We start from the raw sequence: 55,966 nt of genomic DNA, 5'->3' as shown, positions 1-55,966 counted from the left end.
GCGGTCCAGTTCGAGTCGTTCGGCGGACCTGAGGCCTTGCGCATCCGGGAGGTACCGGTGCCGCACGCCGGCCCGGGGCAGATCCGCGTGCGCGTTACTGCGGCTGGCCTGAACCCGATGGACTGGTTCATGACCTCTGACGCAGAGACCGCCGCACGATTCGGCTTAGCCCTGCCGTGCGGATTCGGCACCGACTATGCCGGCATCGTGGACGAGGTCGGGGACGGCGTGAGCAAATTCGCGGTCGGTGACCGGGTGTTCGGCGGCGCGCTGTCGCGCGCGGTCGCCGATTACGTCGTCATCGACGAGGCAGGGCCCATCGCCGTGGGCGGCGAAGCGCACCGCACCCCTGACGGTGTCGACGACCGCACTGCCGCCACCCTTGCTATCGCCGGCTCCACGGCGGCCGCAGCTCTGGCCGTGGTCAACGCGGGCCCGAACGACACCGTGCTCATCGGTGGCGCGGGCGGCGGGGTAGGTGTGTTCGCTGTCCAGCTCGCGCGCCTCGCGGGTGCGCGCGTCCTCGGGACGGGGTCGGCAACCTCGGCCGATGCCCTGCGAGCCCTCGGGGCCGAGCCGGTCACCTACGGCGACGGTCTTGTCGATCGAGTGCGTGCGCTGGCTCCCGCCGGCGTCACTGCGGCGATGGATCTGCACGGGACAGACACGGCGCAGGCTGCGCGCGAACTCGGGGTACCGGACGAACGCATCACCACGATCGCCGCCCGGGTCGACGGAATCACCCCGGCAAACGGCGCCAACGCAGCACCCGGGGCCATCGAGGAAATCGCCGGGCTGGTTGCATCGGGTCGCCTTCGGGTACCGATCGCGGCAACCTTTCCCGTCGAGCAGATCCGCGCTGCGGTCGAGCTACAGGCCGGTCGGCACGTGCACGGCAAGGTCGTCATCATCCTCTAAGCGGCGGGGACTAGCCCTCACCACGATGGCCACGAAAGTGCCCCATGGACAAGGCTTCACGCGAATCGAGCAAGCCCGCGCACTTGCGGTCAGGTTGGTCAATCCCACACTCGAGGTGCACCGCGCACCGTGCATGGTGGAATCCGCAACTCCTGCAGTGGGGCTGCCAGCCTCACCCACAAAGAGAACGGAATCAACGCTGCGACAAAACGATCCGATATCGCACGGATAACTCCGCCGCAGCTTCGCGCAGCGCTGGAGTCTCCGCGGGCATCGGGCGCACACCGAAAATTCGCTTGTCTGGAGAAGCTGACAGTGGCGAGCGTGCACTACCCGCTCGCTGACTTCCAGAAGGCGCTCGACGATCTCGAGGCCGGCCGGACAGCCGCCCCCAAGCCCCTCCTACCCTGACCCGCATGTTGATCCGCTCCGAAACGGTGATGGTCGAGAAAAACCGTCACGGGTCACATCCCCTTAAGGGCACGTTTTCTTCCATTCAAGACATACTGTGTCGTCATGAAACCGCTCGCGCGGTATGCCTCACTGGCCAACTACGTCGACGTCGCGAGCAAACTCGGGCTGGATCCGACCCAATTGATCCGTGACTGCGGGTTGGATCCGGCAAGCATCGACTTGCAGGACCGGTGGGTGCCGGCCGCAGCGATCGCCGAAGTCCTCGAGCGTTCGGCAGCGGCAACAGAACGGGACGATTTCGGCCTGGCCCTCGTCGAGCGTCGGCGCCTGTCCAACCTGGGGCCGTTGAGCCTGGTGATACGTGAGGAGCCGGACGTACGTAGCGCGCTGCGGATCCTCATGCGCTACCACCGCATGTACAACGAGGCGGTGCACGCCCGCATGATCGATCGAGATGGCATTTGCTCGCTGATGCTTTCGATCGACGTGGGTCAGCCCGCCCAATTGCGCCAGTCGGTGGATTTAGCGGTAGGAGTTCTGTACCGGCTCCTGAAGGACTTTCTGGGACCGGACTGGCGACCCATTGCCGTCTCCTTTTCGCACGCCGCCCCGAACCACAGCGATACATACCGCCGGCTGTTTGGTGCCGTTGCGCGGTTTGATCGGGGATTTGACGGAATCTCCTTCCCCACAAGCGATCTCGATGCTCCGAATGCGATGTCGGATCCACTGTTGCGTTCGTATGCCCAGCAGTTTCTGGAATCGATGGCGGCACCGGATTCGACAACGCAGCATCGTGTGCGCGAATTGATCGAGTTGCTGCTGCCTACCGGACGCTGTTCGGTTGATCAGGTGGCGCTGAGCCTCGGTGTCGACCGACGGACGGTGCACCGCAAACTCGCTGCCGAGGGGCTGACGTTCTCCTCTCTGCTGGACTCCACCCGAGCAGAATTAGCTGCCCACCTGGTGGCCAACCGCGCGCACTCGTTGATCGAAGTCTCTGACATGCTGGCGTTTTCATCGCCGAGCAACTTCTCGCGTTGGTTCAAGAAACAGTTCGGCACCAGCCCGAAAGAATGGCGCCTGCAAAACGCGCGTTGACGCGGCCGGCCGGATACACGCCGCATTCCATGTCTCGAAGTGAATAGAACTCTGTCCCGCAGGGATAAGAAACGTACTCGGGCTCTTCTTAGTGTTGTTGTCATCACATCAGCTCCCCGATCCGCTCTGGATCACATCGAGGGACTCGAAAAGGAGACAACACCGTGGCGAAAGCTGTTCGCTTCTATGAAACCGGAGCTCCCGAGGTCATGCGTTGGGAGTCCGTCGAGGTCGGCGAGCCCGGCACCGGCGAGGTTCGGATCCGGCATGAAGCGGTGGGATTGAACTTCGCCGACACCTATTTCCGCACCGGCTTGTACCCGGCACCGCTCCCCGCGGGGATGGGGGTCGAGGCTGCCGGGGTCATCGAGGCCGTGGGTGCCGGGGTTGCGGAGTTCGCGCCTGGTGATCGCGTTACGTACACCGGTAGCCCGCTCGGCGCCTACAGCACCGAAAGGCTTATGCCAGCGCAACATTTGATCAAACTGCCTGACGCCATTGCGTTCGACACGGCCGCCGCCATGACCATGCGGGGACTGACCACTGCCTACCTGTTGCGTCGTATTTGGCCGCTAAACTCCGGCGACACTGTGCTGTTGCAGGCCGCGGCCGGCGGTGTCGGGTTGATCTTCAGTCAGTGGGCCAAGCTGCTGGGCCTCCGGGTTATCGGCACCGTCTCGACCGAGGAGAAGGCGGCGGTGGCGCGCGCCCACGGCTGCGACGAGGTCATCGTCTACCGCAAAGAAGATGTCGCGCAGCGGGTTCTGGAACTGACCGACGGCAAAGGTGTGCCAGTGGTGTACGACAGCATCGGCGCCACGACCTATCACACCTCGCTGAAATGCGTGACCCGCCGCGGGTTGCTGGTGTGCTTCGGCACCGCGTCGGGTCCTATCCCACCCATCGACGCCATGCAATTGGCCGTTCAGGGATCTGTGTACGTCACGCGGCCGGCGCTTGCCGACTACATCGCCGATCCGGCCGAGCGGGCCGAACTCGCCGACGAGCTGTTCGGACATGTGGCTGCTGGACGCATCTCCATCGAAATCAATCAGCGCTACGACCTGGCCGATGCCGTCCAGGCACACCACGACCTGGAATCCGGTCGCAGTGTCGGGTCCTCGGTTTTCCGGCTCTGAGCCCTCCTTCGATCACCGGAAAGGAAATGACCATGACCAAGAGTGTGCTGGCTCGGCGCGCCGCGACGGAATTAGAGCCGTTCGCGCACGACAGGCTCACCTGCACCATCGGCGCGGAGGTCTTCGACGTAGACCTCGGCGAGGTTTCCCGCGACGACCTGCTTTTCGCGAGGCTGCGGGCCATGCTGCTCGAGCACAAGGTGCTGTTTTTCCGCAACCAGGACATCACCCGCGCCGAGCATGTGGCGCTGGCCGAACGCTTCGGCACACTCGAGGACCACCCGAGGCTCGGCAGCGATCCCCACTACCCCGGGTTGGTTCGGATCTACAAGGATCTCGACAGCCCGGCCGAGCACTTCGAGAACGCCTACCACTGCGACGCGACGTGGAGGGAGAACCCGCCGATGGGTTCGGTATTGCGGTGCGTGGAGGGCCCGACGGTCGGTGGCGACACCATCTGGGTGAACATGGCCGCCGTCTACGCGGACCTGCCCGAGGACCTCAAGGAAAAGATCGCCGGGCTGCGGGCGCGGCACAGCATCGAGGCCACCTTCGGCGCGCGCCTACCTATCGAGGAGCGGCACCAGCTCAAGGACCGCTTCCCCGACGCCGAACATCCCGTGGTGCGAACGCATCCGGAGACGGGCGAAAAGATCCTGTTCGTCAACTCCTTCACCACCCACTTCGTGAATTACCACACTCCCGAAAACGTCCGCCACGGAATCGATTACGCGCCCGGCGCGGCCAACCTGCTCAACTACCTGCTCAGCCGGGCGGCCATCCCGGAATACCAGGTGCGCTGGCGCTGGACGAACAACAGCTTCGCCATCTGGGACAACCGCTGCACCCAACACTATGCGGTACAAGACTATTGGCCCGGCATCCGCAAGATGGAACGCGCCGGAATCGTCGGCGATCGTCCGTTCTGAAATCAAACCGCTCTCTGCCACAACGTATCTCGTAAATCAATCGATTGGAGCAACCCGAAATGCATTTCCACGACGACGCACTATTCCCGGAGAACCAGGACAAGCTGGTGATCACGGCGGCCCCGTACGGGCCGGAGTGGGAGCTCGACGACTTCCGCGAGGATCTGCCCCTGACCATCGAGCAGCATGTGCAGCAGGCGGTGGACTGCTACGAGGCCGGCGCGACCGTGCTGCATATCCACGTCCGCGAACTCGACGGCAAGGGTTCCAAGCGGCTGTCGAAGTTCAACGAACTGCTCACCGGGCTGCGCGAGGCCGTGCCGGACATGATCCTGCAAGTCGGTGGCTCTATCTCGTTCGCGCCCGAAGGTGAAGGCGCGGATGCGAAGTGGCTTTCCGATGACACCCGGCACATGCTGGCCGAGCTGGATCCCAAGCCGGATCAGGTGACCATTGCGATCAACACCAGCCAGATGAACATCATCGAGCTGATGACCGACGACGACATTGCCGGCACGTCGATGTCGCGCCCGGAGCTGTATGAGACGTATCGGGAGATGACGGTGCCAGCGGGCCCGGCCTGGGTAGAGGAGCACCTGCGACGGCTGACGGCCAACGGTATTCAGCCCCACTTCCAGCTGTCCAGTATCCCGCAGCTCGAGACGGTCGAGCGGCTGATCCGGCGCGGAAAGTACATGGGTCCGTTGAATCTGACCTGGGTCGGTATCGGCGGCGGGTTCGATGGCCCCAACCCCTACAACATCATGAACTTCATCCAACGCGTACCCGACGGTGCCTGCCTGACCCTGGAAACGTTGATGCGCAGCGTCCTTCCGGTCAACGCGATGGCGATCGCATTCGGATTGCACACCCGTTGCGGCAACGAAGACACCCTGTGGGGCCGTAAGGGCGAAAAGATCAAGTCGGTCGATCAGGTCAAGCAGTTGGTGCGCATCGCCGAGGAACTCGACCGCGACGTCGCCGACGGCAAGGAAGCACGCGACATCTACCGCATCGGCGAACAGTATTCGAGCGTCGACGAGACGTTGGCCAAACTCGGCTACGCCCCCAACCGCAGGCCCGGCCAGGTTGGGTTCACCCAGCACGCCTGAGCGCCAACAGCATTCACCGACAGCGGGCGCGAGACGCGCACTCTCGCGCCCGCAACCACAACCCTGATCGTCATCACCCCCTCGTACCAGGAGTATTCATGGGCCTGCACGCCCCGGCCGCGGAGACCCCGCCCTACGCCGTGACCTCCACCGCGCCGCGGACCCGGTCGCGGATCTTCCCGTGGCTGGTTTTCGCCCTCACCTTCGCGCTGCTGCTGTCGGACTACATGTCCCGGCAGGTGCTCAGCGCCGTGTTTCCCTTCCTCAAATCCGAATGGGCTCTGTCAGATTCGCGGCTGGCGTCGCTGACTAGCATCGTCGCGCTCATGGTCGGACTGCTCACGCTGCCGCTGTCGCTGCTGGCCGACCGGTGGGGCCGGGTCAAAAGCCTGACGCTGATGGCCGTGCTGTGGTCGGTGGCGACATTGCTGTGCGCTATCGCGAGCAACTACGAGCAGATGCTCGGCGCCCGCTTCCTCGTCGGAGTCGGTGAAGCCGCCTACGGCAGTGTCGGAATCGCGTTGGTGCTCAGCGTTTTCGCCCCCCGCGTCCACGCCACGCTCAGCGGCGCGTTCATGGCCGGCGGCTCCTTCGGCTCGGTCGTCGGCGTCGCACTCGGCGGTGTCATCGCTGTACATCTGGGCTGGCGCTGGTCGTTCGCCGCCATGGCCGTGCTCGGACTGATCCTGGTCGCCTTCTTCCGCGCCCTGATCACCGAAACAAAACTTGCCCGTCACGCCGTCGACGAACCGGAAACCGGCAACCCCGCGCTGCCACGGTTCCGTGCCCCGGTATCGAGCCTGTTCACCAACCCGGCCGTACTGTGCGCCTACGTCGGCGGCGGTCTGCAAATGTTCACGGCCGCAGTACTTCTGGCGTGGATGCCGAGCTTCTTCAACCGCTACTACCACTTCGCCCCCGACAAAGCAGGCGTGGTCGCCTCCGCTGTCGTGCTCCTCGTCGGTAGCGGCATGGTGGTCTGCGGCATCATCACCGACCGCATCGGCCGCAGTGACATCACCCGCAAATGGAGCGCCGCGGTCGGGTTCTGCCTCATCTCCCTGATCTGCCTCGGGGTCGGTTTCCACCTCGACGCCGGCGCCGGGCAACTGGTGCTGATCGGCATCGGCGCCTGCTGTGCGGCGGGCTCCTCCGGACCCACCGCAGCCATGGTCGCCAACCTCACCCACACCTCCATCCGAGCCTCGGCGATGGGCACCCTCACCGTCGCCAACAATCTGCTCGGCCTGGCTCTCGGCCCGTTTGTGATCGGCATTCTCGCCGACCACCTCGGACTCCGTGAAGCGCTGCAACTATCCCCACTGATGTACCTGGCAGCCATCGCAGCACTGCTCGCCGGCAAACGCCTGCACCCGGCAGGTCTACGCCGCCTACACGCCCTCAACCACCGGCTGACCACACAAGGAGAGTTCTTGTGAGCATCGACTCGACCCCGACCGTGGTGATCGTGCCCGGACTGCGCGACCACGTCGCCGACCACTGGCAGACACTGCTAGCCGACCAGCTCGACAACGCACGCACCGTGGCGCCACTTGAACACGACAAACTCAGCCGAGCGGCCCGCGTCGCCGCCCTCGACGACGTGCTCCGCGACATCGACGGGCCTGTCGTGCTCGTCGCCCACAGCGCCGGCGTCATGATCACCGTGCACTGGGCCCAGCACTCCACCCGGCCGATCGCCGGCGCACTGCTGGCCACACCAGCCGACCTAGAAATGCCGATGCCCCCGGGCTATCCCACCCCCGAACAACTCGACAACGCCGGATGGAACCCCATTCCGCGCGGGAGGCTGCCGTTCCCCAGCATCGTCGCGGCCAGCCGAAACGACCCACTCGGCAGCTATCGCCGGATCGCCGGCATGGCCGAAGTATGGGGCAGCCGCCTGGTCGACCTGGGCAACGTCGGACACCTCAACCCCGCCTCCGGCTACGGCCCCTGGCCCATGGCCCAGGAACTGCTGCAGGACCTCATCGACAACACCGCGGCCCAGCACGCCGGACGCCGCTGAGGAGACAACCAATGCCCACCATCTATGCAACCGCCGCCGAGGCCGTCGCCGACATCGCATCGGGGGCGTCCCTCGCGGTCGGCGGGTTCGGGGTTTGCGGTATCCCCGACCAGTTGATCGCTGCCATCGCCGCCGGGGACGCCACCGACCTCGAGGTGTTCTCCAACAACTGCGGCATCGACGATCACGGCTTGGGGATCCTGCTGCGCAGCAAGCAGATCCGTCGCGTCGTCGCCTCCTACGTCGGGGAGAACGCCGAGTTCGCTCGGCAGTACCTGTCCGGTGAACTCGAGGTCGAACTGACCCCGCAGGGCACGCTGGCACAAAAGCTGCACGCCGGAGGTGCGGGCATCCCCGCGTTCTTCACCCCCGCCGGGGTCGGCACCCTGGTCTCCGAAGGCGGACTGCCCTGGCGCTACGCCGCCGACGGCTCGGTCGCGCTGGCCTCCCCGGCCAAGGAAGTTCGCGAATTCGCCGGTAAACGGTATGTGCTCGAAGAATCGATCACGGCCGACTTTGCTCTCGTGCATGCACTGCGCGGCGACACCGAGGGCAACCTGGTGTTCAACAAGTCCGCGATGAACTTCAACCCCCTGGCTGCCATGGCCGGGAAGGTCTGCATCGCCGAGGTCGAAGAACTGCTCGAGCCAGGCCAGATAAACCCCGCCGATGTCCACCTACCTGGGATCTTCGTCGACCGGCTCGTGCCCACCGGAGTGCAGCACAAGCACATCGAAAAGCTCACCCTCACCGCGGCGAAAGAGGCATGGTCATGACCACCGCAGTCGACACCGCGACGCTCGGGTGGACGCGCGCGCAGATGGCCGCCCGCGCCGCCGAAGAACTTACCCCCGGCCAGTACGTCAACCTCGGAATCGGGTTACCGACGCTAATCCCCAACCACCTTCCCCCCGGCGTGCACATCAGGTTGCATTCGGAGAACGGGATATTGGGTACCGGTCGCTACCCGACGTCGGACGAGGTCGACGCCGACCTGATCAACGCCGGCAAGGAAACCGTCACCGTCAACCCGGGGGCTTCGTTTTTCGACTCCGCGCTCTCCTTCGCCATGATTCGCGGCGGCCACATCGACACCGCCGTCCTGGGCGGGATGCAGGTTTCGGCAGCCGGCGACCTGGCGAACTGGATGGTGCCCGGCGCGATGGTCAAGGGCATGGGCGGGGCGATGGACCTGGTCCACGGTGCCCGCAGGGTCATTGTGCTCATGGAGCACACCGATAAGAGCGGCAAACCCAAAATCGTGCAGGACTGCACGCTGCCGCTGACCGGGCAGGCCGTGGTGCACCGCATCATCACCAACCTGGCCGTCATCGACGTCACCGACCGGGGACTTCACTTGGTCGAGACCGCGCCCGGTGTGACGGTCGATCAGGTCCGCGCCGCCACCGACGCAGCCCTACACACCGGTGGGTGCCAGCAATGAACCCGGACAGTGCCGGCGGCGTCGTGAACCGGATGAAAGCGACAGGAACCTGGAACCCGCTCTGGGACGGCCTGGAAGAGCTCGACCCCGAATGGACCGAGCAATACCTGACGGCGACGATGGAGCCCTACGAGAGCGGCGTGCTCTCCCCAGAGGTAGTCCAGCTGCTCTGCATCGCCGTCGATGCCGCCTGTACTCATCTGTACGCGCCCGGACTGCGCCGGCACATCCGCGCTGCACTCGCCCTCGGCATCAGCGATCGAGAAATCCTCGAAGTGCTCAAGCTGGCCACGACCGTCGGAATTCACTCCCTCAACATCGGCATACCCCTCCTCCTCAAGGAAACCGCCCGAGCCGACCGCGCGCACAACCATCCAACGACGAACGGTCCTCAGCTGACCGGCACAGCTACCGAAAGGAAATGAGCTCTCCGCAAACGTCTGTCGCACCGTGAAATCACCATGTCGTCGTCGCAACTCCCGCGAACCTTCCCTACTCCCCGTCCGAAACCCACTCGAAGCGAGCACACAATGAAAATCACCACTTTCGTCGCGGCGACAGCAATCGCCGCGGCCACTGTCGCAGCCACCGCCGGCACCGCCCAAGCCGAAAATGCTTCCACCCCAGCAAATCCCGACGTCGCGTCGGTGGTGAACTACACCGCCCACCAGGACGGCGCCACGGACGTGATCAGCATCGATCATGGCCAGCTGGTCGTCGATCACGGCCAGTTCCAAATCCGTTCCGCCAAAGGCGATGTCCTGGCCGGCATCCCGCTCCAATTCAATATCGGCGACGTCGCGCTGCCCATCGACGCGGTCATCTCCGGCAACACGGCGCGCCTGACGCCGTCGCTGGACCCGGCCCGCGCCGCCTACCACCCGGTCGCACTGCCGTTCCAGGACAGTGCGCCGTGGAAGACGCCGTATGACCGAGAGCAGGCCGCCTTCACCCGGATGGCGCAAACCATTACCGCTGGCGCCGCGGGCGGTACGGTCGCGGGTGCAGTCGGCGGGGGCGTCATCGGCTGCTTGCTCGGCGGCGTCACCGGTGCCGTGGCGACCGCGCCGCTGGCAACAATGTTCGGCGCCGGACCCCTCGCCGGCTGCCTGGTCGGCGCAACCGCACTGGCACCAATCGGCGCAATCGGCGGCGCGCTCGTCGTCGGCGGCCCCGTCGCCATCGCCGCACTAATCCAATACCAAGACACGATCAACGCCCCCTTCAAGCCCGCCCCTGCCCCGCCGAAGTAGCCCTTTGGCGCTGCGGCAACGCGCCTTGGCGATTCGACCCGAATCGTCAAGGCGCGTTCCGTTATTCGGGGCTACGCAGCGGTTGCCGAACTGGTCGCGTGCCGCATCGATATCGCAGAGTTCGCGGCACGAACCGGCCAACCAGCGCCGGCGTCCAAAAGGCGTCCGGCGAAGTGGCGTTATGACACGTCCGATGAACTTTGAGACTGCTCCTGCATCGCTTACCTAGTGCGTTGTGCAGGCAGTGCGCGCGGTGACCCGGCCGCGCGACCGCTGGCAACAGCGAGCAGCGAGGAGATCACCTCGCGAGGAGCGGCGTCCCGTCGTCGAACCGCGCGCAGGCGTCGGCGCAGGTCGATTCCTGAGACCGGGACCTCCACCAACCGACCGTCACGGAGTTCCGCTGCGACCGCCAGTTCGGACAACACCGCGGCGTGCTCTCCGGCCGCGACCATCACTTTGACCGCAGCGTTGGTACCCAGCGACACCGCTTCGCGGTTGGGCCGCAAGCCGATTGCCGCGAGTGCCGCCTCCAAAGCGTCGCGCGTTCCCGCTCCCGGTTCCCGCGTCACGAGGTCCAATTGCGCCAGTTCGTCGGCAGTTACCGGTCGGCGTCGCCGAGTCAGTCGGTGCCCGGGCGCCACCACAAGCGTCAGCCGATCGGTTCGCAGCGTGCGGCTGACCAGGTCGCCGGGCACAGTGGTGCCCTCCACGAAACCGAGATCGGCTGCATGGCTGCGCACGGCGGCGATGACGGCGGCCGAGTTGCCCACACTGAGATGCACCGGCTCGGTGGTGTGATCACGCAGCCGTGCCAGCCAGGCGGGCATGAGGTATTCGGCGATGGTCTGGCTACACGAGATGCGCACGGTATGCCCGGCTCGCAGGGCCTCCGCACCCGTCTGCAGGGCATCCATCGCGCCCACCACGCCGCGGGCCCACTCGGTGACGGCCGCACCCGCGGAGGTCAAGTCCGCGCCGCGGGTCCGCCGGTCGAGCAGATCAAGTCGCAACTGCCGCTCCAAGTTCCGAAGCCGCGAACTTGCACTTGGTTGCGATAGATCGAGCTCACGGGCGGCCGCTGAGATCGAGCCCATGTCCGCGACCGCGATCAAGAGACGAAGCGAGTCGACCGACGGCGATTCAGGCATAGAACAATTCTATGGATAGATAGCGGTTCTTTGGGTACCGTCGAGCATCGTTGCGCGGGATCGTTGCCATATGAGCACGACTGCAAGCACAATCGCCACCCGCCCAGCCGCATCACGCCAACGCAGCATCCGGTTGCGCCGCGCCCTTCCCGGAGCCCTCCTCGCGCTCGCGGTCGCGGCCGTGGCCACGGTTGTCGGGCGTCTCGTTCCCGTTCTCGGTGCGCCGGTGGCTGGCGTGCTGCTGGGCGTCATCGTGGCCGCGGTAGCTCGTCCGGCCCACCGGCGCCCCGCGCTTACAGTCGGCTTCAGTCTCACCGGAGGCCTCGCGCTGCAGGTGGCCGTGGTGTTGCTCGGCACGCAATTGTCACTGGCCAAGGCGTGGGAGGTGGGTCAATCGGCGCTGCCGGTGATGGCGGGGACACTCATTGCGTGCTTTCTCGCGGTCAAGCTGCTCGGCCGGCGGATCGGTGTCGACGGCGACCTGCGGACCCTGATCGGAGTCGGCACCGCAATCTGCGGCGCGTCGGCGATCGCCGCGGTCACGCCGGTGCTCAAGCCAAAACCCGCCACCATCGCCTATGCCCTGTCCACCATCTTCTTCTTCAACATTGCCGCCGTACTCGTTTTCCCCGTCCTCGGGCACATGATTGGCATGGGGCAGCACGCCTTCGGCGTTTTCGCCGGCACGGCGGTGAATGACACATCCTCCGTGGTCGCCGCGGCCGCCGCCTACGGCACCGACGCCACCCAGACCGCAGTGGTCGTTAAGCTGACCCGCGCCTTGATGATCATCCCAGTGGTGCTGGTCGTGGCGGCGCTCGCAGCCCGCCGCCAGCGGGCCGAAGGCGGCACGACCCAAACTCGGCCCGGCATCCTTCGCCTGGTTCCCTGGTTCCTCGTCGGCTTTGTTGCCATGGCAACTCTCAACTCCGTGGCACCGTTACCGCTCGGCGTGCACAACGTGCTTTCCACCGCATCGCTGTTCCTGATCACCTGGGCACTGGCCGCGATCGGCCTTTCCACCGACCTGCGTGCGCTGCGTCGCACCGGCTGGACCCCGCTGCTCTTCGGCGCCTCCCTGTGGATCGTCGTTTCGGCCACCAGCCTCGGCATCCAGGCACTCACCACCGGCCTGGGCTGAGGTCCGGAGGGCGAGATCGCGACCGTGCTTATCGCTGGTGGCATCCGCCCAGGACGTCGAGCTCGACGATCCCAACCGATCTGCATTGCCAACGGTGGTTTCCACAGCGACGGCTGCGACTGACCCGCCGACACCAGCCCAAGCAGGTGCGCGAGACTGGACGCGTGCACGCCAGCGCAGATGTCACCACGACGCGGCGACGACCGCGGGATCGTCGGGAGACAATCGTTCGCGTCGCGACTGCGGCATTCGCCGAACATGGCTATCACGCCGCCTCGATGGCGGGCATCGCCACCGAGGTCGGCATCTCCTCGACAGCGTTGTACCGGCATTTTCGCAACAAACAAGACCTGCTCGGCCAATGTCTGCTGACGGGTTTGGACACCGCCCTGTCACGGCTGTCGGCCGCACGCAGCGCGGGGGACTCGGTGCTGCACGAATTGACCGTCACGTGCCTAGAGCTGCGGGGTCTGCCCCGGCTGTGGCAATTGGAAGTGCGAAACCTCTCCCCCGCAGATCGGGTCTCGGTGCTCACTCGGGTGGTGCGGTTGTGCCGCCTCTTGCGGGAATCAATTGCAGCGCAACGACCAGACCTCGACGCGGCGGATGTCGAGTTGCTGGCCTGGTGTGTGCTTTCGGTGGCGGTCAGCCCCTCGTACCATCGAGTTCAGTTGGCGCAGCGGACCTTTGTGGAATTGCTCGACGGGATAATCGCCTCGGTCGTCGACGCGGCAATGTCGGGTGAACCTGATGGGGTCAGTTCTCGGCGCCGAACCGCAGACGCTGGCATGGTCATGGACTCGGTTCTGCGCCCGGAGCGCATGGTGAGCGCCGCGGCGCGGTTGTTCAACAGCTATGGATACGCGGCGGTGGGCATCGAAGACATCGGCGCGGCGGTAGGCGTGTCCGGGCCGGCCTTGTACCACCACTTCGCGAGCAAAGCGGACATGCTCAACGAGATCATTGAGCGCAACGATCAGTGGATCAAGCTGTACATCTCGCGGGCACTCACCGAATCCGACACCGCGAGCGACGCATTGCGCCAGCTGACGCGCTACTTCGTGAACTTCGCCGCCGATGAGCCGGACGTGGTCGGCACCTCGCTCAGTGAGGCCGGACATCTCCCCGCCGAGCAGGCCGCTCGCTACCAGCAAGCGCACCGCGAAGGCATCAAACGGTGGGCGCGGATGCTGGTCGCCGTCCGGCCTGAGCTGTCACTGGATCTGGGCCGCGCGCAGGTCCAGGCGTTGACCAGCGTCGTCATCGACGCCGTCCGAAACCCGCGCCTCGCTGCACGCCCGGATCTGCGGACGAGCCTGATCGAGGTCTGCGACCAGATTCTCGGCACCGATGCCGCAGCGGTGGGCTTGCGGGAACCTGGTTAATGAGCGACAACCTTTTCCTCAGTCGGACCACCTTTATGTCACCCAGTCTGCTTAGTCGCTGATAACTTACGGTTGCGTAACGACACGAGCATGCGCGAAGGTATGGCTCACGCGCCGCCGCGGGGCCGGCGCATCGGTTCGCGAAGGGACGTGTCGGTGGGTCACTACAAAAGCAATGTGCGGGATCTGGAGTTCAACCTTTTCGAGGTGTTCGGCCTCGATGAGATTCTGAACTCCGGATCGTTCGGTGACCTCGATGCCGAGACCGTGCGAACCATGCTGGCCGAAGCCGCCCGCCTTGCCGAAGGACCACTGGCCGAATCGTTCTCGGCGGCCGACCGCAATCCCCCGACCTTCGACCCGGCCACTCACGAGGTGCGGTTGCCGGAGCCGTTCAAGCGATCCTTTGCGGCATGGCGCGACGCCGGCTGGTTCCGCGTCGGGCTCGACGAGGCCGTTGGTGGGGTGCCGGCACCGGCCATGGTCAAGTGGGCAATCAGCGAGTTCATCCTCGGCGCCCAGCCCGCGGCATATATGTATCTGACCGGGCCCACTATGGCGCACATCGTGCACAGCATCGGAAACGAAGAACAGAAGCGTTGGGCGAGAATGGCTGTCGACCGCAACTGGGGTGCCACCATGGTGCTCACCGAACCCGACGCGGGTTCGGATGTCGGGGCGGGACGCACCAAGGCCATCGCACAACCGGACGGATCCTGGCACATCGAGGGTGTCAAGCGGTTCATCACGTCCGCCGATTCGGATGACTTGTTCGACAACATCATTCACCAGGTGCTCGCCCGGCCGGAGGGCGCCGGTCCCGGCACCAAAGGGCTGAGCCTGTTCCTGGTGCCGAAGTTCCTCTTCGATACTCATACCGGCGCACCCGGCGAGCGAAACGGGGTCTTCGTCACCAACGTCGAACACAAGATGGGGCTGAAGGCCTCCGCCACCTGTGAAGTCACCTTCGGCGGGCACGGCATACCGGCCAAGGGCTGGCTGGTCGGGGACGCACACAATGGCATCGCGCAGATGTTCAAGGTCATCGAAGAAGCCCGGATGATGGTGGGCACCAAGGCAATCGCCACCCTGTCGACCGGCTACCTGAACGCCCTCGACTACGCCAAGCAACGAGTCCAAGGCGCTGATCTGACGAAGATGACCGACAAGGACGCACCCCGCATCCCGATCATCGGCCACCCCGACGTGCGGCGCTCGCTCATGCTGCAAAAGGCCTACACCGAAGGTCTGCGCGCGATCTACCTCTACACCGCCGCACACCAGAACACCGAAGCAGCGCAACATGTTTCCGGCGCAGATGCCGAGTTGGCCAGCCGGGTCAACGACCTGTTGCTGCCAGTCGTCAAGGGCGCCGGGTCCGAGCGCGCGTATCAACTGCTCAGCGAGTCACTGCAGACCCTCGGCGGCTCCGGTTTCCTACAGGACTATCCGATCGAGCAGTACATCCGCGACGCCAAAATCGACTCGCTCTACGAAGGCACCACGGCCATTCAGGCCCAGGACTTCTTCTTCCGCAAAATCGCCCGCGACCGTGGGGTGGCGCTTGCCCACCTCGCCGGTGAAATCCGCAAGACCACCGACGGCGACATCGGCAACGGCAGACTCAAGAAAGAACGGGAACTGCTCGCCACCGCGCTCGATGACGTGCAAACCATGGCCGGCACACTGACCGGGTACCTGATGGGCGCCGCCAACCAGCCGCGCGAGCTCTACCGGGTCGGCCTCGGCTCCGTTCGCTTCCTGCTTGCGGTGGGGGACTTGATGATCGGCTGGCTACTGATCCGGCACGCCGAAATCGCTATACGCGCGCTCGATGCACAGCCGACACATCCCGAAAAGTCGTTCTACGAAGGCAAACTCGCCGTCGCCGGATTCTTCGCGCGCAACGTGCTGCCGCAACTGAGCGCCACCCGCGAGGTTCTGGCCAACCTCGACGGCGACGTCATGGAACTCACCGAGGCAGCCTTCTGATCCTCGCCGGTAACCAGGAGTGATCGGCACAGCCGTGGCAAGGTACGCGCCGGTTATCGTCAGGTCGGCGCGTTTCGGGTAGCGATTTGGTAGACGTTTCCGAATACGTCGCGCACCATCGCCCGGCGGTCGCCGTACGGCGTATCCCACGGCGCTTCGACTTTCACCGCGCCGGCCGCCAGCGCCCGACGGTACACTGCCTCCACGTCATCCACGTAGATATACAAAAACGCTGGGAAGACCTCCCGCTCGCCTGCCTGCGACACCATCACCAGCGAGTCGCCGATGCGAATTTCGGCAGGCCGGTTCGTTTCGGCATCACCGGTCGCCCTGAAGGCGCTCCGCAAGAATTCGACCGCACCAGCCGCGTCGCTCACCACCATCCGCGGGGTGACGGAATGATATCCAGGCGGCGCAGAAGATTCCGCAGGCATCGGGTAAGTCTGGCACATTCAACCGGAGATCGACCCGCACTAGTTCCGGGATTACTCGACGCCCAAAGGAACTGGATGTCACGCTGATGCACGTTGGTACTGACAACAACTTTCGATCTCGAGTTCAACGACGCCGTCAACCGCGTTCGGAGAGCGGCTAGCAGGTCTGTGTTAGTCGACAGGCCCATTCTCGCGCGATTTTCCAACGTCCATCCTCGGCGACGAAACGCAAAGGACCCGCCGGGCCCATGGTGACGCCGTTGCCGTACTGCACATAACCGGTCGCCGCGATCGCATCCCTACCCAGCGCCTCGACCGATGTGAAGCGCGCGGGTGAGATGCTGATGAACTGCTGGGCCAACGCAATGTTTTTCGAACTCGGCCCCTCGAATAGTTCGGCTCGGTCCTCCACCCGTACTCGGTAATTGCGAGCAGCGTTGAACAAAACGGTCAGCTCGTCAGCGGTTGGCAGCCGCGAAGCCGGTATTGGCGCCGGCGGCGGCGCGAACTGTGTCTCCGCGATGAGAGGTGCGGCAGAGTCGGATTGGGCCTCACCGGAACTACACGCGGACGCAGCGCTGGAGACAACGACGGTCGCGACGACAATCGCGAATGTCGCGGTTGATGCTCGCTCCCCTCTCGGCACATCGCAACCCTAGCGATCTTCGGTCACGTTCTGGCCGGTGTCGCCTGACCGCGGAGTGGCGAGCAGTCGTTCTCGGGCCCAGTCGAGCAGGGGCTTACCTGCTGCAATGGCGGCGGAGCGGCATTGCTCGTATTCCTCGTCATCGAGGGCCAGACGGATGACGTGGCCGATGCCCGGCGAAGGGATTCGAGGATCGTGTGCCGGCAGCCGAGCGGTTATTGCCTGCCGTAGCTTGGACATCGCCACGTCGTGTTCGCGCAGAAGGCTAGCAGCGCCGCCGACGGGTTCGGGAAGTTCGTCGACCTGGCGGATCAACCCGAGCAGCAGGTGCCCGTTGCCGATGTAGTCATGACCGAGGTGCAACGACTCGCGCAGACTGGCTTCGAGGATCGCCTTGGCTTGCGGCGTGAACGGAATGTGTCCGGCTTGCACGCGGTGGTCGCCGCGCGGGTGAGATGTCTCGACCTCGCGCCGAAGCGGTTCGAGTCGCAAACCGAACGATTCCAGCACTTCTGCGCAATCGGTGTCGTCATGCAGCAGTGCAAGTAAGAAATGCTCGGAACCGATTGCGTCGTCTTGGAGCACCCTGGCCTCCTCCTGAGCCAGCACCACAGTTCGACGAGCGGCGTTGGTGAAACGTTCGAACACCGCTCAACTGTCCCTGATGGTCGCTGACCTGACAAGGACGTCAGCAGTCAATTCGCGCGCCGATTACGCACTTCGGGCCTGTTGTAACCGCACCGAACCGACCAGACGGGAAGCGAATTCGCGTACACACTCATCGATCGCACGCAATCCATAGCTACCGCGCCGGGTTTGCAACTTTGAACGCACCACCCGCGTCATCACGACGAAAGGACGAACGCGGCGATGTCGGCTACGACCGCAGCATCGACATGCTGACCGGGCCGTTGATATTCCGCCGGCGTTGAAGCTCCGGTGCCGGCGAAGAACACATGATTGTCGTCGTCATAGACACGAATTTCGACATTTTGCTTGTGGGAAAGAGTTTTTCGCCACCCAGCGAGGTCGTCGGCGACAGTCGCCTGATAGTCGCGGCCGCCTTGGATGACGAGCACGGGTTTGTCCAGAGTCGCTGCCACCGTCGGCGCGTCGTAACTGCGCAGGTCGAGCCAATACGCGGCGGGAACACCGAACGGCAAGTCCGTCTCCGGGGTCTCGGGCGACAGATCAGCACTGTCAACCGTGTCGGCCTGTTTGGTCAGCTTCTCGATGGTGGCCTGCGCAGAGCCGGCATTGGCGGAGTTGAGCGAGGCCAGATATCGGACTTGACGCACAGCGCTGCGGTGCAGCGGGTAGGTTCCGCCGGCCATGATCAGCAGCCCGGCAATGGATTTCTCGGCCTCGGCCACGCGCGGGGCGACCGTGCCACCGAGGCTGTGCCCGAGAACGAAGACCCGCTGCCCGGCTACCCGCAGATGCGCGCGAAGTAAGTGAACACCCGGCGACCGCATGGTGAACGTATTCGTCGGTGATAGTGAAATGTTCGCGTTCGGTCAACTTGTCGCGATGGGCGTAAGTGACTTTGTCGAAACGCAACACCACTACACCGGCGGTCGCTAAGCCCCATGCCAGGTCTTTGAACGGTTTGTTCGGCCCGATGGTCTCGTCGCGGTCCTGGGGTCCCGACCCAGCGAGCAAAATGACGCCCGGATGCTGACCGTTACCGCGAGGCACGGTCAGGGTTCCGGGAACCGCAAGAGCACCAGATCCGACGAGCACCTCGTTTTCGTCGAACGCCTCGGGATCGGCGTAGTCCGGCGGTTGCCATTCCTGCGCTGGGCCGGCCGCGCTAGGTGGGGTCAAGACTAGACCTACCAGGGCTCCGTCAGCGTTGACCGACACGACAACAGTCAACGCGCCGCGCTCGCACGTCACGGGGATTCGAACAGTGCGCACCCCGGGCGCGCCCGCGGAATCAGTGATTGGATCGCCGATGCTGTTGACCGGTCCGAGGCTCTCGACCGCACTCGACCACCCGGACTCCAGCGCGTCAACTGGCAACAAGGTCTGCAACTCCGGTGTCAGCATCCCGCGGACCTGCGCGTAGCGTCCCGACCGCAACATGTCGACGACATTCACGGCTATCGTGACGGGCGCTGTCTGTGCCAAGAGCCCTCCCTAATTGAGGCACGAACCGCCAGCCATGGCGGCGAGGCGCAGGATCGGCCGAATCCGTCGTGTGGGACTTCCCCCGGAGTGACAATACGTCGACAGCGTTTCAGAGGGAGCAAGCCATTACCGTTTTGCACACCGTCGAACCGCCCTATGTCGCGGTGATCTTCACATCGACCCGCACCGACACTGACGACGGTTACGACAGGACGGCGCAGCGGATGAGCCAGTTGGCAGCGCGCCAGCCTGGTTATCTCGGCCATGAATCGGCGCGGTCGGACGGACTCGGAATCACCGTGTCCTACTGGGCAACCGAAGCCGACGCACAGAACTGGAAACTCGTCAGCGAGCATCGCATCGCCCAGGACCGCGGCCGCGACACGTGGTACCGCGACTACAGCGTCCGCATCGCCGTCGTGACCCGGGCCTATGGCATGGACCGGCGATGAGCACGCTGGTACGCATCTTCGTCGGTCTCGAAGTACTTGCGGCGAGCCTTGCTCTACTGTCCGCCACTACGAAGACTCGCGGGTACTACGTCGCCGCCGCTATCGTCGCCGCAATCGGAGCGTCAGCGGCCCTAGCCATCGTCATCGTCGGCGCGACCGGGTGAACGCGCCTCAAGGGTGACCAGCCGGTATCCAATGTCGATACTGGGCAGGGCCAACAAGTCGGCGTACGTCTTTGCCCAACGGCCTGAGTTCAGGTCTTCCCTAAGCCGGTCCAGCCCGGCAGCAACATCCTGTTTCGAGGTGAGCGCGAGCATCGACATTCCGGCCCGCACATTGGGATCGAGATACGCCTCGGGCCGGCGCCAATAGGCTGCGCCGAACCCATCCACGCAGTCGTGCGGCACCGGCACCGCGCTCACGGTGGCGCCAGGAAGCAACCCTTCGAGCCGATCTATCGCCACCGCCAGTCGCGCATCCGTGTCGGCCGCGGCCGGAAGGTAGTCACGCAGGAGCCAGAACTCGCGGGTGACCGTGTGATCCCACGTGAGGATCACGATTCGACGCCGGGCGATACGGCGCAGTTCCGCGAGCCCCCGTTCGAGATCTGTCCAATGATGGATCGTCAGCACGGCCAGCGCAGCGTCAACCGATCGTGTTGCAAGAGGAAGGTTTTCCGCGACCGCCCGCACCGCCGGTGCCGTACCCGGTGGTCGCTGATCAATCATCACTCGGCTCGGCTCGACCGCCACGACTGTGCCGGGCGGCTCATACGATCCCGTTCCCGCACCGATATTGGCAACCGACCCCATACCGTCGAGTGCCTGAGCGATGAGCTGTCCGATCCGTGGATCGGGGCGGCGGGCGCGGGCGTAGCCGTCCCCCGTGTTGTCGTACAACGCCATCAGGCACCCGCCACGAACTCAAAGTGCTTGCCACGCAGCGTCATAGTCTTCACGGCCTCGATGTCCAATGAGGCGGCGGCGAACACGGTGAGCTCGGGTGACGGCGTCCCGCGTGGAACCCTCTCCTCCGCCGCGAGCTCACCGTGCCGCACGGGAGAGTCCGATTTCGCACGTCGGGGGGCCATGAGCGACACCGGTTCTCCCGAATTCACCTAACACCGGTGTCCGTAGATCGACAAGGGTGATCTTGTTGGTGAACCCTTCCGTATGTCCGTCGGCAACCCCGCGTCAGGGCCGAAGCGGACGGCGGAGAGCGGCCGGCCCCTCCGGTTTGGCGATGCTGAACTGCATGACATCGACGTAACCCTTCCGAAACAGCTCTGCGCAACCGGTTAGGTACTTCAGATATGTCTGGTAAGTCTGCTCTGAGGTGATCTTGGCGGCGCGAGTGTGGTTGGACTGCAAGGCCTTCGACCAGCAGTCCAGGGTACGAGCGTAGTGCGGCTGCAGGGATTGGATTCGCTCAACGCGGAAGCCGGCGTCAGTGGCGTAGTCGATGACCCATTTCGGTTCGGGGAGTTGCCCACCGGGGAAGATTTCGTCGAGAATGAACCTGCCGAACTCGAGGAACGATCGGTTGATCGGCAGGCCCCGCGCCCGCAACTCGTGGCGACTGAATCCGACGATCGAGTGCAGCAGCATGCGCCCGTCGGCGGGCAGGATGTTGCGGCAGGTGTCGAAGAAGGCCGCGTAGCGTTCACGACGGAAATGTTCGAAGGCACCGATGGACACGATGCGGTCCACCGGTTCATTGAACTCTTCCCAGCCTGCCAAGCGCACCTCGGCGCTGCGGGCCGTGTTGGTGCGTTCATCGAGCAAGTCACTGGCGTAGCCCTGCTGGTTGTGGCTCAGCGTCAACCCGATCACGTTCACGTCGTAGTTCTCGACCGCGCGCAGGAGGGTCGACCCCCAGCCGCAACCGACATCGAGCAGCGTCATGCCGGGTTTCAGGTCACACTTTCCCAGGGCTAGATCGATTTTGGCGAGTTCGGCCTCCTCTAGGGTCATGTCTTCGCGTGCGAAATAGGCGCAGCTGTAGGTGCGCGTCCGATCCAGAAACAGCGCGAAGAAATCATCGGACAGGTCGTAGTGGGATTGCACGTTCTTGTAAAACGGCACAAGTCCAGCCATCAGCGGATCCCTTTCCGGCACACGCGTTCCGGTGCCATCACCTGCTAGGCGTGCTTGGTGCTGAGGAAGACACGAGGTGCCCGCCGAGATAGTTCAGCTCGCCTGGCCGCACAACGCTGAACGATCTCCGGATGATTACCGGTGAAGGAATCGGTACAGCGCGACCAGAAGCCCGATGACGACGAGCAGATACACAATCCGAGACACGACATAGGCGATGACGAAGTACCCGCTATGGTCACCGAGCCCGATCACCGACCCAATGGTGCGGGCGTCGGCTCCTTCGGCAAAGACAAGCGGCACCACCCATAGACCCACGTTTTCAGCGTAGCCACGCCGCTCTGGGCTTCGCAGCACTCGCTGCTATCGCGTCTTCCCTAGTCAACCGATCCGCTCGGCCAGGGACACAATGATTCCCTCCGGTCCCCGCACGTAGGCCATGCGCCAAACATTCTCGTACTCCCCCACGCCGCCAACGAGCCCGTAGCCGTCCGCTGCCAACCGGTCGACAATCGCTTGGAGATCGTCCACCTCGAACGCCACGTTGCGCAGTCCGAGCTCGGTGGACATCGCAGCGGGTGAGCCTGGCTGATGATCTGGGCGGATGAAGCTCGACAGCTCCACAGCAGCGCCTCCGTCGGGCGGGCGAAGCATGACGATCTCGCTGCGCGAGTCGGGTATCCCGATGACGGTGTCTACGAACTCACCCTCGATCGCCATTCGGCCCTCGATTTCGAGACCTAATCCGACGAAAAATGCTGTGGCCCTGTCGAGGTCCGCGACAGTGATACCGACGTGGTCGAGGCGTCGTACGTGTGGCATGAGCGCACTCTACAGTTCTCGCCCTGCCGGATTCTCCCGAAACCAGGGCTCGGCCGCGCCGCAACTCTGCTTTGAAAGGCGCTGCCGATCACCTAATCGGAGTTTCGTTCTTGACCTGCAATTTTCCGCGGTGCAGCCTGTTGCTGCCGACCCGCAAATAACGCCGCGACCGGCAACGTCTGGGCGAAAGGTCAGTTAAACGAGTTCAAAACGGCGAAAATTCGGTCCGCGACACGGTACCTGCCATCCGAGAAGGTGTTGACATGGGAGGCTCGAACATCCATATGGCGTTCGGTGGGTTCCGGACGGACTTGCCTCCGGGGCTGCAGGAGTATCTGCTGCAAGCGCGCCAAATGCAGGCACTGGCGTTCGCGGTGCACATCCCGCTGGTGTGCTTCGGGATCGCATTTCCCGCAATGATCCTGTTCACCGAATGGCGATATCTGCGCACAGGTGATCGTCTCTACCGCACCCTCGCCAGGCGCTGGACGCGCATAATGGCAGCGCTGTTTGCCATTGGTGCCGTCACCGGAACGATTTTGTCGTTCCAGATGGGCTTGTTGTGGCCCAACTTCACCGGCACGTTCGGAGGCGTGTTCGGCCTCGGTTTCGCGATCGAGGGATTCTCGTTCTTCGCCGAGGCCATCTTCATCGGCATCTACATATACGGCTGGGACAACTTCAGCCCGCGGGCGCATTTTCTTTCCGGCATTCCGGTGGCAATCGCGGGATTCACCGGATCGTTCACCGTCATCTCGGTCAATGCGTGGATGAATCACCCCTCCGGGTTCACGATGCGGAACGGCAGCGTCGAGGACGTGCAGCCGTGGCGGGCGTTGTTTGCCAATAGCTTTCTGTGGCACGAGTTGGTGCACATGTATCTGGCCGGCTTCATCGTGACGGGGTTCATCCTGGCGTCGGCCTATGCCGTGTCGCGGTTGCGTGGGCGCTGGGATCGCTACCACCGCACCGCTTTTGCCATCCCGTTCACGGTGGCAGCGCTTGCTTCGCCGGTGCAGGTTCTGATCGGGGACTGGGCCGCAAGAGATGTGGCGGATTCGCAGCCGATCAAGTTGGCTGCGTTGGAGGGGTTGGGCCACACGACCAGCGGCGCACCCATTCACGTGCTCGGCTTCTACACCGACGGCGAGGTGCGCTACGGCATCGGAATCCCAAAAATGCTGTCTTTTCTAGCGTTTCACAAATTCAACGCCACCGTCGCCGGTCTCGACAAGATACCCACCATCGATGCACCGCCGGTGAACGTCGTGCGCATCGCGTTTCAGTCGATGGTTGGCATCGGCTCCGCACTCGCTCTGCTGGGGGTGATCTATTTGATCGTCTGGGCGCGGCGTCGGCGTCTGCCCAACTCACCCTGGTTCTTTCGAGCGGTGGTTCTTGCCGGGCCGGCATCGTGCGTGGCGTTGATCGCTGGCTGGGTCACCACCGAGGTCGGCCGCCAACCCTGGGTGGTCTACGGCGTGATGCGCACCGCTGACGCTGTGACGGGAGCCGGCGGCATCCCGGTCGCCTTCGGCGTGCTCGTGGTGGTCTATGCCGGTGTTGCCGTAGCGACCGCCTGGATTCTGCGTCGGCTCGCATCGAATCCAATCGACGATGGCGACGAGTCCGCTCCCCCGGTCACCGGCAGACACCGGGCAGCGGTCGTCGTACCGAGTCAGGGCGGTGCGTAATGGCGCTCTACGACGTGCCGATGGTTTTCGTGCTGATCGGACTGATCGCCTACACGGTGTTGTCGGGCGCCGACTTCGGTGCCGGGCTATGGCAACTGACCGCGGGCAAGGGCCCCAAGGCCGCCGCGCTCCAGGAGCACGCCCACCATGCCATCGCCCCCGTCTGGGAAGCGAACCACGTCTGGCTGGTGTTCGTGCTTACCGTCTTGTGGACGACGTACCCGGTGGCGTTCGGGTCGATCGCGTCCACCTTGACCATCCCATTGTTCATTGCCGCGGTTGGCATCATCTGCCGCGGCGCGACCTACGCACTGGACGCCGGCGCGGCCAACGACAGAGAGCGCCGCGCGATCGACGCAGTGTTTTCGGCGTCGTGTGCCTTGACCCCATTCGCGATGGGCACTGCGGTGGGCGGCATTGCCTCCGGTCGAGTACCCGTCGGCAACGCAGCCGGTGACCTTTTCACGAGTTGGCTCAACCCGACCTCCGTGTTGGTCGGCATCCTCGCCGTGGTGCTGTCGGCGTTTCTCGCCGCGGTCTACCTCGGCGCGGACGCACAGCGCATCGAGGAATCGGATCTGGTGCACCGCTTCCGTTGGCGCGCACTGGCTTCCGGAGTAGTTGCCGGGATTGCAGCGGTGGCCGGACTGCCGATTCTGCACGCCGACGCCCCCAGTCTGCTGGACGGCCTGCTGCGCGGCGGCGGGCTGGTCGCTTTGATCGTCTCCTGCGTGTGTGGGCTTGCCAGTCTGGTGCTGGTCTGGGTTCATCGGTTCGCGCCGGCCCGCTACACCGCCGCGGTCGCAGCCGCGGCCATCATCGTCGGCTGGGCCGTGGCCCAATACCCGGTTCTGTTGCCCGGACTCACCGTCGAGGATGCCGCCGCTCCCGACAGCACACTGATCGCGGTGACGATATCGGTGTTGGCCGGTGCCGTCCTGCTTCTCCCGTCTCTGGCACTGCTGTTTCGGCTGGACCTGCGCGGCCGATTCGACGTGACACCACAGCACCCGGACCGGTCGTCCGTGCAGCAGCCGCCCGCCCGGCCGGAGACGCCATCCGGCAGTTGGTTCTCGCTGTCGACCCGCGTAGCGATCGCGTGCCTGCTCCTTGGGGTCGGCCTGCTCAACGTTGCCGATGCCGCCTGGGCGCATGCCGTGGGCGTGGTTGCGTTGTTCGGTTTTGTCGTCTCCGGTCTGGCGGCCGTCAAACCGGAAGTGATCGCAGCAGAGTCCGACAGCGGGGAGGTCCAGCACCACTGAAATTCGCGAAGCTCGAATCCGATCGGCGCTATTGCCGCTGACCTTTCAGGCCACCGATATCGAGCGACGGCGGTGGCGCCTGTTGGCCCGAGCCGTCCGAATCGTCGGCGGCTTCCTCGGCGTTCTCCCCATTCGCGACGATGTCGCCGTCACGGAAGAGAATCCCACGGGCTATTTGTCGCCACTTGGGCGTCGCGCGCAGCAGGAACTCCAGATCCATGCTGAAATGCTTGAACTCCTCGGTCAACGCGTTGGCCATGATCGCGCGCGAGGTCTCATCCGGCTCGACCGCCATGCGTTGCGAATACCAACTGATCGCCTCGGCTTCCTCGGTGAGGTTTGCGCACATCCGCGCGAAGGTGCGCGTCCGCGCAGGCAACTCCGAAGCCGGCTCGTGGTACTGCTCGAAGCCCATAAGGTCCCTTCCGCCGCTGGCTGACAGGTGTGCGCGAGGGTTTCCCAGCACGGGCGGAGTTCAAGCATTTACAGCGATCGCTAGCACGGGCAGCCGAACACCCGGAACGACATCCCAGTCCCGTTCCGGCACCCGGGCGAAGCCGAGCTTTCGATACAGGCGCTGGGCATCGACCATGGTTTCCATGGTGGAGATGACCACTGCCGCATAGCTTTCGGAACGGGCGACCTCCAGCACACGCCGCACCAGCATGGTGCCGATGCCACCACCGCGCACCGATGTGTCAACCGCCAGCATGCGGAACTCGAGCTCATCCGGACGTGCCAGTGGCGCGTAGGCCGAACCGGGCCGCGCAATGGTCACAGTGCCCACGATTGCGCCATCGAGTTCGGCAACCAAGATCTCGGCGGCCGCTGCGCGCGCGGCGGTATCGGCCAGCGTCGCGGCGTAGGGCTGGTTCGCTGGAATGAACCCTCCGCCGACGTAGACGTCCGTGATGAGTTGGCCGATCGCCGCACCATCCTCCGATCGCGCGGTTCGTACGGTTACGACACCCGATTGTTCGACGCTCACTTCTTCAAGGTAGCGACGTGGACGGGCGCCTTCTCGCCCCAGCAGATCGCGCGCCTGCCTGTGCATTTGGATGCCACACCCAACTACGGACAGCAACCTTTGGTGCCACCAACAAGAATCTCGAATCTCCTGGCCGCGGTGCGGTATCGACGTAGCATCGCTGGCATGGCAACCGAGAACAACGTCATTTTGCTGACGTGGCAGGTCCCTCAGCCGTGCAAAGCTCCTGAGGCATACCGTTTGCTCAGCGACCTGGGCAGCACTGGCGCGATCGACGTGCTCGGAGTTGCGGTGATCGAACACGTCAGCGACGGCCAGTTCGCGTTCCGCGACGATGCCGGCAAATCAGTGCCTCTCGACGAGTTCGGTGACACCGCGCTCAAGGACGTGCTGAAAACCCTGGACGGACCACTCGGCCCGGTAATCGCCGCGTCCGCCGATACGACGAGCGCCGACGGTGCCAATGCCAGTGCTGATGACGTGCACAGTCCGGCCCATTGGAGCTCGCTCACGGAGATCACCAAGCGACTGCATCCTGGCCGGCCGGGGGTGATCGCTCAAGTGCAGATCACCGACCGTCACCCCATCGACAAGATAGTCTCGGACACCTACTCGAGCATCATGCGGATCCATGAGCACGACGCGCTTCGGGAGATCCGCGCCGCCAAGCATTCTCACGAACTGCGAGCGGCGGAGGCCGACGTCGACAAGGCCGTAAAGCACGAGGACCACGCCGGGCATCACATCATCGACAAGATCAAAGAAAAGTTCAGCTGACGCGAACTCGCGGTCGGGGCTTCAGAGCGCGAGTTCGATGGCTTCTCGGTTGGACCGAATGAACTCGATGTCGGAGCGCAGCAACTCCGCGAACGGGGCTACCGATGCCGCATCGTCGGGCGACGCGGCGATCATCTGCTCGGCGGCCTCCTCGATCCGATCGCAGATCTCGTCGGCGAATCCGGCCCGATGGGTCAACCCATAGGCGTCGAGGAACAGTCGCAGGCGGCGGGCAATGTCCGGCTGGTGTGTCCATCCGCGGTACCGCGCGTGCTCCGGCGCATGCATGCCGACGACGTGCCACGCCGCGTAAGCGAGATCCTTGCGACGCGTGGTCGGTCCGGCGTTGTCCCAGTCGATGATCGAATGGAACCGCCCGGCGGAATCTGCAACAAGGTTGGCCAGGCTGACGTCGTTGTGGCCGATGATCTCCCCGGGCCGCAACCCACGGCGGCCGCCGCGCCAGGTCAGTTCGGTGCTGGGACGGAAGCTTTCTACGGCGTCATGGAATCGCCGAATCAAACGCGCTGCACGCACGACGTTCGCGTCACTGCGGCACCATTCCGGCCAGCCGTTCGCGCTCGCACATGTCTCCCCGTCGATGAACGTCAGCACCTCGCGGCCGTCACTGTCGAGGCCGAGAACCCGGGGCGCGCCGTCGAATCCGACCGATTCGAGGTGACGCAGCAGTTCGTGTACCGCGGGAGTCCACGGTCCGGTCTTGCGGCGAACGGTGCCGCCATGCCGGTAGACCGCGCCACCCCAACCGCCGTGCAGGCACTCGACTCGCTGTCCCCGGCGGGCAGAGGTCGCATCTTTGGGTCGCCGCTGCGCCAGTTTCGCTGAGTGCAGGTCCAATCGGGACTGTGTGGCAACCATAATGCTCTCTCCGCCGGAGTCGTGTGTTTGTTCCTGCCTTTAACGCTATGGAGTGAGCACCGTCGGCAGGAGGTTCGAAAAGGCAGGAAAGTTACTAGATGTGGCAAGCGGTGAGCCATCGGAGTCGTAACTCCATTACCGTCGTTAACTTGTGATGGTCGATCAGTTCAGCCTCTCCGGCGCCTGGAATTTCCGTGATCTCGGTGGCCTGCGCACCGACGACGGGCGCACGGTCAAGCCGGGGATTTTGTTTCGGTCATCGGAACTGTCCGGCCTCGACGCGGACGGGCAGCGCAGACTGCTCGAACTCGCTGTCACCGACGTAGTCGACCTGCGCAGCAGCGACGAAATCGCCTACAACCGCCCCGATGCGTTGCCGGACGGGGTGACGCTGCACTCCACCCCTGTGCATGACCGCGACCATCAGGAGGCCGCGCCGCACGAACAACCCCGCAAACTCACTCCGGAGGTGGCCGAGGCCGCGCTCGAACACGCCTACACGCGGTTTCCCGTCCTCGAGGGCGGACAGCAGGCGTTGGCGTACGCGATCCGGCTCGTCGCCGACACAGACGGCGGCGTCCTTGTTCACTGCGCGGCCGGCAAGGATCGCGCCGGCTGGATTTTGGCTGCGCTCCTGCGCGCCGCAGGGGTCAGCGAGGCCGACGTCCTCGACGACTACCTGCGCAGCAACGACGCGATCGGACCACTGCGCGAGATCGTCATTGCGCGAAATGGCGATCTGACCCAGGTTTCGGACAAGGTCCTGGGCGTGCACGAGGATTTCATCCAGGCGGCCTGGCGCGTAGTCGATGACGCATATGGCGGATTCGACAATTACCTTGCCGCGATCGGTGTCGACGAGGACGATCTCGTGCGACTGCGCGCACGACTCCTCGACTGACGCTGCATTTCAGCTGAGCCCGCCGTCAGCGGTGAGCAGTTCGTTGCACCATGCCCCATGCGGCGGTCGCGACGAACAATACGATCCCGATGATCGCCAGCCACACCAGGCCTTTGATTACAAACCCGGCGACGGCGCAGGCGACCCAGATGAGCAGCAAGATTCCCAATATCGTCAGCATCGCCACCGAGTACCCACCCAGGCATCTACGCAATCGCGACACCGCCGCCGAAGGTTTCATATCCCCGTCCGTGGTTATGCCGGGGTGTGGGTGCGAGCGGCTTCCGGAGGTCTTTCGCGCCAAGGCTTTGCCGGTTGAGAATTCCAGCCGGCCAAGCCGGCTTATTGCCGCGGTGCGATGGTGCGACTGTCACCGCGGAACTCCGCGACCACCTCGCCGTCGCGGCTGACCGCAACGTCGTAGATCCCGTTGCGCCCGAACCGGGCCCGCTCTACGGCATCCGCGATCAGTACGTCGCCCTCGTGCGTCGGCCGCAGGAATCGGATATCTGCCCGGGCGGCAACAGCTGGCTCGTCATAGCTGTTGCACGCCAACGCAAATGCAGTGTCGGCCAAAGCGAAAACGAAGCCGCCGTGGGTGATCGCGTGACCGTTGACCATGGACGCGGTGACCCGCATGGATACGCGCGCGCGGCCCGGCGACAGGTCGAGTAGTTCGATGCCCAACTCCCGCGACGCAACGTCACTGGCGAGCATCTCCGGGGCAATCACCGCTCGTCCTGGGTGAACATCGTGACGCCACCGGTGGCAAAGTTGGCCACATCCTTGCCGGCGCGACGCATTTCCTCGGATGCCAGCGCGGTTTGCAGCGCCTCGGCTGTTGGAAAACGCATGTGCGCCACTGCGTAGTACGGCGGTTGTGAGCCGTCGAGCGAACTGCACTTGCCCCAAACGATCTCACTGAGCCCCGGAATTTGTTTGGCGATGGGAATGTGTGTCTGTTGGTAGTACTCGTCGAACGCGGCCGGGTCCGTCGGCTCTCCGTAGCAAACCACAACTCGATGGCCCATCATCTACTCGCTTTCCGGTTTGGCAACGAGGGTGAGCACGTCGTAGCTGGCCGCGACCTCGTCGTTCTGATTGGTTACCACCGCGTCCCAACGGACTTCACCGTAATTCGCGGAGGTGCGTGGGGTGATCGACTTGGCCGTCAACGTCACGGTGAGCGAGTCGTCGGCCTTGACGGGGGTGAGGAACCGCAGATTGTCGACGCCGAAGTTGGCCAAGACCGGGCCCGGCGCCGGATCCACGAAGAGTCCGGCCGCCAGCGACACCACCAGGTAGCCGTGGGCGACAATGCCGCCGAACAGCGGGTTGGCCGCCGCCGCCTCCGGATCGGTGTGTGCATAGAAGGTGTCGCCAGTGAATTCCGCGAAGTGTTGGATGTCGGCGCGGGTGACCTTTCGGGGGCCCCCGACGATGGTGTCACCGATGCGCAGTTCGGCCAGGTTCTTGCGGAACGGATGCACGTCGGTGACCGTGCGCGCAGTACCCGGGTACCACCGATTGCCCACTGCCGTAAGTATTTCCGGCGTGGCCTGCACGGCGGTGCGCTGCATGTGGTGCAACACCCCGCGGATGCCGCCCAGTTCTTCGCCCCCGCCGGCGCGGCCCGGGCCGCCGTGCACCAACACCGGCAGGGGTGAACCGTGCCCGGTGGATTCCTTTGCGTCGTCACTGTTGAGTACGAGGATTCGGCCGTGGTAGGGCGCGATGCCGAGCACGATGTCTCGGGCGAGCGCGGAGTCCTTGGTCACCACCGACGCCACCAGGCTGCCCTTGCCCAGTGCCGCCAATTCGATCGCCTCGGCGGTGCCCGAGTAGCCGATGACGGTGCTGACCGGACCGAAAGCTTCCACCTCGTGCACTTCCGGAGCGCGGGAATCTTTGGCGCGCAGCAGAACCGGGGACATGAAGGCCCCGGCCTCGGACGAGATGTCCAGGCTGCCGTAGACGATATCCGCGGATTTGCACAGCTTGCGCACCGACTCGAGCACCTCGTCACGCTGATCGGTGCTGGCGAGCGCACCCATGGTCACGCCCTCCATCTCGGGGTTACCGACGACGACTCGAGACAGCCGCTCGCTCACAGCGGAAATCACGTCGTCCACCCGGTCCACCGGCACGAGCGCGCGTCGGATGGCAGTGCACTTCTGCCCGGCCTTGGCGGTCATCTCGGTGACCAATTGCTTGACGTACAGGTCGAATTCGGGCGTACCAGGTGCGGCGTCGGCGCCCAGAATCGAGGCATTCAGGGAATCGGCCTCGGCCGTGAAGTGCACACCCTCATTGAGCACACTCGGATGAGCCCGCAACAGCGCCGCGGTGGCCGCCGAGCCGGTGAACGCCACGGAGTCCTGGCCGCCGAGGTGATCGAGCAGATCCTGGGCGCTACCGGCCAGCAGCTGTACGGAACCTTCTGGCAACAGGCCGGATTCGATGATCCTGCGAAACACCAACTCGGTCAGATAGGCGGTTTGACTCGCCGGCTTGACGATGGACGGTACGCCGGCGAGGAAAGCGGGTGCGAGCTTCTCCAAGAAGCCCCAGACCGGGAAGTTGAACGCGTTGATCTGCACGGCAACACCACGGCGCGAGGTGTAGATGTGCTGACCGAGGAACGTGCCCTGCTTGCCCAGGCGCTCGACGTCGCCGTCCAGAATGATTGTGTCGTTGGGTAGTTCCCGCTTGGCCTTGCTGGCGTAGCTGAGCACCGTGCCGATGCCGCCGTCGATGTCGATGGCCGAGTCACGCTTGGTGGCGCCGGTTTTGACGGACAACTCGTAGAACTCGTCCTTACCGCTCATCAGAGCAAGGCCGAGCGCCTTCAACGCCGCGGCACGCTCATGAAACGTCAGTGTGGCCAGCGCCGGACCGCCCACCGTCCGCGCGTAGTCGACCATGCCCGCGATGTCGAGCCCGGTCGAGGAGATCCGGGCGACCTCGCTGCTGTCCACCGCATTCAGCAATGCTGTGCCCGCGTCGGTAGCGGTGAACCAATGCCCGCCCGCATAGCTTTGCAGAAGTCTGCTCACGATCTCTCCATCCTACCGTCCATTCGGTCGGTAATTACCATCCCGCAGGACCCGCCAGGTTGTCAAGGGAGGTTCAGCTCCGGCGCAGGCCCTCGAACGTGATCGCCACGACGGCATCGGCGATGTCGTCGACCGAACCGCTCGACCGTGGCCGGTACCACTCGATGAGCGAGTTGACCGTGCCGAACACCAGTCGGCTGATCAGCGCCGGGTCGATATCAGCCCGCAGGTCGCCCTCGTCGACGGCCGCTACGACCAGATCGGAGACAACCGCGTCGAACTCGCGGCGGCGGGCAAGCGCCTGGCGTTCCACCTTTGTGTTGCCTCGCACCCGCAACAGCAGAGTCACGTAGGGCAACTCGGCCACCAGCACTTCGACGCTGCGACGCACCAGGTATTCGAGCCGGTCAACGTAGCGCCCGGTGGTGGCGCCTTCCTCGGTAGTGACCGCGAACAGCGCATTCAGCGCCCGCGACAACGCCAACTCGAGCAGTTCGGATTTGCCCGACACATGGTGGTAGATCGACGACTTGGTGATACCGAGTCGGCTTGCAAGCACCTCCATGCTGGTGCCGTCGTAGCCCTTCTCGTTGAACACCTTCACCGCAACAGCCAAAAGCGAGTCCAGGTCATACCCGGGGCGTCCGGGTAGCCCGGTCCTGCGAGTAGGTCGCGCCGTCGTCATACCCGCCATCTTCGCAGGCGTGCAGAGAAAACATGAAGCATTGGCGTTCAAAGTCTTGATTACCGACCGAAGATTCGGTTAATAATAGAAGGCATGCAGACGCCCGTGGTCGACGTTGAGGAGCTTCCCGACCGCTATGTGGTCACACTGAACCGCCCAGAGCGTCGAAACGCCATCGACACGGACATGATCGGCGAACTGCATGCCGTCTGCGGGCGGGTGGAGGACAACCCCAAGCCGGTCTTGCTCACTGGAGCAGGCGATCACTTCGCCGGGGGTGCGGACATCGCAGCACTGCGGGACCGACACCGTGATGACGCCTTAGCCGGGATCAATCGCAACCTCTTTGACCGCGTCGCGCGACTGCCCCTGCCCACGGTGGCCGCCGTGAGCGGGTACGCCCTCGGCGGCGGCGCCGAACTCGCCTACGCCTGTGACATTCGGATTGCCACCAGCACGGTGGTTTTCGGAAACCCCGAACCCGGCCTCGGCATTATGGCTGCTGCCGGAGCGAGCTACCGCTTGCCGGAATTCGTCGGCATGTCGGTGGCCAAGCAGGTCTTGCTCGGCGGCCGAACTCTCGATGCGCAGACGGCGTTACAAACCGGCCTGGTCATGCAAGTCACCGAACCGGGCGGACATCTAGCGGCTGCCCACAAGCTCATCGATCGCATCAACCGGTCCGCACCGCTGGCGTTGCGACTGACGAAAACGATCCTGAACGCGCCCGGTTCGCACGCCTTCGCCGACGACCTCGCCCAGGCGGTGCTGTTCGAGACGCAAGACAAACACGACCGCATGACAGCTTTCCTGGAGAAGAAATGACCAACCTTCCCGCATCCATCGGCGTGATCGGCGGCGGCCGGATGGGAGCCGGCATCGCACAATCCTTCGCCACACTTGGCTGCCAGGTGACCATCGCCGAAAGCGGTGATCGTGACGCCGCCCGGCAACGCGTGGCCGACGGCCTCGCCCGCGCGCATGAACGCGACAAGCTCAACGGCCAAGAGCCGGAAGTGATTCTGGAACGGATCACCCTGGTCACCGCCCCGGACCGCCTACCGGGCGAGGCAACTCTGGTCATCGAGGCGGTACCCGAACTGCCCGACCTCAAAAAGGAAGTTCTCGCCGTGGTGGAGAAGGTCCTCTCCCCCGCGACTGTGCTGGCCAGCAATACCAGTTCGATTTCGATAACCGAACTCGGTACCGCATTGTCCGACCCGAGCCGCTTCCTCGGCATGCACTTTTTCAACCCGGTGCCCGCTTCGACCCTGGTGGAGATCGTTTCGGCGCCTGCCACCTCGGCGCAGACCCTCTCCAGGGTCCGCGACTGGGTCAAGGCGCTGGGTAAAACCGAAGTGCTGGTGAATGATTCACCAGGATTTGCCACCAGCCGACTCGGCGTGATGCTCGGTTTGGAGGCCATTCGCATGCTCGAGGAAGGCGTTGCCGACGCCGAATCGATCGACCGGGCGATGGAGCTCGGATACCGACACCCGATGGGGCCACTGCGCTCGACCGATCTAGTGGGCCTTGACGTCCGGCTGGCCATCTCCGACCACCTGGCCGCCACCCTCGGCGAGCGCTTTACGCCACCGCAGCTCCTGCGGGACAAGGTGGCTCGTGGCGAACTCGGCCGTAAGTCCGGTCGAGGCTTCTATGAATGGGAAGGATAGCCCGACTATGACCGCACGCCTCGAGATCAACGACAACCTGGCCATCATCACGCTGGCCCGGCCCGGCGCCCACAACGCGCTCAACCGAGAACTGAAAGAAGCCTTCTTGCAGGCGGTGCAGTCTGTCGCCAAGGACGACGCCGTGCGAGCCGTTTTGCTCACTGCCGAGGGCAAGAATTTTTGTGTCGGCCAAGATCTCGCCGAGCACGTCGACGCATTGCGACGCGACCCCTCGACAGCGATGAACACCGTTGCCGAACATTACAACCCGCTTATCGCCGCGCTCGCGGGCATCGAAGTGCCCGTCGTCGTCGCCATTCCCGGCGCCTGTGTCGGTGCCGGGTTCGGCATTGCCCTTGCGGGCGACATCCGGGTGGCCGGCGAGAAGACCACCTTTGCCACCGCCTTCACCGGGATCGGCCTGGGCAGCGACTCGGGGCTCAGCCACGCACTGGTGGCTGCGTTGGGGCCCAGTCGCGCGGCCGGACTGATGCTGTTGGGCGAGCGCATCACCGCCGCGCAGGCGTTGGAGTGGGGGCTGGTGCACAAGGTCGTCGCCGATGCCGAGGTCGTTGACACCGCACACACGCTGGCCAGGCAGCTCGCTGCCGGTCCGACGGAGGCCTATCGGGAAGTGAAGAAGCTCATCGCCGCCTCGAACACCGGCTTGGCCGAGGCGCTGGAGCGCGAGCGAGCGTCCCAGCAGCACCTCGGCCAGACCCACGATCACCGCGCCGCCGTAGATGCGTTCCTGGCCAAGGAGAAGCCGGTTTTCTCCGGATCCTAAACACTTGCCATATCTCACCGTTTCGGCGCATACTAATTACCGACCGAATATTCGGTAATGAAGGTGGAGGAATGACCACATCAGAGCAGCAACGCGAGTTGGCAGCGGACTTCGAAGCGATCATTGCCGCAGACCAGCGCATCGAACCACGCGACTGGATGCCCGAGGGCTACCGCAAGACACTGATTCGCCAGATTGCCCAGCACGCACACTCCGAGATCATCGGCATGCAACCTGAAGGAAACTGGCTCACCCGCGCGCCGTCGCTGCGCCGCAAGGCCATCCTGATGGCCAAGGTGCAGGACGAGGCCGGTCACGGCATGTACCTGTACTCGGCAACGGAAACGCTGGGGACCGACCGTGGCGATCTGACCAAAATGCTCATCGAGGGCACACAGAAGTACTCCTCCATCTTCAACTACCCCACCCTCACCTATGCCGATGTCGGCACCATCGGCTGGCTCGTGGACGGTGCGGCAATCTGCAACCAGGTTCCGCTGTGCCGTAGCTCCTTCGGCCCCTATGCCCGGGCGATGATCCGGATTTGCAAGGAGGAGTCCTTCCATCAGCGCCAGGGCTACGAGCTGCTGTACACGATGATGCGCGGCACTCAGGCTCAGCGTGACATGGTGCAGGAGTCGGTGAATCGATGGTGGTGGCCGGCGCTGATGATGTTCGGTCCGCCCGATGCGGATTCACCAAACACCGAACAGTCCATGCACTGGCGCATCAAGCGGCACACCAATGACGAGCTTCGGCAGCGGTTTGTCGACATGAGCGTGCCGCAGGCCGAAGCGCTCGGTGTCACCTTCCCCGATCCGGACCTGAGGTGGAACGCCGATCGCGGTCATTACGACTTCGGCGAACCCGACTGGGACGAATTCAAGCAGGTCATCAAGGGCAACGGCGCCTGCAACGTCGAGCGCATCGCCAACCGTCGGGCTGCACACGAGGGCGGGGCCTGGGTACGCGAAGCGGCCACCGCCTTCGCGCACCGCGATCACGAGGAGCAAAACCGATGAGCATCCAGGCCGACTGGCCTCTCTACGAGGTCTTCCTGCGCGGCAAGCGCGGACTCAACCACGTACACGTCGGGTCGCTGCACGCGGCCCATGACCAGATGGCGCTGCGGCACGCACGCGATCTCTACACCCGTCGAAACGAGGGAGTGAGCATCTGGGTGGTGCGGTCGAGCGCCATCGTGGCATCCAGCCCTTCGGAGAAGGACCCGTTTTTCGCGCCCAGCGGGGACAAGGTGTATCGCCACCCCACCTTCTACGAAATCCCCGACAACGTTCCCCACATGTGAGGCGCGAGCATGAATCACCTGGACCATGACAACGCCTACGGTGGCCTCGTCAACGAGGACAGCCACGACAAGTGGGCCTTCGGCACCAGCTTCGACGACCCGTTGGCCGGCGTGGACACCACAGTTCCAGCCGATGTCGACCGCGCCGCGCTCGCGCGTTACTGCCTGATGCTGGGCGACGACGCCCTCATCACCGCGCAACGTTTGGCGCAATGGTGCACCCGCGCACCGGAACTCGAAGAAGAAGTTGCGCTGGCAAACATCGGACTCGACCTGTTGGGTCAGGCGCGGCTGCTGCTGGCCCGGGCCGCCGACGCCGATCCGGCCGTGGTTCCGTTCATCTCGGAAACCTCTCCGGTGCCAGCCGAGGACGCGTTGGCTTTCTTCCGCTCCGACAATCAGTTTCGCAACGTCCGGCTCGCCGAACTCGACAACGGCGACTTCGCCACCACGATCGTGCGGTTGCTGATCTTCAGCACCTGGCGGCTGGCCATTTTCGACCGATTGCGAACGTCGCGGCACCCGGTGCTGGCCGCGGTGGCAGACAAGGGCGTCAAGGAACTGACCTACCACCGCGACTACGCCGCGCGCTGGGCGGTCACCCTCGGTTGCGGCACACCGGAATCCACGCGGCGAATGACCGAGGCATTGGCACTCGTTTGGCCCTATACCGCCGAACTGTTCGGCGCGAGCGCCGACGAACTCATGCTGGCGGAGGTCGGCGTCGCGGTCGATCCACGCGATGTGCGCGAGGAGTTCGACCACGTGCTCCGCCAGGTGCTGCACGCCGCCGAACTGGATGCACCCGCCGGGCGACAGATCGGCACGGTTGGCGGGCGGGCCGGCCGGGACGGATTGCACACCGAGGCGTTGGGCCATGTGCTGGCCGAAATGCAAAGCGTTGCACGGGCACACCCGGAGGGACTGTGGTGAGCGCCAAAGACATCGCCGCCGCCGTGCGCGACCCCGAAATGCCGATGCTGACCCTGGACGATCTGGGCGTGCTCCGCGACGTGCGCGAAAGCAGTGCGGGCACAGTCGAAGTGACCATCACCCCGACCTATTCAGGCTGCCCCGCCATGGCCACCATCCGCGATGACCTCACCCGGTCGCTGCAGGAACACGGCTACCAGGTGCAGATCAACACCCAACTCGTCCCCGCGTGGAGCAGTGACTGGATCACCGCGAACGGGCGCCGCAAACTGCGTGAGTACGGATACTCCGTGCCCGGCCCGGCGCCGGTTCGCCGACTCGGACCGGTTCCGCTGACGCTCATCGCTGCCCCGCGTCGAATCCACTGCCCGCGTTGCGGTTCCGACGCGACCCAACTCGTCTCGGAGTTCGGCGCCACCCTGTGCAAGGCACAGTATCGCTGCCTGAAATGCCTCGAGCCCTTCGATCACGTGAAGGAAATCTGACCTCATGACAACGGCGACAGCATCAACCAGCCCACCGGCACAGCCGCGCAACCGCCCGTTCCACACCCTCGCCGTCGCCGAGGTGGAGCAACTCTGTGACGACGCGGTGGCCGTGCGGTTCGAGGTTCCCGACCACCTCGCCGACGAATACGTCTTCCGCGCAGGCCAATCCCTCGCCCTGCGGCGCACCATCGACGGTGTCGAGCATCGCCGCTCCTACTCGATTTGCGCCCCCGTCGGATCGGCACCGCGGGTGGGCGTGCGCGAAGTCTCGGGCGGGCTGTTCTCGCGCTGGCTGGTGCACGAGGTCAAGGTCGGCGACCGGATCGAGGTCCAGGCCCCCACTGGAAATTTCGTGGCCGAGCCCACGTCGGGCGGCAACCACGTGCTCATCGCGGCGGGCTCGGGCATCACCCCGATGCTCTCGATCGCGGCGACCATGCTGACCAATCCCGAGGCGAAAGTGACACTGCTCTACGGCAATCGGCGCACCCGGTCGGTGATGTTCGCCGAAGAGATCGCCGATCTCAAGGACCAGTTCGGGCCCCGGTTCGACGTCATCCATGTGCTGTCCCGAGAGCCGCGCGAGGTCGAGTTGTTCAGCGGTCGCCTCGATGCGCAGCGGCTGCGCACCATCCTCACCGAACTTGTCCCCGTCGCGGCGATCGATCACTTCTGGTTGTGCGGCCCGTACGGAATGGTCACCGATGCCGAAGCGGTGCTGGCCGAACTGGGCGTCGAGCGTGAGCGCATCCATCACGAACTGTTCTTTGTCGAAGCTGTGCCGCCGCCGCTCGAGACACATCGCGAGCCAGCCATTGCGGGAGCAACGAGCGAGGTCACGATCGTGCTGGACGGGCGCTCCGTCACCGGAACGCTGCCACAGGACGAGACGGTCCTCGACGCTGCCGAACGCATCCGCAGCGATCTGCCCTTCGCCTGCAAGGGTGGCGTCTGCGGCACCTGCCGGGCCAAAATCACGTGCGGGGCAGTAGATATGCGGCGCAACTACGCACTTGAGGACGACGAGGTGGCCGCGGGAATCGTCCTCACCTGCCAGAGCTATCCCGTCAGCGACACCGTGACCGTCGATTTCGACGCCTGAACCTTGGAGCAACAATGACCAGCGTTGTGACGCCACAGCACGCATCGGGATCCGACGACATCGAATTTGCCTCCCGCGACCGGATTTCCGCCCTGCAGCTTGATCGGTTGCGCTGGTCGTTGCAGCATGCGTACGACAATGTGCCGCACTACCGCAGGGCTTTTGACGGAGCCGGGGTGCATCCGAGCGACCTGAAAGACCTGACCGACCTGGCGAAATTTCCCTTCACCACCAAGGCCGACCTCCGCGCGAATTACCCGTTCGGTATGTTCGCGGTACCGCAGACTTCGATCTCCCGCATCCACGCTTCGTCCGGGACAACGGGACTGCCGACCGTGGTCGGCTATACCGCCAACGACCTGAACACGTGGGCGGACCTGGTCGCGCGCAGCCTGCGTGCCGGCGGGGTCAGGCCGTCCGACAAGGTGCACGTCGCCTACGGATACGGGTTGTTCACCGGAGGTCTCGGCGCGCACTACGGCGCAGAACGCCTGGGCTGCACGGTCATCCCCATGTCCGGCGGAATGACCGAACGCCAGATCCAGCTCATAGCCGACTTTGCCCCCGACGTCATCATGGTCACGCCTTCGTACATGCTGACCATCGTCGACGCGATGATCGCCAAGGGCATCGATCCGGCCAGCACGTCGCTGCGGGTTGGCGTGTTCGGCGCCGAACCGTGGACCGAGAAAATGCGCACCGAACTCGAGGCGCAACTCGGCATCGACGCCGTCGACATTTACGGGCTGTCCGAGGTGATCGGTCCCGGCGTTGCCATGGAATGCGTGGATACGAAAGACGGCCTGCATATTTGGGAAGACCACTTCTATCCGGAGATCATCGACCCCGAGACCGGCGAGGTGCTACCCGACGGCGAGGAGGGCGAGTTGGTGTTCACCTCGCTCACCAAGGAAGCGATGCCGATTGTCCGCTACCGCACCCGCGACCTGACTCGGCTGCTGCCGGGTACGGCACGCTCGATGCGGCGCATGCAGAAGATCACCGGACGCTGCGACGACATGATCATCCTGCGCGGCGTCAACCTCTTCCCCACCCAGATCGAGGAACTCATCCTCACCATTCCCGCGCTCGCCCCACAGTTCCAGTGCATCCTGGAACGGCCCGGGCGCATGGACCAGCTCACCGTGCGGGTTGAATCACGCCCGGACAGTAGCGCTTCCGTCAACGCGGAAGCATCGGTGCGGCTGGGCAAACTGATCAAAGACCGCATCGGTGTCACCGTCATTGTGGACGTGGTCGAACAGGGCGGGCTGGAACGCTCGGTCGGCAAGGCCAAGCGGGTGATCGACCGGCGGCCGAAGGACTGAGATGGGCGTCCTCACGACACTCCGCTACCCGCCCCTTCCCAGTACGGCTTGCGCAGCTCACGCTTGAGAATCTTGCCTGCGCCCGACATCGGCAGTGCTGCAACGAATTCGGCGCTTCGTGGCACCTTGTAGTTGGCAATCAGGGCTCGGCAGTGCTCCCGTAATTCGTCCTCGCTGGCTTGCTGGCCCTCTTTGAGCACCACGACTGCATGGACCCGCTCACCCCACTGGGCGTCGGGAACGCCGATCACCGCGCATGCCGCCACCGCCGGGTGCTTGGCCAGCGCGTTCTCCACCTCCGCGGAGTACACGTTCTCACCGCCGGTGATGATCATGTCCTTAAGTCGGTCGACGATGAACACGTAGCCGCGGTCGTCCATGTATCCGCCGTCGCCGGTGTGCATCCAGCCGTCGTGGACGGCTTCGGCCGTGGCCTCCGGTTTGTTCCAGTACCCGAGCATGACGTGATCGCCGAACGCGACGACCTCCCCGACACTGCCACGGGGCAGTTCGTTGTCGTCGGCGTCGACGATGCGCACTTCAGCATGCGGCACTGCGCGACCGGCCGAACGCCGCAATGTCGGATCGTCATGGTCGGTCGGCGACAGCAGGGTGGTGACCGGTGACAACTCCGTCATGCCGTATGCCTGCGTGAACTTCGCGGCAGGGAACACCTTGCGGGCGCGCTCGAGCAGCGACTCGGAGATCGGTGAGGCGCCGTAGAGAAAGTGTTTCACACTGCTGAGATCGACCTCGGCGGCCGCCGGGTCGTCGACCAGCATCTGAATCATCGTCGGCACCAACAACGCGTCGGTGATCTGGTGCTCAGCAATGGCTGCCAACGTTGCGGCCGGCGTGAACATCGGGATGAAGACGTGCGTCGAGCCGACGAGATTGCCGATCGTCCACATTGCGATGTCAGCGAGGTGGAACATCGGAGCGGCGTGCAACATCCGGCCGCCTTGGGAGGCAACGTGTCCGGTGGCCAACGAACCCAAACCGGAGGTGATCAGGTTGTTGTGGCTGAGCATCACACCCTTGGGATTCCCCGTGGTACCACCGGTGTAGAAGATTCCAAGCAGACTGTCTCTGCCGGTGCGCGTATCGGCAACTGGCTCGTGACCCGCGATCAGGTCCTCGTAGCGCAACGCGCCCGCAGGCGCCTCCCCGTCGCCGGTGAATATCACGGTCTCGAGTCTGTCGAAACCGGCGCGCAGCGCGGGAATTGCGTTCGCAAACGTGTCATCGACCAGTAGCACCCGCGAATCCGAATCGGCAAGCGAGTACACGATTTCGGCGGGACTCCAGCGAATGTTGACCGGATTGAGCACGGCTCCGATCCACGGCACCGCAAACAGATATTCGTGGTAGCGATCAGAGTTGAGCCCGAGACAAGCTACCCGGTCACCGGCCCGGACGCCGAGCGCGCGCAACGCGGCGGCCAGACGGGAGATCCGTTCGACAGATTCCGCGACCGTGTACCGGCGGGCACCGTTGATCGTGGCGATGCGCCCTGGGTTCTGCTGCAGAGCCCGGTGCAGCGACTGGGTGAGATACATCGTGCGTCCTTCTATCGACGGTGGCTCGTGAGCGTGCACGTAACAGACCACAGCTCGAGTGAATACGCAATAGGCCGAAGCGCGTCGCATCGTCTGTCGAATACCACCAACGTTGTACTGATCTTCTGTCGCAGCGCGATATGGAGCCAGCCCGCCACCGAACCTATGGTGATGGACACGTTAGGTATTGCGCGGTTATCGAGACAGATCCATACTCCGGCCAACTGATCAGACGGATGGGGTGATCGCCGATGGGTGACGTCCACGCTCGCGCGTACAACACGGTCTGGCAATTCCGCGCAGATACCTGGTGCCGCCTCGAGGAGGCGGCCGACCGGTTGGCCAGAGCCGCCGCGCACAGTGCCGAAATCGACAACCTGGTCGACAACGCGGGACGTCTGGTTGCTGCGCTGGCACCCTACGAGCACTACTGGGCTTTTCCGGGCAATCAGCTATTCGCCAAGACGCAGCGCCTGCTCACCGGCGGCAACTACGACCGGTTCGCGCGGACCGTTGCCCGGATCAACCGGTCCCTGGTCACCGAGTCCTACCGGCGCGGCGACGGCGGTGCGGCCCTGTCCGACGAACACGATCTCCTCGGCACCGACGTCGATCGAGCCGAAGAATCGGTGGCCGACAGCACGCAGCGGCCGTATTTCGAGGTCCTCGTCGTCGAGACCATGACCGAATCCCAGGAACGCGCGCTGCGCAACGAGGTACGCAGTTGGCGGCGGCCCGACGACGACTTCATCTACGAACTCGTCGTGGTCGGCAGCGGCGATGAGGCAGTGATCGCAGCGCGGTTGAACGTCAACATCCAGGCGTGTGTGATCCGGCGCCGGTTCGCGCACAAGTCTGGCCGCGACTTGTCCGCGCTCGCGGAGTTCGTCGACTCGACGGTGTCCGAGGAACTCGCCGACCACACCCCGGAGGAACGCGCGGACATTCTCGCGATGTCCCTGGCGACCGTTCGGCCCGAACTCGACCTGTACCTGATGACCGAGATCGAGGTGGAAGATGTTGCCGGCCAGGTCGGCGAGCACTTCCGCCGCGTCTTTCACGCCCGCGAGGGCTCGCTCGAACTGCACCTGAGCCTGCTGCACGGCGTCGCCGACCGCTATCGGACACCGTTCTTCAGCGCGCTGCGTGAATACAGCCGCCGGCCCACCGGTGTCTTCCACGCGCTGCCTATCTCCCAGGGCAAGTCGATAGTCAACTCGCACTGGATCAAAGACATGGTCGGGTTCTACGGCTTGGAGGTCTTCCTCGCCGAGACGTCGGCGACCTGCGGCGGTCTCGATTCGCTGCTGGAGCCGACGGGCCCGCTGCGCGAAGCCCAGGAATTGGCCGCCAAGACCTACGGTGCCCGACACACCTTCTTCGTCACCAACGGCACCTCGACGGCCAACAAGATTGTGGTGCAGGCACTTGTCGCGCCCGGCGACATTGTGCTCGTCGACCGCAACTGCCATCAGTCACACCACTACGGCATGGTGCTGGCCGGGGCCAATGTCTGCTACCTGGAGGCCTACCCGCTCAACAAGTACTCCATGTACGGCGCGGTGCCGCTGCGCGAGATCAAGTCGAAACTGTTGGCGCTCAAGCGTGCTGGGAAACTTGACCGGGTCCGCATGCTGTCACTGACCAACTGCACCTTCGACGGTCAGGTCTACGACGTCGAGCGCGTCATGGAGGAATGCCTGGCCATCAAGCCGGACCTGGTATTCCTGTGGGACGAGGCCTGGTTCGCGTTCGCCCGCTTCCACCCGATCTATCGCACCCGCACGGGAATGCATGCGGCAGAGTCGGTTCGGGAGCGACTGCGCGATCCCGACTATCGCAAGCGCTATGCCGATTACTTGGAAAGCCACGGCGGCAAGCTGCCCGACGACGATGAGACCCTGCTGTCGACGCGGTTGCTGCCGGACCCGGCGCGGGCGCGGGTACGGGTCTACGCCACCCAATCCACGCACAAGACGATGACCTCGCTGCGGCAGGGCTCGATGATTCACGTCCACGACCAGGACTTCGAGCAAAAGGTGGAGGAGACCTTCCACGAGGCCTACATGGCGCACACCTCCACCTCCCCCAACTATCAGATTCTGGCGTCGCTGGATCTCGGGCGCAGGCAGGCCGCGCTCGAGGGCACCGAACTGGTGCAGAAGCAACTCGAGAACGCAATGCAACTGCGCGATGCGATCGACAACCACCCGCTGCTGAGCAGATACATGCACTGCCTGTCCACCGCCGAACTCATTCCCGAGGAATTCCGACCGTCCGGCGTCGCGCAGCCACTGCGGACCGGACTGCGCAGCATGACCAAGGTCTGGGAGCAGGACGAGTTCGTGCTCGACCCGTCCCGGATCACCCTCTATATCGGCCCGACCGGCATCGACGGCGACACGTTCAAACGCGCGCACCTGATGGACCGCTACGGCGTGCAGATCAACAAGACCTCGCGTAACACCGTGCTGTTCATGACCAATATCGGCACGACGCGCAGCTCGGTCGCCTACCTGGTGGAGGTACTGGTCAAGTTCGTCCGGCACCTCGACAACGAATTATCCGACATGAGCCAGACCGAGAAGGCGCACCACGACCGCGCGGTCGAGCGGCTCACCACCGCAGCCGCCCCGCTGCCGAACTTCAGTGGATTTCACCCGAGCTTCCTGGAAACCGGCAGCAACGGTGGCCCGCCGACCCCGGACGGCGACGTGCGCCGCGCGTTCTACCTCTCCTACAGCGACGACCTGTGTGAATACCTGACACCCGATGAGGTCGAGGACAAGATCGACGCCGGTCGACATGTCGTCTCGGCAACCTTCGTGACGCCGTACCCACCCGGCTTCCCGGTGCTCGTGCCCGGCCAGCTGTTCAGCAAGCAGATCCTGAACTTCATCCGAAAGCTGGACACTCGCGAAATTCACGGCTACCGACCGCATCTGGGCTTCCGCGTCTATACCGACAAGGCACTCGAGATAGCCGACGTGGCCACCCGCAAGCTCGCGGAAAGCCGCAGCATCGCCGGGCAGATCGTCGACGAGCCCTCGGCGAGCATGCCCGCGGCGACCGGCGCGACGGACGGCTGACCACCGCGCTCTCGCTGCCAAACTTCGGGCGGTCGGGCAGCATGAGCTCATGTCGAACCTGTCGATGGCCGAGCCGAGCTGGCGACCGAGCCCGAAGGCGAAGCAACTCTGGGCGATCAACGCCGCGCTGATCTGGGTAGCGCCGATGGTGGCGCAGCTCGTCTGGGGGATTGTCGACCGGCATTGGCTGACCTGGCCGCACGTGAGTGTTTTCCTGGTGACGGCGGTGCTGGCGGCCGCACATATTGGTGCCGTACCGTTTTGGCGCTATGCCGTGCACCGCTGGGAGGTCAGCGACACGGCCGTGTACACCCGCACAGGCTGGTTCGACCAGGAACGCCGCATCGCGCCGATCTCGAGAGCGCAGACGATCGACACCGAACGCGGACCCGTCGAGCGCCTCCTCGGCCTGGCCACGGTCATCGTGACCACCGCCTCATCGGCGGGTGCAGTGCGAATCACCGCGCTGGACAACGCACTCGCGACCAGACTGCCGCGCGTCTCACCGAGATCGCCGATCAGCACCGCGGAGACGCCACGTGAGGAACCTGATTCCGCCACCTGCAACCGACGAGGCTTTTGCGCATGAGCAGGAATTGCCGTGGCAACGGTTGGACAAGCGAATGCTGTTGGTGCACCCCGTCACCGAGGTCGTGCGGGTGGCGCCGGCATTGGTCGTCTCCCTGATCATCGGCAGTCAGCACGACGACTACCGCTGGACGCTGTTGGGCCTGCTCATCGTTGTCTCCCATGCAATCTTGCGGTGGTTCACCACGAGCTACCGGTTTGGCCCCGTACACATCGAGCTGCGCACCGGAGTCTTCCGCAAGCAGCGGCTTTCGGTGCCGCGCAGCCGAATCCGCTCGGTAGAGGCTAAGGCCAGCTTTCTGCACCGAGTACTCGGACTGGCCGTCGTGCACATCGGCACCGGCAGCCACGCCCATCACGAGCACCCGTTCGAGCTGAATGCCCTCGACGCCAAGCTGGTGCCGAAAGTGCGCGCCGCCCTACTGACCAAAGACGCTGTGCCGCAGGAATCCACGAGAGCACCAGCCGACCGCCGTGGTACCGAGATCGCGCACTTTTCGCTGGCCTGGGTGCGCTATGCACCGTTCTCGCTGACCGGGGTGGTCGCCGTCGGCACGATCGCTGGCGTGATTTTCCAGAATGGGCTCGGCCAGCGAATCGCCGATTCTGCCTTCCTTACCGGGGTATTCGGGGCCGCAAGGAGTTTCGGCCTGGTCGCGATGCTGGCCTGCCTGCTGGTGGCACTCCTCGTCTTCGCGAGCGCACTGGCGTGCGTGCGATATGTGCTCAGTTATGGCCGACTGACCGTCATCGACGACGGCACGGTGCTGCATGTCAGCCATGGTTTGCTCACCACGAGGCAGACGTCGCTGGACTCGAGCCGGTTGCGCGGCACCACACTCGCTCAACCGCTGCTATTGCGGCTGGCCGGTGGTGCACGCCTCGACGCCATCATGACGGGAGTTCGGGTGCACGAACACGGCTCGTCCCTGCTGTTGCCGTCGGCCCCGCGTGCCGAAGCAATTCGGGTCTCGGGCACCGTAACCGGCACCCGCACGCAAGATGATGTTCGCTTGGTACATCACGGCCCCGCAGCCACCCGGCGACGGTACGTTCGCGCGCTTTCTCCGGTAGCCATGGCCGCGGCGGGACTGGCGATCGCGTCACGGTATGTGCAAATGCCGAGCTACGCCTGGTGGGCACTGGCCGCCGCGACGCTGACGGCAATCGCAGTCGCCTGGGATCGCGCCCGCGGGCTCGGGCATGCGGTGCTGCCCGGGTGGCTCATCACTCAAACCGGATCATTGGACCGCAAGCGGCACACCCTGCAATCATCCGGAATCATCGGTTGGACCGTGCGGCAGACCTATTTTCAGCGCCGCGCGGGACTGGCGACCGTGATCGCCGCCACCCCCGCCGGCAAAGGCCGCTACGAGGTGGTCGACATTCCAGCCGAGCGGGCATGGCAACTGGTCGACGCGGTAACCCCCGGCGCGGGTGATATCTGGCTGGTGCCCCGTCACTAGACCGCTACCGGATGCTCCTCTGCCGCATCGGGACTGACAACAGGTGGCGGTGTGCGCCGCCGCTCCCACCACCGGCACACGAGATTTGTGATTACCACGTACAGCACCCCGAACAGGATGTCGACGACGTAGTGCTCGCCGCCGTATACCAGCGTGAACGCCATGGCCAGCGGATACAGCGTCAAAATTGCACGCAACCAACGTCTGTGGACGCACGGCCAGATGGCGCCGGCAACCAGCAGCGTGAACGCGAAGTGCAATGACGGCATCGCGGCCACCGAATTGCCGTGTGCCTGTAGCCAGACGGTGCTGGTATCGAGGGGAACGAAGCCGAATCCGAAGCCTGCGACGCGCCGTACCGGTTCGCCGATCACACCGGCCGACGACGCATACCAGGGCGGTGCCTCGGGAAACAGGATGTAGGTGGCCAAACCCAAGTAGGACAAGACAAGTACGCGGCGAATGTAGCGCGCCCACGCTGGACGCGAGCGCACGTACAGGACCGCACCCAACACCCATGGCACGACGAGGTGAGTGGTGTAGACGATTCCGGTAAGCATCGTCCACCACGGCGGGTGCCCGTCCGCGGGCAGTAGATGCTGCTGCAGCCACACCGTCGGGATGGTGCCGCCGAACAGCCATCGATCGGCATTGACGGGCTCGGTCACCCGCACCGGCATGCCCAGTCCGGCAGCAATCCCGCGACTGAGGTCGTATGCGACGAGCGCCGCGATGAGTGGCGCCCAGTCGAGGATCACCGCCAGATGGGCACGCCACGGGCGGTCTATCCGGTAGGCGACGATTCCCCCGACCAGCCATGCGGCCTGATAGGTGCGGTCCGTCGGGATGCCCTTCGTCGCGATGGTGACCACCAGCGCGACGACGTAGAGCACCAGCACGGCGTACCGCACCACCCACCGGGCGGTAGGCGAATTCCAAGAGAGCTGACGGCTGCTCACGGCTCAGCCGCGGTAGCCGGACAGGTCATAGACCGTTGCCGAGCCCACCTTGACTGGCGTGAAGTGCGCGCTGACCCACTTCGAGATCGCCGCATTCGGACCGTTGTTGCCGCCGAATCCATGCTGGCCCGGGCCTCCGTTGGTTTGCGCGATGTAGTAGCGAACCTGATGGCTGGCAACGTCATTGATGAACTCGGGCAACGTCGGCGTCGGGTCGCTGCCGCCGAATCCGCCGATGGCCATGACCGCGGTATTGCTCGACAATTCCAGGCCGGCGGCCGACGAGGAGCGATTGATCGCCGCCGACCACTTGGTGCCGGCCTTCTCGAGCATGGCGGTCAGCTGCGGATTGGCCTGCTGGTCGTCGCCCCAGCCACCGCCGTGATCATCGGATTGCGCCGGACCGACCGTGGGGCCTCCGCCGCTGTGCGCCTGGCCGAGGGTGGCCAGCGTGTACGCGGTCGTACCGGCCAGCGCGGCACAGAGGCCCACGATCATTGCCACGGACCCGAACCGGCGGCCGCGCACCACGCTCGTCGACAGCACCGCGGCGGCCGCGACGACGGTGACGGCGAGAATCGTCCAGCGCAGCCACGGCAGCCAATCGCCGTTACGGTTCAACAGCACGAATCCCCACACGCCAGCCGCCGCGACGAGCCCCGCCGCACCGACGCGGGACCACGTCCGTTCCCGGGTGCGCCACAGCTCATGCACGGCAAGGCCGATGCAGCCAGCGATGGCGGGAGCGATGGCCAGCGTGTAGTACGCGTGCATCATGCCGTTCATGAAGCTCAGGACCAGCCCGTCGACCACCAGCCAGCCGCCGAAAACGATTGCGGCACCGCGCACCAGATCGGTGCGCGGCCGACGGCCACGGCTGACGAGCACGATCACCAGCGACAACAATGCCGCCGGCAGCAACCAGGAAATCTCGAATCCGACCTCACCGGTGAACAGCCGGGTAATGCCGGCGCCCGAACCCATCCCGCCGAAGCCCCCGTGACTGCCGCGGTGTGCCATGTCGGCCCACTGCGTCATGTCCGGCGCCCCAGCACGGTGCTGGGCCGCGTCGCCGCCCGACGGGAAACCGCCGCCGTGGTTGCGTCCGAGGACCCGGGCGAGACCGTTGTAGCCGATGACGAGATTCATGAAGTTGTTGTCGGTGGAGCCGGCCAGGTACGGACGGGAACCGGCCGGCCACAACAAGGTCACTGCGACGTACCACCCCGACGACAGCACGAGTGCGGCCGCGGCACCGAGCAAGTGCGCGATGCGCTTGCCCAGCCCGGTCGGCGCCACGATCAGGTAGGCCAGACCGAGGGCGGGCAGCACCATCAGCCCCTCGAGCATCTTGGCCAGGAACGCGAAGCCGAGCGCCACTCCAGCCAATGCAAGCCAGCGCGCGCTGGCCTTCGATAGCGCGCGCACGGTGCAGTAGGCACCTGCCGTCATGAGCAGAACCATGACCGCGTCTGGGTTGTTGAAGCGGAACATCAGCGCCGCGACCGGGGTCACAGCGAGCACCGCGCCGGCGAGCAGTCCCGCGCCGCGGGAACTGACCCGTGCCACCGCACCGTAGACCAGCGCGACCGATGCGACCGCCATCAGCGCCTGTGGGATCAGCATCGAGGCACTGGAGAATCCGAAGATCTGCCCGGACAGCCCCATGACCCACTGCGATACCGGCGGCTTGTCGACGGTGATGAAGTTGCCCGTATCCAGCGACCCGAACAACAGCGCTTCCCAGTTCTTGGAACCGGCCTGCGCCGCAGCGGCATAGAACTGGTTGCCCATCCCGTTGACGGTGATGTTCCACAGGTAGGCGACCGCCGTGCCGATCAGCAGTACAACGAGCCCTACCCGTTCCCACAGGGTCCGGCTGGATGCGTTTTGCGTCGGCTCCGCGGCTGGTATTGCATGCCGGGAGCCTTCGGCCGTGTCGATGGTGATCGTCATGGGCACCGAGTCTGCACAGCTGAAGTCCCACGACGCTGGAAGGGAGCTGGACGTTTGCTGTGAGCGTCGGCTGGCGCGGTGAGCGCTACAGCTCGTGTGCGGTGAGTAGGAGGTGATCGAAATCGCGTCGTAAGACGTCGTCGCAGCGCAGCTCGCGAGCCCGACTGACCAGCTGTTCCGCCAGAACCCGCAGTTTGATGTTCGTCTCCTGCGAGCGCCACACCAGAATGTCGAACGCGTGCTGTTCGGTGATGCCGTAGATCAGCATCAACATGCCTTTGGCCTGCTCGATCGGTGCACGGTGCTCGCCGACCTCGAGCACGGCCGCGTCGACTTCGACCCGCATCGCCTCGGTGACATCGACGTAGAAACCCTGGGTTCCGGTGACCGTGCCGTCATCGGCAAGCATGCGGTCGGCAACCACGATGACGTTGTGGATCCGGCCCATGGCATCGGTGATGCGGTGCCTGCTGCAGAACGGCACACCCTCGTCCAGAACACGCCGAATGAGCCGCCCGACCTGCGACCTGTCGTCGGGATGCTTGTGTTCGAGCACCAATTCGGTGGTCGGCACGACTTTTCCGTCCTCGTAACCGTGCATGTTGGCGACCTCAGCCGACCATTCCCAGCGCTGGCCTTCCCGGAAGAAGCGGAAGCTGCCGAATCTGCGGATGGTGGTATCGATCGGCCTCGCCGGCAACTCGGTACCGCTGGGTTGGGCTGATCCAGCGGGCATCGCCGAGCCCCCTTCATCGAGCGCCACTGGCATCGTGGCAGTTCGATTATCCCCGCACCGGCGAAGGCCCGCGCTAACGTTTCAGCCGCAGTCCCGGCCAGGTAGCGGGGATGACCGGCGCGGTATGCAGTGCCGGCGACGCCCCGGCGCGCATGGTCAGCGAACGCAAGTCCGATGCACCGTTCGACTCGCGGTTCGCGTTCGGCAATCCCGACATTGCTGCTTCGAGATCCGGCATCGTGGTCCGCGTCCGCGCCAGCGGCGGTCGGTCGTTCGCGATGAGGACGGCAATCCAGGAAAGCGGTAGCGAAGCCGCCAAAATCGCGGCCGCCAACCAGGCGATACCGGCCGCGCTGTACACCGCGGCGGCAACCGCCAGCGCCGGCAAGCGCAGAGCCATCAGGATCGTGTATTTCCGTACCCGCAGGTGTCGCTCGTCATCGAGTGAAGCCGAGGCGGAGGTGATCAGTATGGGCCCCCGGTCGATGTCGACGGGAGCGCCGCACGGGTTATCGCGGCTTTGCCGGGGCGAATTACCAATCACGCCAATCGGATACCCGTGTGTTTGGCGGCAAACCTCTGCGGCGATATCACTTCCCGGCGGTATGACCATGCCGGCGGCTCGGCCCGCGGCCTACCCTGGAGTTGTGTCTGCCACCCGGCATAGTGTGGCGGCGAGCTTAGGATTAATCGGGGTCGTCGCCTCGCTCGGCGGTCTGGAGGCGATTTCGACGGTCGTGGCCGGACTGCCCGACACGTTCCCAATACCGGTGCTGATCGTGCAGCATCGCCGCCGCAATCGGTGCGACGGTTTCACCGACATCCTGATGCGCAGAACACGGCTCGCGGTCCGACTTGCGGAGAACGGGATGGTCGTCGACGGCCCCGGCATTGTGGTGATACCCGGTCAGACGATGGCGCACATCGACCGGCTGCATCGGCTGGCGCTTTCGCCAAGCCCGGATCACGACCACCTCCCGGGAGACCACCTGCTGACCAGCGCCGCACAGGTGGTACCCACAATCGCGGTGGTGCTCACCGGAATGCTGTGCGATGGCACCGCGGGCTGTCGCGAGGTGAAGCGACTCGGCGGGTGCGTTGTGGTGCAAGACCCGGCGACAGCACGAGCCACCAGCATGCCCGCCCACGCCGCCGCCTCCGGCTGCGCAGATTTTGTCCTTCCGCTGGTGCGGATACCGGCGGCGTTAGTTGCCTTGGCCAACTCGCCCGACCTCCGCGCGGTGGCTGTGCCACCGTGGATTCCCTTGGGCGCCTGAACCTTAAGCCCGCTCGCTCTCGAGCGGGCCGGACAAAATGTGAAGGGCCGACCCGCTTATCGGCAGATCACTGCACGGCAGCACTCGGTGGATTCGCCCGTTGAATCACGCCACCACCAGGTGTGACGGCCTTACCGAAGGACCATTCGCCGTCCTTGCCGCAGACCAACACTCCCTGCCGGTCACCCGGATGGGCGTATCCCACAACAGTTGTGTTGCCGTTCGCGTCGTCCTGCACTATCGGGCACCCCTTGCCGGGCCCGTTGTTCGGATCTACCGGTTCCGCTCGAGCAATGCTTGCCGCACCGATCGCGCCGAGAATGGTCAACGCGGCGAAAATGGCTGTGCCGAAGTAGATTCGGACGTCGGTCATGGTGGTTCTCCTAACGAAGCGGGAATGCTGCTGTAGCAACAAGCTTCGCCGCCACGATGTCCACCCGAAACCAACCCGAGGGCTAGGTTCACGCCACCTTGTTCGCGCCGGACCGTTCGCTAGTTGCGCGACAACAGGTTCGGCTCGGCATCCGCCTCTGGCGCGTTCGGTGGAGCATCCTCGGCGAACCCGGCGAGCTCGACGTCCTTGACGAACCAGGTGACGAGGAACCCGATCACCGCCGCTCCCGTCGCCGCCCAGAACACTCCGGAGATACCGCTGGTGACTGCCATATGCAGCGCATCCTGCAGCGGTCGCGGCAAGGTGTGCACGACCGACGGTGGCAGTTGGGCGCCACCGGCAATGAGCTGTGCGCCGGCGCGACCGGCGTGTTCGCTCAGGCTGTTGGTCAGTCTGGTCACGTACACCGTGCCGAGGACCGCGGTGCCCAGCGACATGCCCATGGTCCGCAGGAATGTGTTGGCGCCCATGCCCGCACCCATGTCGCGCAGGCTCACACTGTTTTGCGCGATCAGCATCGTCGGCTGCATGAGGCAGCCCACACCCATGCCGATGACCACCATGTACAGGCTCAGGGTCAACTTCGTGGTGTCGGGATGGACGTGGGCCATCAGCAGCATCCCGACTATCAACACCGCCCCGCCGATCACCGGATAGATGCGAACCTTGCCGGTGCGACTCGTGAGCAAGCCGATGACCATGCTCGTCAGCATCATCGGGAACATCATCGGCAACAGCAACAACCCGCTGTTGGTCGCGGATGCGCCCTGGACCAGTTGCTGGAATTGCGGCAGGTAGGCCGCGGACCCCATCAGCGCGAGGCCAATGAGGAACGACAGTATCCCGGCCAGCGAAAAGTTCCGGCTGGCGAAGACGTGCAGCGGCAGAATCGGCTCGGCGACACGGAGTTCGATCATCACGAACGCCACGAAGCCGATCACCGCAACGATCCCCAGCACGATTATTTGCCAAGAACCCCAATCGTATTGCGATCCCGCCCAACTACCGAGCAACACCAGCGCGCTCGCCCAGACGGCCAGCGTGCCGGCACCCCACCAGTCGATGCCGACCTTGCCGGTGGTCCGCCGCGGCGCGTGCAGGGTGAACCACACGGTCAGCAGCGCGACGATGCCGAGCGGCAGATTCACGTAGAACGCCCAGCGCCAGGAGACGTTGTCGGTGATCCAACCGCCGATCAACGGGCCGCCGAGCATCGCCAGCGGCATCACCGCCATGAACAGGCCCTGGTACTTGCCGCGTTCGGCGGGCGGAATCAACTCGCCGACGATGGCCATGACGCCGACGATCAACCCACCCGCACCGAGGCCCTGCAACGCCCGGAACATGATGAGCTCCAGCATGTTCTGCGACATGCCGGTCAGCGCCGAACCGATCAGGAACAGCACGATCGAAGACATGAAGGTGGCCTTGCGGCCGAGCAGGTCGCCGAGCTTGCCCCACACCGGCGTCGAGATGGCGGTGGTCAGCGTGTAGGCCGTCAGCACCCAGGCGAGGTGACGCAGGCCGCCGAGATCGCCGACGATGGTGGGCAGCGCCGGACCGACGATCGTGTTGTCGAGCATGGCGAGCAGCATCGTGATCATGAGACCGCTCATCACCGTGATGATTTCGCGCGGACTACGACGCGGAATCGCCTCGCCGACCGGCCCGAGTGTGGTTCGCGCTGGCATGATTACCTCGATTACTTGCCGACCGGTAAGCCACTTACCTGCCGTATAGTAATCCGCGACGGGGCGTTGTCAATTCAATAACGGGACGGCAACCAGTACCGGGACGGCAATTAAAAGGAGTGGTGCAACGATGCCCACGAACGAGCCCGCCATGCGGGACCGGATCCTGCACGTCGCGCTCGAACTTTTCACCGAGCGCGGCTACGAAGGCACATCCCTGCGCGAAATCGCTGAACGCCTCGAGGTAACGAAAGCGGCGCTGTACTACCACTTCAAATCCAAGGACGCGATCTTGCTCAGCCTGCTGGCGGAGATGACCCGGTCCGTGGATGAACTCGTGAATTGGGGCCGGTCACAAGACTTTTCGCCTGAATTCCAGCGAGAGATGCTCAACCGGCTTGCCGATCTCTTCTACGGCGACACCAGCCGGATCGTGCGCCTGGTTCAGGAGAACCGCCCGGTCATTCACGCGCTGGCGAGCCGGGACAACCAGGCCATTCCCAAGACCTGGATCCTCGATGTCCTCGACCTGCTCACCCCGCCGGACGCCGACCTTTACACCAAAATCCGCGTCCGAACCGCCATGATGGCGGTGGTGTTCGGCCCGGTCGCCGATCGGCAGCTCGACAACGGCGCCGAACCGGACCTCGAACAGCAGAAGAAGATTTCGCTCGCCATCGCCTACGAACTGCTGGCGCAGTCGTAACTCAGCTCCTGCCGGACAGCAACGCACACACCTCGTCGGTGTCCGCGATGATCGCGTCGCCGGCGAAGCGCAGGCTCTCAATCGACCGCTGGCTGGCGGCGATGTCTCCGGCACCGCACGCGTCGCGGACCACGATCGGGATGTAGCCGAGATCGGCCGAGTGGCGCACGGTCGGCTCGATACCCACCTCGATCGCCACCCCGGCGATCAGATAGGCACGCACACCGCAATCGCGCAGCACGATGTCGAGCGGAGTGCCTTCGAACGCCGACATGGTGATCTTGTCGAAGACGGCCTCGCCGGGGCCAGACTCGAGCCCTGCCACGAGCTCGAATCCCGGGGAACCGTGCGCAATGAGCGGATGCGTGTCGGCGGCACGGTCCTTGTGCTGCCAAATCTTGGCCTGGCGGAGTTGAAACACGCCAGCCAGTTCGGTCGGCATGAAGTAGTGCCGCATGAAGACAGTGCGCACTCGCCGCTCGCGCGCCACCGCAAGCAGTCGGCGCACATTCGTCAGCACCCTATCGGCGTCGCCGATCTGGCTGAGCACGCCCTGTTGCATGTCGTAGACAACGAACGCCAACGTCGCCGGGTCGAGCGCATCAGCGAGCGTTTCCGGGACGTCTTGGCCGTTGAAGCGATCCATCGCGGTCGACAGTACCCGGCAGGGCCGCACTCGATGTCCATTCTTCGCGGGTGCCAAGCGGATTCCGGGCTGTTGCGCAATTCGGGGCGGGGTGTGATGGGCTGGTGTCGATGGTGCGGGTGTGTGTTCGTCGTCGTGCCCGGTGGGGCTGGCGGGTTATGCAGTCGCTGGGGTCAGTGCGCCGGTGGTGATGGCTTTGAACAGGTTGTGCACGAGCGCGTGGAAGCTGAATTCGGCTGTGGCTCTGGTTGTTCGGCGGGATGTGAAGCGTTTGAATCCGAGGTTGTGTTTGGCGTGGCCGAACGGGGTTTCGGCGATGTGGCTGCGCTGGTTGTAGAGGGCTTTGCCTTCGGGTGTGCGCAGCCGGTGGGCCATCGTCTCGATCGGGCTGGCGCCGGCGGGTGGGGGTCCTTGGGTGGGCTGGTTGCGGGCGGCCGCGGCGA

Annotated in this window: 60 protein-coding genes and 2 pseudogenes (1 of these 62 cut by a window edge); 34 read left to right on the top strand and 28 right to left on the bottom strand. The window is 64.6% G+C overall.

Annotated elements, in window-relative coordinates; genetic code table 11:
* From FOS14_RS08985 to FOS14_RS08935, 11 genes are all read left to right on the top strand, one after another.
* A protein-coding gene (locus FOS14_RS08985) for an NADP-dependent oxidoreductase (protein ID WP_143769963.1) crosses the window boundary here: on the top strand, positions 1–918 show its 3' portion. Its footprint begins 36 nt before the window's first position; 918 of the gene's 954 nt are visible here — the last part of the coding sequence; its start codon lies off the left edge, out of view; its stop codon occupies positions 916–918.
* A 516-nt stretch (positions 919–1,434) separates the two neighbouring features.
* Positions 1,435–2,433, top strand: a complete 999-nt coding sequence (locus FOS14_RS08980; RefSeq protein WP_143769962.1) for an AraC family transcriptional regulator — start codon at positions 1,435–1,437, stop codon at positions 2,431–2,433.
* Between the two features lie 164 nt (positions 2,434–2,597).
* Entirely contained in the window at positions 2,598–3,572 is a 975-nt protein-coding gene (locus FOS14_RS08975) for a quinone oxidoreductase (RefSeq protein ID WP_143769961.1), read from the top strand.
* A gap of 32 nt (positions 3,573–3,604) precedes the next feature.
* Positions 3,605–4,501 (top strand): TauD/TfdA dioxygenase family protein, encoded by an 897-nt coding sequence (locus tag FOS14_RS08970; protein ID WP_370512194.1) that lies wholly within the window; start codon positions 3,605–3,607, stop codon positions 4,499–4,501.
* Positions 4,502–4,560: 59 nt separating this feature from the next.
* Positions 4,561–5,613 carry a 3-keto-5-aminohexanoate cleavage protein gene (locus FOS14_RS08965; RefSeq protein WP_143769959.1) on the top strand — a complete coding sequence of 351 codons (1,053 nt, stop codon included), beginning with the start codon at positions 4,561–4,563 and terminating at the stop codon, positions 5,611–5,613.
* A gap of 98 nt (positions 5,614–5,711) precedes the next feature.
* Positions 5,712–7,052, top strand: coding sequence for an MFS transporter (locus tag FOS14_RS08960; protein WP_143769958.1), 1,341 nt, complete (start codon positions 5,712–5,714; stop codon positions 7,050–7,052).
* Positions 7,049–7,642 carry an alpha/beta hydrolase gene (locus tag FOS14_RS08955; protein WP_143769957.1) on the top strand — a complete coding sequence of 198 codons (594 nt, stop codon included), beginning with the start codon at positions 7,049–7,051 and terminating at the stop codon, positions 7,640–7,642. Before FOS14_RS08960 ends, FOS14_RS08955 begins: the two co-directional genes overlap by 4 nt.
* Before the next feature lie 11 nt (positions 7,643–7,653).
* Complete coding sequence (locus tag FOS14_RS08950) at positions 7,654–8,418, top strand: CoA transferase subunit A (protein ID WP_143769956.1); 765 nt, start codon at positions 7,654–7,656, stop codon at positions 8,416–8,418.
* The gene (locus tag FOS14_RS08945) at positions 8,415–9,086 is read left to right on the top strand and encodes a CoA transferase subunit B (RefSeq protein WP_143769955.1); all 672 of its coding nucleotides are present in this window, start codon (positions 8,415–8,417) and stop codon (positions 9,084–9,086) included. Before FOS14_RS08950 ends, FOS14_RS08945 begins: the two co-directional genes overlap by 4 nt.
* The gene (locus FOS14_RS08940; protein WP_255450189.1) at positions 9,083–9,511 is read left to right on the top strand and encodes a carboxymuconolactone decarboxylase family protein; all 429 of its coding nucleotides are present in this window, start codon (positions 9,083–9,085) and stop codon (positions 9,509–9,511) included. Before FOS14_RS08945 ends, FOS14_RS08940 begins: the two co-directional genes overlap by 4 nt.
* 105 nt (positions 9,512–9,616) lie before the next feature.
* Positions 9,617–10,339, top strand: coding sequence for a hypothetical protein (locus tag FOS14_RS08935; protein ID WP_143769954.1), 723 nt, complete (start codon positions 9,617–9,619; stop codon positions 10,337–10,339).
* 221 nt (positions 10,340–10,560) lie between these two features.
* Here the strand turns inward: FOS14_RS08935 and FOS14_RS08930 are convergent, their stop codons facing one another.
* A complete protein-coding gene (locus FOS14_RS08930) occupies positions 10,561–11,490 on the bottom strand; it encodes a LysR family transcriptional regulator (protein ID WP_143769953.1) in 930 nt (309 codons plus the stop codon).
* 70 nt (positions 11,491–11,560) lie between these two features.
* On the opposite strand from FOS14_RS08930, the gene FOS14_RS08925 reads away from it, so the two are divergent.
* The 3 genes from FOS14_RS08925 (at position 11,561) to FOS14_RS08915 (ending at position 16,008) form a co-directional block, all read left to right on the top strand.
* Positions 11,561–12,631, top strand: a complete 1,071-nt coding sequence (locus FOS14_RS08925) for a YeiH family protein (protein ID WP_143769952.1) — start codon at positions 11,561–11,563, stop codon at positions 12,629–12,631.
* A gap of 164 nt (positions 12,632–12,795) precedes the next feature.
* Positions 12,796–14,016, top strand: coding sequence for a TetR/AcrR family transcriptional regulator (locus tag FOS14_RS08920; protein ID WP_143769951.1), 1,221 nt, complete (start codon positions 12,796–12,798; stop codon positions 14,014–14,016).
* Positions 14,017–14,172: 156 nt separating this feature from the next.
* Positions 14,173–16,008 carry an acyl-CoA dehydrogenase gene (locus tag FOS14_RS08915; protein WP_143769950.1) on the top strand — a complete coding sequence of 612 codons (1,836 nt, stop codon included), beginning with the start codon at positions 14,173–14,175 and terminating at the stop codon, positions 16,006–16,008.
* Between the two features lie 59 nt (positions 16,009–16,067).
* On the opposite strand, the gene FOS14_RS08910 is transcribed toward FOS14_RS08915, so the two are convergent.
* From FOS14_RS08910 to FOS14_RS25455, 5 genes and pseudogenes are all read right to left on the bottom strand, one after another.
* Positions 16,068–16,442 carry a VOC family protein gene (locus FOS14_RS08910; protein ID WP_255450188.1) on the bottom strand — a complete coding sequence of 125 codons (375 nt, stop codon included), beginning with the start codon at positions 16,440–16,442 and terminating at the stop codon, positions 16,068–16,070.
* 157 nt (positions 16,443–16,599) lie between these two features.
* Positions 16,600–16,854 carry a hypothetical protein gene (locus FOS14_RS08905; protein ID WP_143769949.1) on the bottom strand — a complete coding sequence of 85 codons (255 nt, stop codon included), beginning with the start codon at positions 16,852–16,854 and terminating at the stop codon, positions 16,600–16,602.
* A gap of 243 nt (positions 16,855–17,097) precedes the next feature.
* A complete protein-coding gene (locus FOS14_RS08900; RefSeq protein WP_143769948.1) occupies positions 17,098–17,736 on the bottom strand; it encodes a Clp protease N-terminal domain-containing protein in 639 nt (212 codons plus the stop codon).
* Between the two features lie 197 nt (positions 17,737–17,933).
* Positions 17,934–18,563 carry a S9 family peptidase gene (locus tag FOS14_RS25160; RefSeq protein ID WP_255450187.1) on the bottom strand — a complete coding sequence of 210 codons (630 nt, stop codon included), beginning with the start codon at positions 18,561–18,563 and terminating at the stop codon, positions 17,934–17,936.
* Between the two features lie 367 nt (positions 18,564–18,930).
* Positions 18,931–19,191 (bottom strand): annotated as a pseudogene (locus tag FOS14_RS25455) (DUF3887 domain-containing protein); the annotation flags it as partial.
* A 164-nt stretch (positions 19,192–19,355) separates the two neighbouring features.
* On the opposite strand from FOS14_RS25455, the gene FOS14_RS08890 reads away from it, so the two are divergent.
* On the top strand, positions 19,356–19,673 hold the full coding sequence (locus FOS14_RS08890) for an antibiotic biosynthesis monooxygenase (protein ID WP_255450186.1): 318 nt from the start codon (positions 19,356–19,358) through the stop codon (positions 19,671–19,673).
* Entirely contained in the window at positions 19,670–19,837 is a 168-nt protein-coding gene (locus FOS14_RS24675) for a hypothetical protein (protein ID WP_185981696.1), read from the top strand. The genes FOS14_RS08890 and FOS14_RS24675 overlap by 4 nt, the downstream gene beginning before the upstream one ends.
* On the opposite strand, the gene FOS14_RS08885 is transcribed toward FOS14_RS24675, so the two are convergent.
* The 5 genes from FOS14_RS08885 to FOS14_RS08865 all read right to left on the bottom strand — a co-directional run bounded on the left by FOS14_RS08885 (position 19,805) and on the right by FOS14_RS08865 (position 22,591).
* The gene (locus FOS14_RS08885) at positions 19,805–20,578 is read right to left on the bottom strand and encodes a class I SAM-dependent methyltransferase (protein WP_143769947.1); all 774 of its coding nucleotides are present in this window, start codon (positions 20,576–20,578) and stop codon (positions 19,805–19,807) included. The two genes, FOS14_RS24675 and FOS14_RS08885, sit on opposite strands and share 33 nt — an antisense overlap.
* Positions 20,578–20,763, bottom strand: coding sequence for a hypothetical protein (locus tag FOS14_RS08880; RefSeq protein WP_143769946.1), 186 nt, complete (start codon positions 20,761–20,763; stop codon positions 20,578–20,580). The genes FOS14_RS08885 and FOS14_RS08880 overlap by 1 nt, the downstream gene beginning before the upstream one ends.
* Before the next feature lie 103 nt (positions 20,764–20,866).
* Positions 20,867–21,769 (bottom strand): cyclopropane mycolic acid synthase family methyltransferase, encoded by a 903-nt coding sequence (locus FOS14_RS08875; RefSeq protein ID WP_143769945.1) that lies wholly within the window; start codon positions 21,767–21,769, stop codon positions 20,867–20,869.
* Positions 21,770–21,904: 135 nt separating this feature from the next.
* Complete coding sequence (locus FOS14_RS08870; protein WP_143769944.1) at positions 21,905–22,087, bottom strand: hypothetical protein; 183 nt, start codon at positions 22,085–22,087, stop codon at positions 21,905–21,907.
* Between the two features lie 63 nt (positions 22,088–22,150).
* Entirely contained in the window at positions 22,151–22,591 is a 441-nt protein-coding gene (locus FOS14_RS08865) for a VOC family protein (protein WP_143769943.1), read from the bottom strand.
* Between the two features lie 263 nt (positions 22,592–22,854).
* Here FOS14_RS08865 and FOS14_RS08860 point away from each other — a divergent pair, with 263 nt between their 5' ends.
* Both FOS14_RS08860 and FOS14_RS08855 read left to right on the top strand, forming a co-directional pair.
* Positions 22,855–24,285, top strand: a complete 1,431-nt coding sequence (locus FOS14_RS08860) for a cytochrome ubiquinol oxidase subunit I (RefSeq protein WP_221936682.1) — start codon at positions 22,855–22,857, stop codon at positions 24,283–24,285.
* The gene (locus tag FOS14_RS08855; protein WP_143769942.1) at positions 24,285–25,547 is read left to right on the top strand and encodes a cytochrome d ubiquinol oxidase subunit II; all 1,263 of its coding nucleotides are present in this window, start codon (positions 24,285–24,287) and stop codon (positions 25,545–25,547) included. The genes FOS14_RS08860 and FOS14_RS08855 overlap by 1 nt, the downstream gene beginning before the upstream one ends.
* A 28-nt stretch (positions 25,548–25,575) precedes the next feature.
* On the opposite strand, the gene FOS14_RS08850 is transcribed toward FOS14_RS08855, so the two are convergent.
* Entirely contained in the window at positions 25,576–25,962 is a 387-nt protein-coding gene (locus FOS14_RS08850) for a hypothetical protein (RefSeq protein WP_221936681.1), read from the bottom strand.
* 60 nt (positions 25,963–26,022) lie between these two features.
* Positions 26,023–26,535, bottom strand: a complete 513-nt coding sequence (locus FOS14_RS08845) for a GNAT family N-acetyltransferase (RefSeq protein WP_255450185.1) — start codon at positions 26,533–26,535, stop codon at positions 26,023–26,025.
* 165 nt (positions 26,536–26,700) lie between these two features.
* Here FOS14_RS08845 and FOS14_RS08840 point away from each other — a divergent pair, with 165 nt between their 5' ends.
* Complete coding sequence (locus tag FOS14_RS08840; protein ID WP_143769940.1) at positions 26,701–27,312, top strand: hypothetical protein; 612 nt, start codon at positions 26,701–26,703, stop codon at positions 27,310–27,312.
* A 21-nt stretch (positions 27,313–27,333) separates the two neighbouring features.
* Here FOS14_RS08840 and FOS14_RS08835 read toward each other — a convergent pair whose 3' ends face one another.
* Complete coding sequence (locus FOS14_RS08835) at positions 27,334–28,191, bottom strand: phosphotransferase (RefSeq protein WP_143769939.1); 858 nt, start codon at positions 28,189–28,191, stop codon at positions 27,334–27,336.
* Positions 28,192–28,345: 154 nt separating this feature from the next.
* On the opposite strand from FOS14_RS08835, the gene FOS14_RS08830 reads away from it, so the two are divergent.
* Positions 28,346–29,092 carry a tyrosine-protein phosphatase gene (locus FOS14_RS08830; RefSeq protein WP_255450184.1) on the top strand — a complete coding sequence of 249 codons (747 nt, stop codon included), beginning with the start codon at positions 28,346–28,348 and terminating at the stop codon, positions 29,090–29,092.
* A 25-nt stretch (positions 29,093–29,117) separates the two neighbouring features.
* Here the strand turns inward: FOS14_RS08830 and FOS14_RS24670 are convergent, their stop codons facing one another.
* The 5 genes from FOS14_RS24670 to FOS14_RS08810 form a co-directional block, all read right to left on the bottom strand.
* The gene (locus FOS14_RS24670) at positions 29,118–29,279 is read right to left on the bottom strand and encodes a hypothetical protein (protein WP_185981708.1); all 162 of its coding nucleotides are present in this window, start codon (positions 29,277–29,279) and stop codon (positions 29,118–29,120) included.
* A gap of 155 nt (positions 29,280–29,434) precedes the next feature.
* Positions 29,435–29,809, bottom strand: a complete 375-nt coding sequence (gene paaI / locus FOS14_RS08825) for a hydroxyphenylacetyl-CoA thioesterase PaaI (protein ID WP_143770166.1) — start codon at positions 29,807–29,809, stop codon at positions 29,435–29,437.
* Positions 29,810–29,820: 11 nt separating this feature from the next.
* Positions 29,821–30,123, bottom strand: coding sequence for an EthD family reductase (locus tag FOS14_RS08820; protein WP_143769937.1), 303 nt, complete (start codon positions 30,121–30,123; stop codon positions 29,821–29,823).
* Positions 30,124–30,126: 3 nt separating this feature from the next.
* A complete protein-coding gene (paaZ, locus tag FOS14_RS08815; RefSeq protein ID WP_143769936.1) occupies positions 30,127–32,148 on the bottom strand; it encodes a phenylacetic acid degradation bifunctional protein PaaZ in 2,022 nt (673 codons plus the stop codon).
* 73 nt (positions 32,149–32,221) lie between these two features.
* Entirely contained in the window at positions 32,222–32,833 is a 612-nt protein-coding gene (locus FOS14_RS08810; protein ID WP_143769935.1) for a TetR/AcrR family transcriptional regulator, read from the bottom strand.
* A gap of 93 nt (positions 32,834–32,926) precedes the next feature.
* Between FOS14_RS08810 and FOS14_RS08805 the strand changes: the two genes are divergently transcribed.
* The 9 genes from FOS14_RS08805 to paaK all read left to right on the top strand — a co-directional run bounded on the left by FOS14_RS08805 (position 32,927) and on the right by paaK (position 40,456).
* Positions 32,927–33,658 carry an enoyl-CoA hydratase/isomerase family protein gene (locus tag FOS14_RS08805; protein ID WP_143769934.1) on the top strand — a complete coding sequence of 244 codons (732 nt, stop codon included), beginning with the start codon at positions 32,927–32,929 and terminating at the stop codon, positions 33,656–33,658.
* Positions 33,655–34,509, top strand: a complete 855-nt coding sequence (locus FOS14_RS08800) for a 3-hydroxyacyl-CoA dehydrogenase family protein (RefSeq protein ID WP_143769933.1) — start codon at positions 33,655–33,657, stop codon at positions 34,507–34,509. Before FOS14_RS08805 ends, FOS14_RS08800 begins: the two co-directional genes overlap by 4 nt.
* A 7-nt stretch (positions 34,510–34,516) precedes the next feature.
* Positions 34,517–35,296, top strand: coding sequence for an enoyl-CoA hydratase/isomerase family protein (locus tag FOS14_RS08795; protein WP_143769932.1), 780 nt, complete (start codon positions 34,517–34,519; stop codon positions 35,294–35,296).
* 71 nt (positions 35,297–35,367) lie between these two features.
* The gene (gene paaA / locus FOS14_RS08790; protein WP_143769931.1) at positions 35,368–36,318 is read left to right on the top strand and encodes a 1,2-phenylacetyl-CoA epoxidase subunit PaaA; all 951 of its coding nucleotides are present in this window, start codon (positions 35,368–35,370) and stop codon (positions 36,316–36,318) included.
* Positions 36,315–36,605, top strand: a complete 291-nt coding sequence (gene paaB / locus FOS14_RS08785; protein WP_143769930.1) for a 1,2-phenylacetyl-CoA epoxidase subunit PaaB — start codon at positions 36,315–36,317, stop codon at positions 36,603–36,605. Before paaA ends, paaB begins: the two co-directional genes overlap by 4 nt.
* Positions 36,606–36,614: 9 nt before the next feature.
* Positions 36,615–37,538: a 1,2-phenylacetyl-CoA epoxidase subunit PaaC gene (gene paaC, locus FOS14_RS08780; protein ID WP_143769929.1), complete on the top strand. Its 924-nt coding sequence runs from the start codon at positions 36,615–36,617 to the stop codon at positions 37,536–37,538.
* Entirely contained in the window at positions 37,535–38,023 is a 489-nt protein-coding gene (gene paaD / locus FOS14_RS08775; RefSeq protein ID WP_255450183.1) for a 1,2-phenylacetyl-CoA epoxidase subunit PaaD, read from the top strand. Before paaC ends, paaD begins: the two co-directional genes overlap by 4 nt.
* A gap of 4 nt (positions 38,024–38,027) precedes the next feature.
* On the top strand, positions 38,028–39,128 hold the full coding sequence (gene paaE / locus FOS14_RS08770; RefSeq protein WP_143769928.1) for a 1,2-phenylacetyl-CoA epoxidase subunit PaaE: 1,101 nt from the start codon (positions 38,028–38,030) through the stop codon (positions 39,126–39,128).
* Positions 39,129–39,142: 14 nt separating this feature from the next.
* Positions 39,143–40,456 carry a phenylacetate--CoA ligase PaaK gene (paaK, locus tag FOS14_RS08765; RefSeq protein ID WP_143769927.1) on the top strand — a complete coding sequence of 438 codons (1,314 nt, stop codon included), beginning with the start codon at positions 39,143–39,145 and terminating at the stop codon, positions 40,454–40,456.
* Positions 40,457–40,467: 11 nt separating this feature from the next.
* Here paaK and FOS14_RS08760 read toward each other — a convergent pair whose 3' ends face one another.
* Entirely contained in the window at positions 40,468–42,015 is a 1,548-nt protein-coding gene (locus tag FOS14_RS08760; RefSeq protein ID WP_143769926.1) for a long-chain-fatty-acid--CoA ligase, read from the bottom strand.
* A gap of 251 nt (positions 42,016–42,266) precedes the next feature.
* On the opposite strand from FOS14_RS08760, the gene FOS14_RS08755 reads away from it, so the two are divergent.
* The 3 genes and pseudogenes from FOS14_RS08755 (at position 42,267) to FOS14_RS08745 (ending at position 47,158) form a co-directional block, all read left to right on the top strand.
* Positions 42,267–45,104, top strand: coding sequence for an aminotransferase class I/II-fold pyridoxal phosphate-dependent enzyme (locus FOS14_RS08755; RefSeq protein ID WP_143769925.1), 2,838 nt, complete (start codon positions 42,267–42,269; stop codon positions 45,102–45,104).
* 49 nt (positions 45,105–45,153) lie between these two features.
* A pseudogene (locus tag FOS14_RS08750) lies at positions 45,154–45,647 on the top strand (PH domain-containing protein).
* An 80-nt stretch (positions 45,648–45,727) separates the two neighbouring features.
* Complete coding sequence (locus FOS14_RS08745) at positions 45,728–47,158, top strand: PH domain-containing protein (RefSeq protein WP_143770164.1); 1,431 nt, start codon at positions 45,728–45,730, stop codon at positions 47,156–47,158.
* Here FOS14_RS08745 and FOS14_RS08740 read toward each other — a convergent pair.
* The 4 genes from FOS14_RS08740 to FOS14_RS08725 form a co-directional block, all read right to left on the bottom strand.
* Positions 47,155–48,072, bottom strand: a complete 918-nt coding sequence (locus FOS14_RS08740; RefSeq protein ID WP_370512193.1) for a phosphatase PAP2 family protein — start codon at positions 48,070–48,072, stop codon at positions 47,155–47,157. The two genes, FOS14_RS08745 and FOS14_RS08740, sit on opposite strands and share 4 nt — an antisense overlap.
* Before the next feature lie 48 nt (positions 48,073–48,120).
* Positions 48,121–50,073 carry a glycosyltransferase family 39 protein gene (locus FOS14_RS08735; protein WP_143769924.1) on the bottom strand — a complete coding sequence of 651 codons (1,953 nt, stop codon included), beginning with the start codon at positions 50,071–50,073 and terminating at the stop codon, positions 48,121–48,123.
* An 85-nt stretch (positions 50,074–50,158) separates the two neighbouring features.
* Entirely contained in the window at positions 50,159–50,809 is a 651-nt protein-coding gene (locus tag FOS14_RS08730; protein WP_143769923.1) for a PAS and ANTAR domain-containing protein, read from the bottom strand.
* Positions 50,810–50,882: 73 nt separating this feature from the next.
* Entirely contained in the window at positions 50,883–51,422 is a 540-nt protein-coding gene (locus FOS14_RS08725) for a DUF3099 domain-containing protein (RefSeq protein WP_143769922.1), read from the bottom strand.
* Between the two features lie 34 nt (positions 51,423–51,456).
* On the opposite strand from FOS14_RS08725, the gene FOS14_RS08720 reads away from it, so the two are divergent.
* Positions 51,457–52,086, top strand: coding sequence for a chemotaxis protein CheB (locus FOS14_RS08720; protein ID WP_143769921.1), 630 nt, complete (start codon positions 51,457–51,459; stop codon positions 52,084–52,086).
* Between the two features lie 67 nt (positions 52,087–52,153).
* On the opposite strand, the gene FOS14_RS08715 is transcribed toward FOS14_RS08720, so the two are convergent.
* On the bottom strand, positions 52,154–52,459 hold the full coding sequence (locus tag FOS14_RS08715) for a hypothetical protein (protein ID WP_143769920.1): 306 nt from the start codon (positions 52,457–52,459) through the stop codon (positions 52,154–52,156).
* A 119-nt stretch (positions 52,460–52,578) separates the two neighbouring features.
* A complete protein-coding gene (locus FOS14_RS08710) occupies positions 52,579–54,171 on the bottom strand; it encodes an MDR family MFS transporter (RefSeq protein ID WP_143769919.1) in 1,593 nt (530 codons plus the stop codon).
* Positions 54,172–54,301: 130 nt separating this feature from the next.
* Here FOS14_RS08710 and FOS14_RS08705 point away from each other — a divergent pair, with 130 nt between their 5' ends.
* On the top strand, positions 54,302–54,877 hold the full coding sequence (locus FOS14_RS08705; protein WP_143769918.1) for a TetR/AcrR family transcriptional regulator: 576 nt from the start codon (positions 54,302–54,304) through the stop codon (positions 54,875–54,877).
* Between the two features lies 1 nt (position 54,878).
* On the opposite strand, the gene FOS14_RS08700 is transcribed toward FOS14_RS08705, so the two are convergent.
* Positions 54,879–55,523, bottom strand: coding sequence for a cysteine hydrolase family protein (locus FOS14_RS08700; protein ID WP_143769917.1), 645 nt, complete (start codon positions 55,521–55,523; stop codon positions 54,879–54,881).
* Positions 55,524–55,679: 156 nt separating this feature from the next.
* A partial coding sequence (locus FOS14_RS08695) for a transposase (protein WP_185981695.1) occupies positions 55,680–55,966 on the bottom strand: 287 nt, incomplete at its 5' end.

Origin of the sequence: Skermania sp. ID1734 (assembly GCF_007489285.1) — a bacterium.
GTDB lineage: Bacteria > Actinomycetota > Actinomycetes > Mycobacteriales > Mycobacteriaceae > ID1734.
Note: the sequence above shows the minus strand (reverse complement) of the source record. Positions and strands in the feature narration are given on the sequence as shown.

Excerpts from the sequence above, each read along its gene's own strand:
- FOS14_RS08980 (WP_143769962.1), top strand. The coding sequence starts at position 1,435 with ATGAAACCGCTCGCGCGGTATGCCTCACTGGCCAACTACGTCGACGTC.
- FOS14_RS08970 (WP_370512194.1), top strand. The coding sequence starts at position 3,605 with ATGACCAAGAGTGTGCTGGCTCGGCGCGCCGCGACGGAATTAGAGCCG.
- FOS14_RS08965 (WP_143769959.1), top strand. The coding sequence starts at position 4,561 with ATGCATTTCCACGACGACGCACTATTCCCGGAGAACCAGGACAAGCTG.
- FOS14_RS08960 (WP_143769958.1), top strand. The coding sequence starts at position 5,712 with ATGGGCCTGCACGCCCCGGCCGCGGAGACCCCGCCCTACGCCGTGACC.
- FOS14_RS08950 (WP_143769956.1), top strand. The coding sequence starts at position 7,654 with ATGCCCACCATCTATGCAACCGCCGCCGAGGCCGTCGCCGACATCGCA.
- FOS14_RS08945 (WP_143769955.1), top strand. The coding sequence starts at position 8,415 with ATGACCACCGCAGTCGACACCGCGACGCTCGGGTGGACGCGCGCGCAG.
- FOS14_RS08940 (WP_255450189.1), top strand. The coding sequence starts at position 9,083 with ATGAACCCGGACAGTGCCGGCGGCGTCGTGAACCGGATGAAAGCGACA.
- FOS14_RS08935 (WP_143769954.1), top strand. The coding sequence starts at position 9,617 with ATGAAAATCACCACTTTCGTCGCGGCGACAGCAATCGCCGCGGCCACT.
- FOS14_RS08930 (WP_143769953.1), bottom strand. The coding sequence starts at position 11,490 with ATGCCTGAATCGCCGTCGGTCGACTCGCTTCGTCTCTTGATCGCGGTC.
- FOS14_RS08925 (WP_143769952.1), top strand. The coding sequence starts at position 11,561 with ATGAGCACGACTGCAAGCACAATCGCCACCCGCCCAGCCGCATCACGC.
- FOS14_RS08910 (WP_255450188.1), bottom strand. The coding sequence starts at position 16,442 with ATGCCTGCGGAATCTTCTGCGCCGCCTGGATATCATTCCGTCACCCCG.
- FOS14_RS25160 (WP_255450187.1), bottom strand. The coding sequence starts at position 18,563 with ATGCGGTCGCCGGGTGTTCACTTACTTCGCGCGCATCTGCGGGTAGCC.
- FOS14_RS24675 (WP_185981696.1), top strand. The coding sequence starts at position 19,670 with ATGAGCACGCTGGTACGCATCTTCGTCGGTCTCGAAGTACTTGCGGCG.
- FOS14_RS08885 (WP_143769947.1), bottom strand. The coding sequence starts at position 20,578 with ATGGCGTTGTACGACAACACGGGGGACGGCTACGCCCGCGCCCGCCGC.
- FOS14_RS08880 (WP_143769946.1), bottom strand. The coding sequence starts at position 20,763 with ATGGCCCCCCGACGTGCGAAATCGGACTCTCCCGTGCGGCACGGTGAG.
- FOS14_RS08875 (WP_143769945.1), bottom strand. The coding sequence starts at position 21,769 with ATGGCTGGACTTGTGCCGTTTTACAAGAACGTGCAATCCCACTACGAC.
- FOS14_RS08865 (WP_143769943.1), bottom strand. The coding sequence starts at position 22,591 with ATGCCACACGTACGACGCCTCGACCACGTCGGTATCACTGTCGCGGAC.
- FOS14_RS08860 (WP_221936682.1), top strand. The coding sequence starts at position 22,855 with ATGGGAGGCTCGAACATCCATATGGCGTTCGGTGGGTTCCGGACGGAC.
- FOS14_RS08855 (WP_143769942.1), top strand. The coding sequence starts at position 24,285 with ATGGCGCTCTACGACGTGCCGATGGTTTTCGTGCTGATCGGACTGATC.
- FOS14_RS08850 (WP_221936681.1), bottom strand. The coding sequence starts at position 25,962 with ATGGGCTTCGAGCAGTACCACGAGCCGGCTTCGGAGTTGCCTGCGCGG.
- FOS14_RS08840 (WP_143769940.1), top strand. The coding sequence starts at position 26,701 with ATGGCAACCGAGAACAACGTCATTTTGCTGACGTGGCAGGTCCCTCAG.
- FOS14_RS08835 (WP_143769939.1), bottom strand. The coding sequence starts at position 28,191 with ATGGTTGCCACACAGTCCCGATTGGACCTGCACTCAGCGAAACTGGCG.
- FOS14_RS08830 (WP_255450184.1), top strand. The coding sequence starts at position 28,346 with ATGGTCGATCAGTTCAGCCTCTCCGGCGCCTGGAATTTCCGTGATCTC.
- paaI (WP_143770166.1), bottom strand. The coding sequence starts at position 29,809 with ATGCTCGCCAGTGACGTTGCGTCGCGGGAGTTGGGCATCGAACTACTC.
- FOS14_RS08820 (WP_143769937.1), bottom strand. The coding sequence starts at position 30,123 with ATGGGCCATCGAGTTGTGGTTTGCTACGGAGAGCCGACGGACCCGGCC.
- FOS14_RS08810 (WP_143769935.1), bottom strand. The coding sequence starts at position 32,833 with ATGACGACGGCGCGACCTACTCGCAGGACCGGGCTACCCGGACGCCCC.
- FOS14_RS08805 (WP_143769934.1), top strand. The coding sequence starts at position 32,927 with ATGCAGACGCCCGTGGTCGACGTTGAGGAGCTTCCCGACCGCTATGTG.
- FOS14_RS08800 (WP_143769933.1), top strand. The coding sequence starts at position 33,655 with ATGACCAACCTTCCCGCATCCATCGGCGTGATCGGCGGCGGCCGGATG.
- FOS14_RS08795 (WP_143769932.1), top strand. The coding sequence starts at position 34,517 with ATGACCGCACGCCTCGAGATCAACGACAACCTGGCCATCATCACGCTG.
- paaA (WP_143769931.1), top strand. The coding sequence starts at position 35,368 with ATGACCACATCAGAGCAGCAACGCGAGTTGGCAGCGGACTTCGAAGCG.
- paaB (WP_143769930.1), top strand. The coding sequence starts at position 36,315 with ATGAGCATCCAGGCCGACTGGCCTCTCTACGAGGTCTTCCTGCGCGGC.
- paaC (WP_143769929.1), top strand. The coding sequence starts at position 36,615 with ATGAATCACCTGGACCATGACAACGCCTACGGTGGCCTCGTCAACGAG.
- paaE (WP_143769928.1), top strand. The coding sequence starts at position 38,028 with ATGACAACGGCGACAGCATCAACCAGCCCACCGGCACAGCCGCGCAAC.
- paaK (WP_143769927.1), top strand. The coding sequence starts at position 39,143 with ATGACCAGCGTTGTGACGCCACAGCACGCATCGGGATCCGACGACATC.
- FOS14_RS08760 (WP_143769926.1), bottom strand. The coding sequence starts at position 42,015 with ATGTATCTCACCCAGTCGCTGCACCGGGCTCTGCAGCAGAACCCAGGG.
- FOS14_RS08755 (WP_143769925.1), top strand. The coding sequence starts at position 42,267 with ATGGGTGACGTCCACGCTCGCGCGTACAACACGGTCTGGCAATTCCGC.
- FOS14_RS08745 (WP_143770164.1), top strand. The coding sequence starts at position 45,728 with ATGCTGTTGGTGCACCCCGTCACCGAGGTCGTGCGGGTGGCGCCGGCA.
- FOS14_RS08735 (WP_143769924.1), bottom strand. The coding sequence starts at position 50,073 with ATGACGATCACCATCGACACGGCCGAAGGCTCCCGGCATGCAATACCA.
- FOS14_RS08730 (WP_143769923.1), bottom strand. The coding sequence starts at position 50,809 with ATGCCCGCTGGATCAGCCCAACCCAGCGGTACCGAGTTGCCGGCGAGG.
- FOS14_RS08725 (WP_143769922.1), bottom strand. The coding sequence starts at position 51,422 with ATGGTCATACCGCCGGGAAGTGATATCGCCGCAGAGGTTTGCCGCCAA.
- FOS14_RS08715 (WP_143769920.1), bottom strand. The coding sequence starts at position 52,459 with ATGACCGACGTCCGAATCTACTTCGGCACAGCCATTTTCGCCGCGTTG.
- FOS14_RS08710 (WP_143769919.1), bottom strand. The coding sequence starts at position 54,171 with ATGCCAGCGCGAACCACACTCGGGCCGGTCGGCGAGGCGATTCCGCGT.
- FOS14_RS08705 (WP_143769918.1), top strand. The coding sequence starts at position 54,302 with ATGCCCACGAACGAGCCCGCCATGCGGGACCGGATCCTGCACGTCGCG.
- FOS14_RS08700 (WP_143769917.1), bottom strand. The coding sequence starts at position 55,523 with ATGGATCGCTTCAACGGCCAAGACGTCCCGGAAACGCTCGCTGATGCG.